This is a genomic window from Nocardia altamirensis NBRC 108246 (assembly GCF_001612685.1).
In the GTDB taxonomy this organism is placed as follows: Bacteria; Actinomycetota; Actinomycetes; order Mycobacteriales; family Mycobacteriaceae; genus Nocardia; species Nocardia altamirensis.
This window is the reverse complement of record NZ_BDAY01000003.1, coordinates 115,343-173,013: the sequence shown is the minus strand read 5'-3', so window position 1 is coordinate 173,013 and position 57,671 is coordinate 115,343. Positions and strand designations below refer to the sequence as shown.

At 66.7% G+C, this 57,671-nt stretch carries 48 protein-coding genes, 1 tRNA gene and 1 pseudogene (2 of these 50 running past the window's edge); 26 read left to right on the top strand and 24 right to left on the bottom strand.

Features of this window, described 5'->3' with window-relative positions; genetic code table 11:
- The 7 genes from NA11_RS01155 to NA11_RS01135 form a co-directional block, all read right to left on the bottom strand.
- Positions 1-2,041, bottom strand: partial view of a hypothetical protein gene (locus tag NA11_RS01155; RefSeq protein ID WP_069159807.1) — the 5' portion only. It extends 656 nt beyond the left edge of the window; the window shows 2,041 of its 2,697 coding nt (coding positions 1-2,041); its start codon is at positions 2,039-2,041; the stop codon falls past the left edge of the window.
- Between the two features lie 46 nt (positions 2,042-2,087).
- Complete coding sequence (locus NA11_RS01150; RefSeq protein ID WP_069159806.1) at positions 2,088-3,743, bottom strand: hypothetical protein; 1,656 nt, start codon at positions 3,741-3,743, stop codon at positions 2,088-2,090.
- 48 nt (positions 3,744-3,791) lie between these two features.
- Positions 3,792-3,962 (bottom strand): hypothetical protein, encoded by a 171-nt coding sequence (locus tag NA11_RS45425; protein WP_167837525.1) that lies wholly within the window; start codon positions 3,960-3,962, stop codon positions 3,792-3,794.
- A gap of 3 nt (positions 3,963-3,965) precedes the next feature.
- On the bottom strand, positions 3,966-4,355 hold the full coding sequence (locus NA11_RS01145) for a hypothetical protein (protein ID WP_069159805.1): 390 nt from the start codon (positions 4,353-4,355) through the stop codon (positions 3,966-3,968).
- A gap of 63 nt (positions 4,356-4,418) precedes the next feature.
- Complete coding sequence (locus tag NA11_RS01140) at positions 4,419-5,549, bottom strand: hypothetical protein (protein ID WP_069159804.1); 1,131 nt, start codon at positions 5,547-5,549, stop codon at positions 4,419-4,421.
- 56 nt (positions 5,550-5,605) lie between these two features.
- Positions 5,606-5,752 (bottom strand): hypothetical protein, encoded by a 147-nt coding sequence (locus NA11_RS45420; RefSeq protein WP_167837524.1) that lies wholly within the window; start codon positions 5,750-5,752, stop codon positions 5,606-5,608.
- A 32-nt stretch (positions 5,753-5,784) separates the two neighbouring features.
- Positions 5,785-6,606, bottom strand: a complete 822-nt coding sequence (locus NA11_RS01135) for a hypothetical protein (protein WP_069159803.1) — start codon at positions 6,604-6,606, stop codon at positions 5,785-5,787.
- A gap of 492 nt (positions 6,607-7,098) precedes the next feature.
- Here NA11_RS01135 and NA11_RS01130 point away from each other — a divergent pair, with 492 nt between their 5' ends.
- Entirely contained in the window at positions 7,099-7,527 is a 429-nt protein-coding gene (locus NA11_RS01130; protein WP_069159802.1) for a hypothetical protein, read from the top strand.
- Here NA11_RS01130 and NA11_RS01125 read toward each other — a convergent pair.
- A complete protein-coding gene (locus NA11_RS01125) occupies positions 7,524-8,408 on the bottom strand; it encodes an NAD(P)H-binding protein (RefSeq protein ID WP_069159801.1) in 885 nt (294 codons plus the stop codon). The two genes, NA11_RS01130 and NA11_RS01125, sit on opposite strands and share 4 nt — an antisense overlap.
- A 213-nt stretch (positions 8,409-8,621) precedes the next feature.
- On the opposite strand from NA11_RS01125, the gene NA11_RS01120 reads away from it, so the two are divergent.
- The 5 genes from NA11_RS01120 (at position 8,622) to NA11_RS01100 (ending at position 11,764) form a co-directional block, all read left to right on the top strand.
- Positions 8,622-8,972 carry a hypothetical protein gene (locus NA11_RS01120; protein ID WP_069159800.1) on the top strand — a complete coding sequence of 117 codons (351 nt, stop codon included), beginning with the start codon at positions 8,622-8,624 and terminating at the stop codon, positions 8,970-8,972.
- A complete protein-coding gene (locus tag NA11_RS01115) occupies positions 8,969-9,397 on the top strand; it encodes a MerR family transcriptional regulator (protein ID WP_069159799.1) in 429 nt (142 codons plus the stop codon). The genes NA11_RS01120 and NA11_RS01115 overlap by 4 nt, the downstream gene beginning before the upstream one ends.
- A gap of 800 nt (positions 9,398-10,197) precedes the next feature.
- Positions 10,198-10,803 (top strand): transglycosylase SLT domain-containing protein, encoded by a 606-nt coding sequence (locus NA11_RS01110; protein ID WP_069159798.1) that lies wholly within the window; start codon positions 10,198-10,200, stop codon positions 10,801-10,803.
- A 73-nt stretch (positions 10,804-10,876) separates the two neighbouring features.
- Entirely contained in the window at positions 10,877-11,191 is a 315-nt protein-coding gene (locus NA11_RS01105; protein ID WP_069159797.1) for a hypothetical protein, read from the top strand.
- 84 nt (positions 11,192-11,275) lie between these two features.
- On the top strand, positions 11,276-11,764 hold the full coding sequence (locus tag NA11_RS01100) for a DnaJ family domain-containing protein (RefSeq protein WP_069159796.1): 489 nt from the start codon (positions 11,276-11,278) through the stop codon (positions 11,762-11,764).
- A gap of 18 nt (positions 11,765-11,782) precedes the next feature.
- Here the strand turns inward: NA11_RS01100 and NA11_RS01095 are convergent, their stop codons facing one another.
- Positions 11,783-12,250 carry a MarR family winged helix-turn-helix transcriptional regulator gene (locus tag NA11_RS01095; RefSeq protein WP_069159795.1) on the bottom strand — a complete coding sequence of 156 codons (468 nt, stop codon included), beginning with the start codon at positions 12,248-12,250 and terminating at the stop codon, positions 11,783-11,785.
- A 63-nt stretch (positions 12,251-12,313) separates the two neighbouring features.
- Here NA11_RS01095 and NA11_RS01090 point away from each other — a divergent pair, with 63 nt between their 5' ends.
- Complete coding sequence (locus NA11_RS01090; RefSeq protein WP_069159913.1) at positions 12,314-13,291, top strand: pirin family protein; 978 nt, start codon at positions 12,314-12,316, stop codon at positions 13,289-13,291.
- A gap of 134 nt (positions 13,292-13,425) precedes the next feature.
- Positions 13,426-13,719 (top strand): excalibur calcium-binding domain-containing protein, encoded by a 294-nt coding sequence (locus NA11_RS01085; RefSeq protein WP_069159794.1) that lies wholly within the window; start codon positions 13,426-13,428, stop codon positions 13,717-13,719.
- Positions 13,720-13,781: 62 nt separating this feature from the next.
- Here the strand turns inward: NA11_RS01085 and NA11_RS01080 are convergent, their stop codons facing one another.
- Entirely contained in the window at positions 13,782-14,003 is a 222-nt protein-coding gene (locus NA11_RS01080) for a DUF3618 domain-containing protein (RefSeq protein ID WP_069159793.1), read from the bottom strand.
- Between the two features lie 235 nt (positions 14,004-14,238).
- Here NA11_RS01080 and bcp point away from each other — a divergent pair, with 235 nt between their 5' ends.
- From bcp to NA11_RS01065, 3 genes are all read left to right on the top strand, one after another.
- Positions 14,239-14,712 carry a thioredoxin-dependent thiol peroxidase gene (bcp, locus tag NA11_RS01075; protein WP_141717314.1) on the top strand — a complete coding sequence of 158 codons (474 nt, stop codon included), beginning with the start codon at positions 14,239-14,241 and terminating at the stop codon, positions 14,710-14,712.
- 89 nt (positions 14,713-14,801) lie between these two features.
- The gene (locus tag NA11_RS01070; protein ID WP_069159792.1) at positions 14,802-15,497 is read left to right on the top strand and encodes a helix-turn-helix domain-containing protein; all 696 of its coding nucleotides are present in this window, start codon (positions 14,802-14,804) and stop codon (positions 15,495-15,497) included.
- Positions 15,498-15,561: 64 nt separating this feature from the next.
- Positions 15,562-16,281 (top strand): hypothetical protein, encoded by a 720-nt coding sequence (locus NA11_RS01065; protein ID WP_245745642.1) that lies wholly within the window; start codon positions 15,562-15,564, stop codon positions 16,279-16,281.
- Positions 16,282-16,804: 523 nt separating this feature from the next.
- On the opposite strand, the gene NA11_RS01055 is transcribed toward NA11_RS01065, so the two are convergent.
- Complete coding sequence (locus NA11_RS01055; RefSeq protein ID WP_069159790.1) at positions 16,805-17,551, bottom strand: TetR/AcrR family transcriptional regulator; 747 nt, start codon at positions 17,549-17,551, stop codon at positions 16,805-16,807.
- 99 nt (positions 17,552-17,650) lie between these two features.
- Between NA11_RS01055 and NA11_RS01050 the strand changes: the two genes are divergently transcribed.
- Both NA11_RS01050 and NA11_RS01045 read left to right on the top strand, forming a co-directional pair.
- The gene (locus tag NA11_RS01050; protein ID WP_069159789.1) at positions 17,651-18,607 is read left to right on the top strand and encodes an ABC transporter ATP-binding protein; all 957 of its coding nucleotides are present in this window, start codon (positions 17,651-17,653) and stop codon (positions 18,605-18,607) included.
- A 68-nt stretch (positions 18,608-18,675) separates the two neighbouring features.
- Positions 18,676-19,404 carry an ABC transporter permease gene (locus NA11_RS01045; RefSeq protein ID WP_069159910.1) on the top strand — a complete coding sequence of 243 codons (729 nt, stop codon included), beginning with the start codon at positions 18,676-18,678 and terminating at the stop codon, positions 19,402-19,404.
- Positions 19,405-19,471: 67 nt separating this feature from the next.
- Here NA11_RS01045 and NA11_RS01040 read toward each other — a convergent pair whose 3' ends face one another.
- The gene (locus NA11_RS01040; RefSeq protein WP_141717313.1) at positions 19,472-20,764 is read right to left on the bottom strand and encodes a hypothetical protein; all 1,293 of its coding nucleotides are present in this window, start codon (positions 20,762-20,764) and stop codon (positions 19,472-19,474) included.
- 236 nt (positions 20,765-21,000) lie between these two features.
- Here NA11_RS01040 and NA11_RS01035 point away from each other — a divergent pair, with 236 nt between their 5' ends.
- A complete protein-coding gene (locus NA11_RS01035; protein ID WP_226887505.1) occupies positions 21,001-21,621 on the top strand; it encodes a TetR/AcrR family transcriptional regulator in 621 nt (206 codons plus the stop codon).
- 4 nt (positions 21,622-21,625) lie between these two features.
- Here the strand turns inward: NA11_RS01035 and NA11_RS01030 are convergent, their stop codons facing one another.
- The 3 genes from NA11_RS01030 to NA11_RS01020 form a co-directional block, all read right to left on the bottom strand.
- Entirely contained in the window at positions 21,626-22,441 is an 816-nt protein-coding gene (locus tag NA11_RS01030; RefSeq protein WP_069159787.1) for an alpha/beta fold hydrolase, read from the bottom strand.
- 270 nt (positions 22,442-22,711) lie between these two features.
- Positions 22,712-23,149 carry a holo-ACP synthase AcpS gene (gene acpS / locus NA11_RS01025; protein ID WP_069159786.1) on the bottom strand — a complete coding sequence of 146 codons (438 nt, stop codon included), beginning with the start codon at positions 23,147-23,149 and terminating at the stop codon, positions 22,712-22,714.
- A gap of 10 nt (positions 23,150-23,159) precedes the next feature.
- Complete coding sequence (locus NA11_RS01020; RefSeq protein ID WP_069159785.1) at positions 23,160-32,525, bottom strand: type I polyketide synthase; 9,366 nt, start codon at positions 32,523-32,525, stop codon at positions 23,160-23,162.
- A 387-nt stretch (positions 32,526-32,912) separates the two neighbouring features.
- Between NA11_RS01020 and NA11_RS01015 the strand changes: the two genes are divergently transcribed.
- Positions 32,913-32,994 (top strand) — tRNA-Leu (locus NA11_RS01015).
- A gap of 592 nt (positions 32,995-33,586) precedes the next feature.
- Here NA11_RS01015 and NA11_RS01010 read toward each other — a convergent pair.
- Complete coding sequence (locus NA11_RS01010) at positions 33,587-35,017, bottom strand: lipase family protein (RefSeq protein WP_069159784.1); 1,431 nt, start codon at positions 35,015-35,017, stop codon at positions 33,587-33,589.
- A 335-nt stretch (positions 35,018-35,352) separates the two neighbouring features.
- On the opposite strand from NA11_RS01010, the pseudogene NA11_RS01005 reads away from it, so the two are divergent.
- The 3 genes and pseudogenes from NA11_RS01005 to NA11_RS01000 all read left to right on the top strand — a co-directional run.
- Positions 35,353-36,081 (top strand): annotated as a pseudogene (locus tag NA11_RS01005) (GlxA family transcriptional regulator); the annotation flags it as partial.
- Positions 36,021-36,554 (top strand): helix-turn-helix domain-containing protein, encoded by a 534-nt coding sequence (locus tag NA11_RS47295; RefSeq protein ID WP_439957033.1) that lies wholly within the window; start codon positions 36,021-36,023, stop codon positions 36,552-36,554. The pseudogene NA11_RS01005 and the gene NA11_RS47295, both read left to right, overlap by 61 nt.
- An 18-nt stretch (positions 36,555-36,572) precedes the next feature.
- A complete protein-coding gene (locus NA11_RS01000; RefSeq protein WP_167837522.1) occupies positions 36,573-37,466 on the top strand; it encodes a DMT family transporter in 894 nt (297 codons plus the stop codon).
- A gap of 50 nt (positions 37,467-37,516) precedes the next feature.
- Here NA11_RS01000 and NA11_RS00995 read toward each other — a convergent pair whose 3' ends face one another.
- Entirely contained in the window at positions 37,517-37,963 is a 447-nt protein-coding gene (locus NA11_RS00995; protein WP_069159782.1) for a MarR family winged helix-turn-helix transcriptional regulator, read from the bottom strand.
- 69 nt (positions 37,964-38,032) lie between these two features.
- Between NA11_RS00995 and NA11_RS00990 the strand changes: the two genes are divergently transcribed.
- The 3 genes from NA11_RS00990 (at position 38,033) to NA11_RS00980 (ending at position 39,967) form a co-directional block, all read left to right on the top strand.
- Positions 38,033-38,407 carry a cupin domain-containing protein gene (locus tag NA11_RS00990; RefSeq protein ID WP_069159781.1) on the top strand — a complete coding sequence of 125 codons (375 nt, stop codon included), beginning with the start codon at positions 38,033-38,035 and terminating at the stop codon, positions 38,405-38,407.
- Between the two features lie 33 nt (positions 38,408-38,440).
- The gene (locus NA11_RS00985; RefSeq protein WP_069159780.1) at positions 38,441-38,815 is read left to right on the top strand and encodes a cupin domain-containing protein; all 375 of its coding nucleotides are present in this window, start codon (positions 38,441-38,443) and stop codon (positions 38,813-38,815) included.
- Between the two features lie 117 nt (positions 38,816-38,932).
- Positions 38,933-39,967, top strand: coding sequence for an asparagine synthase-related protein (locus tag NA11_RS00980; RefSeq protein ID WP_069159779.1), 1,035 nt, complete (start codon positions 38,933-38,935; stop codon positions 39,965-39,967).
- A gap of 199 nt (positions 39,968-40,166) precedes the next feature.
- On the opposite strand, the gene NA11_RS00975 is transcribed toward NA11_RS00980, so the two are convergent.
- Together NA11_RS00975 and NA11_RS00970 are read right to left on the bottom strand one after the other, a co-directional pair.
- Entirely contained in the window at positions 40,167-40,946 is a 780-nt protein-coding gene (locus NA11_RS00975; protein ID WP_069159778.1) for a hypothetical protein, read from the bottom strand.
- 208 nt (positions 40,947-41,154) lie between these two features.
- Positions 41,155-41,310 (bottom strand): hypothetical protein, encoded by a 156-nt coding sequence (locus NA11_RS00970; RefSeq protein WP_245745641.1) that lies wholly within the window; start codon positions 41,308-41,310, stop codon positions 41,155-41,157.
- A gap of 518 nt (positions 41,311-41,828) precedes the next feature.
- Between NA11_RS00970 and NA11_RS00965 the strand changes: the two genes are divergently transcribed.
- Positions 41,829-43,007 (top strand): AAA family ATPase, encoded by a 1,179-nt coding sequence (locus tag NA11_RS00965; RefSeq protein ID WP_439957032.1) that lies wholly within the window; start codon positions 41,829-41,831, stop codon positions 43,005-43,007.
- A 121-nt stretch (positions 43,008-43,128) separates the two neighbouring features.
- Here the strand turns inward: NA11_RS00965 and NA11_RS45415 are convergent, their stop codons facing one another.
- Together NA11_RS45415 and NA11_RS00955 are read right to left on the bottom strand one after the other, a co-directional pair.
- Entirely contained in the window at positions 43,129-48,426 is a 5,298-nt protein-coding gene (locus tag NA11_RS45415) for a hypothetical protein (RefSeq protein WP_069159776.1), read from the bottom strand.
- 267 nt (positions 48,427-48,693) lie between these two features.
- Positions 48,694-51,267, bottom strand: coding sequence for a helix-turn-helix transcriptional regulator (locus NA11_RS00955; protein ID WP_084653862.1), 2,574 nt, complete (start codon positions 51,265-51,267; stop codon positions 48,694-48,696).
- 68 nt (positions 51,268-51,335) lie between these two features.
- Between NA11_RS00955 and NA11_RS00950 the strand changes: the two genes are divergently transcribed.
- From NA11_RS00950 to NA11_RS00935, 4 genes are all read left to right on the top strand, one after another.
- A complete protein-coding gene (locus NA11_RS00950) occupies positions 51,336-52,184 on the top strand; it encodes a hypothetical protein (RefSeq protein WP_167837521.1) in 849 nt (282 codons plus the stop codon).
- 94 nt (positions 52,185-52,278) lie between these two features.
- Entirely contained in the window at positions 52,279-53,049 is a 771-nt protein-coding gene (locus NA11_RS00945; RefSeq protein WP_141717311.1) for a hypothetical protein, read from the top strand.
- A 464-nt stretch (positions 53,050-53,513) separates the two neighbouring features.
- A complete protein-coding gene (locus NA11_RS00940; protein WP_069159772.1) occupies positions 53,514-54,014 on the top strand; it encodes a hypothetical protein in 501 nt (166 codons plus the stop codon).
- A 137-nt stretch (positions 54,015-54,151) separates the two neighbouring features.
- Positions 54,152-54,664 (top strand): hypothetical protein, encoded by a 513-nt coding sequence (locus NA11_RS00935; protein ID WP_141717310.1) that lies wholly within the window; start codon positions 54,152-54,154, stop codon positions 54,662-54,664.
- On the opposite strand, the gene NA11_RS00930 is transcribed toward NA11_RS00935, so the two are convergent.
- The 3 genes in view from NA11_RS00930 to NA11_RS00920 are tightly spaced (each overlapping or abutting the next) and all read right to left on the bottom strand, a layout consistent with a single transcriptional unit that may run on beyond the window.
- Positions 54,661-55,962: a GMC family oxidoreductase gene (locus tag NA11_RS00930; RefSeq protein WP_069159770.1), complete on the bottom strand. Its 1,302-nt coding sequence runs from the start codon at positions 55,960-55,962 to the stop codon at positions 54,661-54,663. The two genes, NA11_RS00935 and NA11_RS00930, sit on opposite strands and share 4 nt — an antisense overlap.
- Complete coding sequence (locus tag NA11_RS00925; RefSeq protein WP_069159769.1) at positions 55,959-57,257, bottom strand: aldehyde dehydrogenase family protein; 1,299 nt, start codon at positions 57,255-57,257, stop codon at positions 55,959-55,961. Before NA11_RS00925 ends, NA11_RS00930 begins: the two co-directional genes overlap by 4 nt.
- A protein-coding gene (locus NA11_RS00920) for a phenylacetate--CoA ligase family protein (RefSeq protein WP_069159768.1) crosses the window boundary here: on the bottom strand, positions 57,257-57,671 show its final stretch. Its footprint extends 734 nt past the window's final position; 415 of the gene's 1,149 nt are visible here — the last part of the coding sequence; the start codon falls outside the window, past its right edge; it ends in the stop codon at positions 57,257-57,259. The genes NA11_RS00925 and NA11_RS00920 overlap by 1 nt, the downstream gene beginning before the upstream one ends.

Sequence of the window (57,671 nt, the reverse complement as noted above, 5' to 3'; positions counted from 1 at the left end):
CCGCAGGGCCCGCGTCGGCGACGAACTCCTCCGCGCCACGCGCCCTGGCCACCCGGATGAACGTCACCGCGTCCATAGTGGCTAGCCAGTCGGCCTCGAGCCGATCCGCAATCCGCAGCAGGACAGGCATTTCGGTGCCAGGTACGCCCCGCAGCAAGGCATTGACTGTCTCGGCCGACCACTCTGCTTTTGTGCCAACTACTTCCAGAATGTGGTTGGCGCCGGCCCAGACCTCGGCAAGCTCGGCCCTCGGGCCGACGGCCTGCTTGATCGTCTTCGCGACCTCCATCGCGTCTTGCAATCGTCGTGCGGCCGCCCGTTTTTCCTCGGTCGTGAGAAATCTGCCCAGATTCCTCGACAGCTTGGGCGCGTTGTCGAGGATCGCAGTCAGGTCGTGCTGATACCGCGCGGGCAACAGCTCGATGATTCGGCCGACCTCGCCGACGTCGCCCCATTTCAGCGCGGTGGCAAGCGCCTCGTACAACCGGACCCGGGTGGTCAGCGTCTTGAGCGTCGCGAGTGCCGCGGCTGCCGGCACACCGGCAAAGGCCGTGAGGACCTCCAGCACGATGTTGATGTGCACTGTTTGCGCCAGCGCATCAGTGACCGAGCTCTTGGCGCCGAGCAGCGCCTCGATGTGGCTGAGCCCCGCGAGCGCCGTGCTCCCCGCCGAGCCCGCATGCGCCAGCAGCGCGTGCACCTGGGCAAGGGCCTCGGGATCAGATCCCAAGGGCACGTTCGGCATACCCGGAATCGGAACCACCGGTATTGCACCGAATGCCCGGCACAGCAACCAGTAGAGCTCGAACATCTTGGGCACGATCTCCACGATCTGCAGTGGTAGCCGCGGCAGCTCACCGACACCGCCGGCGGTCCTGCGTCCCCAGTCGTAGCCACCGGAGAGGAATTGCTCGATATCGGGTATCAAGCGCGGGTTCTTCAGCATCTTGCCGAGGAGCTCCAGCAGCTGTTCGGGTGTCGGCGGCGTGACAGCGATATGCCTGCCGACCGCGAAGAGCAATTGGAAGGTCGGTTTGTCCGACTGGGAGAACAACTTCAGCAGCGTCCCGTCGGCGGCCAGCGGTAGGAGTAGGGCATCGAGTTCCCACTTCGACGGGCACGACGCCAGCAGTTCGACGATGGCGGCGCCGAGCTGTTCGCTGTCCACATCCTTCACAGCCCGTCTGCTGACCCGCATCAACGCGTGCAGATACCGGGCGCGATCCGCAGCGGTCATCGTCTTGTACAGCGAACGGTCCAGTGTCACAAGGAAATGTGCGATAGCGAGGTCATCGGGGTATTCGTAGGTGAGCGCCTCGATCACCCGTGCGGCGTCCGCGCGATCGAGAGCACCCGGGTTGCTCGGATCGGCCAGCCAGGCGTCGATGTTCTCACCGGCCCACTCGGTCGGCGAGTCCGCGAATTCCTTGCGGTACAGCCGATGCCCGTCGGCGGTGGCGACGATCAGCGGCTGCAGACCTGGATCGGTGACCAATCGGCCACCCGCGGCGGGCACCCTCGTCGGCGCTTCCCCGTGGCCGGGCTGGTTGCTGATCGCTGGCACGAACCCGCCGAAATCTTTCTCGCGCAATGGTTCCGCGAGTGGACGGACGAGCAATCGGTCCGGCGTACTCGAGCGCGTGAGCACCGCGTAACCGCGATCGCCGAACAGGTATCGACCCCAGTTCACCGCGCGCACCGGATCCCCGGTCTCCACCTCGAGGTGCCCGCTCGCCTGTATCCAATGCGGAAATACCTTGCCGATGTCGATGACCGGAGAACTAGGGGTCGGTCCGATCCGCAAGATATCGCCGTCGAGCAGACGCCATTCCCGCTCGGGCTTCAGCGGCCCCTCGGCAGCGATCTCGTCCAAGGTCGGTGGATAGTGCGGTACCGGTGACCGCAGGTCGTCACGGCACTCCAGGATCGCCTGGCTGATACCACGCCGGATTGCCGTTTCGATGGCGCGCCGGTTTTCCGCCGCAAGCGTGCCGGTGAAGCTGACCGGCATGTCGCCGAACGGTACTATGTTGTCGGGCATCGGAATTCACGCTCTGTTTCTCGGTCCGCATGGCAGTGGGCGCCTCTCATGCCGTCGGGCCTTCGAACGACAGCATGGACTCGACGGCACCATCGCTGACATCCACGTCGATGATCCTGTTGATATCGGGCGGCCTGAATCCTTGTGGCGCATCGGTTGTCGACTCGACAGACCATCGGCCATCGGGGCCTTTTCGGTAGGTTACGAAGACATCCAGCGTGCGGGAGAACGCCGGGGATCGGTTCGCGGTCTGCCATGCGAACGAGAGCGAATCACCGATCTTCTTTGCCTCGGTTGTTCGCCGAATATGCTGTCGCCAGACCGGGATATCGGCGGCCTCGGGTGCCTGGACATTCGTCTCGAACCCATCGAAGCGGAAGAAGCTGCCCAGCCTGATATACCAGGGTTCTACAGCATAGGCAGCCGAACCGACCGGCGCATAGCCCTGCTGATTCTGCTGATCCTCGCGCCGGTTTTCGCGCCCGATCTCGCCTGCCTTCCCGAGGGCCAGACCGCCTAGGCCAAGTGCTGTTCCCTTTGCGGTCCCCATCCACGGCTTCGGTACTGGTTTCGGTACTGATGGCGACTTGGGCCAGTTGTAAGTGAACTTGATTTTGTTCAGCTCACAGATCACTCGGACTTCTTGTTCCAGCTCAGCGCTCTGTGCTGCGGTCGGCTCGCGTGCGAGTTCGACGTGCAAGATCCTTTCGTCGGGATTTCCGACGTACTCGACGCGGCGCACTTCCTTTCCCTGGATCCGGCTCCGCGACACTCCTCTGTCATCGGTCGCAACCAGCTTGTCGATTCCCTTTTGCAACTCACGTTTGATGGCACCGGGCACCTGATATCCCGGCGTGCTGTTCTCCAGGGTCTTGACCTGAATTACTCTGCCGCCCTCCACCCGGAAACTGTCTTGCGACAACGGCAGCTTCTGCCCGCCGACCTTCTGTATGCCCGTCAGCGGCGTCCGCTTCCCGCCCTCGATGAAGTCGATGCCGCCGAAGTCCTTCGGCATCTCGGTCGCGTCCGGGTAGTACCGCTGGCCGACCAAGGATTCGCCGCCAAGTCCACGTTGGTTGGCCCCGCCGAACCAGTTGATCGGGAGATCGTGAGACGGCGAGGAGGCCACGGCCTGCGTCGGTCCGGACGCATACTGTGCAAGCAGACGAACTACGGCAAGCTCGCCGACAATCCGGCGCTCCTTGTCGGCTAGCTCAGCGAGGAAATCGGGTGAGCGGACACCGATTTCGGCCGTCTGTTGTTTTCGATTGTCCTTAAGACGTGCTTCGAGCGTTACGGCGAGCGAGGTAAGCAGGCTTCGCTTTTCGGCCTCGAGCTCGGCGAGCATCGCGGGCGATCGCACACCGATTCCGGTCGCCAAGTCTTTGTCGACCCGCGCCAGGCGTTGCCGAATACCTTGTTCGGCAGCGCTGTCATCGAGATCCACCGCCCCGGCGGGTATGCCGAACCCGACAATCGGTTTGGCAACGGCGGGCGAATGTTCGGGGGTGGCTCGCTGGGCAGCGCGCAGTTGCTTGCCGACCGCGCGCGCCACCGATGCGGTCAGCTTGTCCAGGTCCGCGCTGGAGGGAGTTCCGATTATCCGCACCTTGATGGGGATTGCACGCTTGCCCTCGGTTCGAGCATCGGCTGGCAGCCGTTCCTGCGGCTGCACCTCGGATGACTGCTCGTTCGTTGGCATGTGTTGTCCTCCTTCCATTTTCGTGAACCTGGACCAGCCGAGTGGCCGTCAGCTGCGGTTGCGCAGCGTCGTATGCAGTTGGTCGAAGACGTATTTCGCGACTTGGCGCAGCTGCTCTTCGCCCAGCTCACCGACGACCTCCACCTCCACCGGAAAGTGGTAGGTAGGTTCGCCTTGCTGATCCTGGGCCGGTTCGGACCAGGACTGCTCGGAAGGCACGGCCTACTCGATTCCCGGCTGCAGGCACAGGCAGGAGAAGGTCGCCTGCGGGACGCCGTCGATGACGACGTTGCTCGGGTTGGCCGAGGTGATGATGCAACGGCCGAACTTGAGCGCCTTGAAAGACCAGTCGGTGCCGGTCTTTTCGGCGACCGCGATGTCGAATTCCTTACCGGTGACGGCGAGCTGGGTCAGGTCGGCGACCACGGCGGCGAAGGCCTGCACGGTCATGGTGAAGGTGAAGGTCTGCGGTTGACGGACGTAGCCGAGGTTGTCGGCTTCGACGCTGTGCACGACGGTGTGCGGGACGTTGAAGGTCGGGGTGAACTGGGAGATCGGGCTGATCACCGTGCTGCCCAGTCGCACTTCGAGTCGGGTATTCCAGTTGGCCATATCCTCTGTCCTCAAAGGTGTTGTGTCCGGCGACCATTGGGGTCGCCGGGCCCGGCGTTGGGCCTAGTTGAACTTCAGGTTGATGTTGATGCGGTGCATCGCGCCCGCGTATTCGACGCTGACCAGCACCTGCGCGACGCGGTTCTCGTGCGCGTCCTTGACCGCCCTGATCTGGGTGTCGGTGAGCGTTGCCGGATCGGCGTCGAGCAGGTTGAGCACCGGGATGTTGAGCCGGAAGCCCTCCAGGACGCCGGCGGCGACCAAGGGGTTGAGTTCGGATTCGAGCGTGACGATCAACGCCCGCAGGCCGGAACGGCTGATCCGCAGGTTGCCGATCGACCCGATCAGGCGCGCCTTCAGCTTGAAGGTGATGTCGTCGATCGTGCGCTGCACGTCGATGAACTTGATCTGGCCGGTGGGATTGGCGTTGTAGCCCTCGCCGAGATAGGTGCCGGAGCCGGGAAGGAGCGCCGGGGAGGTGAGCCAGACGACGCCTGCGCCGCCGACGAGCGGCTTCGGTGAGTCCTCGACCTCCTCACCGTTGAGCGCGTCGATCTGCGTGGCGGTGAACGAGGTGTTGGTGATCGAGACCGGCTTCAGGATCATCGAGGTGTGCGGCGGGTACCCGGCAATGGTGGCGGCGACCGCGGCGGCGGCATCGTCGTCGCTCTGGTGCGCGACGTACACCATGCGGTCACTGACCAGGTCGCCGTTGACCACCTTTGGATCGGCCAAGCCCTTCTCCAGCATCGCGACACCCATGCGCTCGTTGCCGTCTCCCCGGAGGGACACCGAGTTGACATGCGTGACAAGGGATCTGATCGCCGCGACCTGAACCTTCTTCGGGTCGCTGTCGCCGGGCACGCTCAACGACGTATTGGCGAGCACGACGAACTGCACGTTCAAACCCTCGGCAGCGGTGAGGCTGGCGGCCACGGTGCCCTGCCGGATGCCCCAGATCCGGCGCGGTCCCGGGGTCTGCCGCATGGCGGTGGTCAGCGCCTTTGTCAACACTGACGGCGCCTTGAGGTCCGCGCTGAAGGTCTTCAACGCCTGATCCGGCGTCGCCACCTCGACGGCGGCGTCCGCGACTCCCCACGTCGCGTCGCCGATCACGACCAGGTTTCCGGTCGGCCGGATGACGGGCGAGAAGTTGTCGAGTTGGGTTTTCACCCGTACGTAATGCAGTGGCATGGATATCTCCTCCTAATGTGAGAGCTGGTTGCGTGGAATTCGGTGGCGCACGGTGATCACGGCTGGTGGAACTGGGCGCGCAGCTTCGCGCGGAATTCCTCGATCTCCTCGCGCGACAACGCGATTGGCGTTTCCGCCTGGTCGGTCGGCTGCTCGGCCTGCTCGACCGGCACGGCGTCGGCAGGGGTTCGGCGTTGGGTCATGGTGCTCTCCTTGTGCTGTTTCGTCGCTCGGCTCAGAGGAAGACCGCGAGCGTGTGTTGATCAGCGAAGAACGCGCTGATCTGTTCCTTGGTGAATCCGCTGTCCGCGACCTTCGCGGCGGGAAAAACCACCAAAGGGGCTAGGTGTGCGGTGGTTTCGGCAAAATCGCCGTCGGTGCGCTCGTCGACCACCGGGCCCTGGGCCGCGACCATCTGACGGACCTCACGCAGCGCGTCCGCGATGGCGATGTCGTTGCGGATCAGCACGCCGACCCGCAACGGCAGGCGTCGCGAGCTCGCCGGATCGGCCGGATCGAAAGCCCGCGCAGGCTTCAGCTTGGCTTCGGTGAGCACGTATCGGAACGCGCGCCGCAGGTCCTCCACAGTGGTCAACCGGTTCTCCCGCATGAAGGCGTCCAGGTCGAGGTAGCGGAATCGCTGGCGGAACTCGTCCAGGGTCCGGAAGCCGCGGATCTCGGTGCTGCGCAACGATTCCAGTCCGCCGGTGTCGACCTCGAGCAGCACGGTGACCGACAGTTCGGCGACCACGTCGATCCACCGGGGAGTGGCGCCGTCGCTGCCGACGATGTCGATATCGGTGCGCAGGTGCGTTGGCATGGTCTGGGTCCAGTTCCCGGTGCGGCGCACGATCGGGTACAGCGGCCGTTCGCATTCGACGGCCAGCACATCCACCGCCGTGATGTCGTGCAGCACGGCGTGTGGCAAGTGATAGGCCGCCGCGAGCAGCGTGCGGATTCTGCTGCGGCCCGCATCGCCACTCACCGGGAAGACGACGTCGTGGACGCCTGTGGCATTCGCAAGGCGCAGGAGCGCGGTGTCTACCGGATCACCCACGGGTAAACCTCTCGATCGGTTCGGATTGGTCGGCCGCCGAAGTGCGGCAAATGCCGTGCCCGCCAATGGCTTCGCCCGACGATGCGGAGCGCGAAGGCCGTCGGGATACACCCGAGAAGATGGGCGGAAAAGAGCGAAGCTCCGAGTCCGTTGCCGGATCGGAGCTTCGAGGTCAAGATCGCCGAAGTTACTGGGAGAGTGGAGGTTTCACAGCAACTCAGCGGGTGAAGGCGCAGCTGTGGCGCTGCAGAAATCATCACTTAAGGCCTGGAGCGTTGTCAACGCCCGGTATCGACTCAGCGCCGCGTCTCACCGAACCTCGGCGTGCGGGCCGCTCGGCACGCGCTTCGGACCAGCGCGGCAGACTTCGGTGTTACCGACATGTCTCACCGATCGATCGGTCCGCCGGCGTTCCTAGTGCGCTAACACACACTTCGAATAGTCTCCCGGAAGATCGCCATCCACCCACCACGACCGTCGAGAGGACCCACCATGAGCGCCGGAACTGCCGTGCTGACCGCTGCAACGTTCGTCTGGCTCGGAATGGTGCTGGCGATTTCGTTCCTCGAGGCGCCGCTGAAGTTTCGGGCACCCGATGTCACGCTGCGGATCGGGCTCGGGATCGGACGGATCGTTTTCCGGGCGCTCAATGCCGCCGAAGCCGTTCTCGGCGTTGCCATTCTGGTTGCTGCGGTGCTCGATCCGCCTGCGGCGCGGGTCATCGGTGCCGCAGGTGTGACGATCGGGCTGCTGATCGCGCAGGTGGTGCTGGTGCGGCCGGTGTTGACGCGGCGGACCGATGCGGTGCTCGCCGGGCAGGAGGCACCGCAGTCGCATGCGCATTACGCGTACATCGCGCTGGAGCTGGCCAAGGTCGTCACGTTGCTGGTCACCGGGAGCCTTGCGCTCAGCGCGAGCTAGGTGCTCGACTTCTGCAGGTCGGTCAACGTTTCCCATTCGGCGGCAATGGAATCCGCGATCGGGGTAGTCGGATGGCCGATCAGACGGCTCAATTCGCCCGTGACGGTGGCTAGTTGGCCGCGAGCAATGGCATCGTCGGCGTCGGCTACCGCGGCCGCCTCGGCCGGCGGGACACCTGCGTCGACCATGAGCCTGGTGTAGTCGGCGACAGAGAGGTTGGTGTAGGCGATGCTGCGGCCGGTTCGGCGGGAGACCTCGGCGGCGTAGTCGGGCATGGTCCACGCTGTGTCGCCGGACAATTCGTAGGTCATGCCCTCGTTGCCCTCGGTGGTGAGCACGATCGCCGCGGCCTCGGCGTAGTCGGCGCGGGCGGCGGTGGCCACCTTGCCCGCACCGGCGGCGCCGAAGACGGAGTCGGCTGCCAATGTCCAATCGAGGTGGCCGGTGTAATTCTCGTTGTACCAACCGTTTCGAAGCAATGCGTAGGGAACGGGCGCGGCGGTGACCAGCTGCTCGGTTTCGTTGTGCGGGTCGGCGATGTCGAAGGTTGCGGCGGGGCCGCCGAGGATGCTGGTGTAGGCGAGCAGCGACACCTCGGCCGCCGCGGCGGCGTCGATCACGGCGCGATGTTGATCGACGATGCCGGTCATCGAACTGGTCGAGATGAGCAGGACACGACCGCCGCGATGGAACGCGCCGCGCAGGGAGCCGGGGTCGTGATAGTCGGCCACGTGGATCTCGACGCCGCGGGCCGCGAGGTCGGCGATCTTCTCGGGGTTGCGAACGAGGGCACGCAGTCGGTGATCCGGCGCGCGCCGCAACAGGTCCTCGACCACCAGGCGGCCGAGTTTTCCTGCGGCTCCGGCAATCACGATCGTCATCACGGTCCTCCCTCGGTCGGCGCGGGCGTCACGGGCGTCCGCGAACTCAACTGTAGACAGCATTTGGGCGCTTGCGCAATGCATACGCCTAATGCTTTTGCATTAGACATCTGTTCTATTCGATCCACGTGACCGAGAACCCGACGCTGGCCGACGGGCAACAGCCCTTCGAGGCTTGCAATCGGTACCTGGGTACAGGCTTACCGTGGGGATATGACGATCCACAGCGCGTCAGGGAGCTGGGTTCCGGACGCTTGCACCTTGCCCACCGCGGCGCAGCCGTTGCGAGTGGCCGAATTCGACAGGTTCTTCGCCGCCTACGTCCTCCGGTCGACCCGACCGGAACGCACCCGGCTGGAGCTGCACATCCCCGTCGGCGCGATTGCACCCGGCAAGGATCTGGCGCGACGTGAAGTCGCGTGCTGCTCCTTCTTCACCTTCGACTTCGACCTCGACGCCTCCGGCCCCGTCCTGCGCATCGAGGTTCCGCCGACTCGCGTCGACGTCCTCGACGCCGTTCAGGATCGTGTGCAAATCGCTGTCGGACAAGGGGATTCACGATGAACGCCGAGCTGCGGACCGGTGCGGTCGCCGCAGCCGCCGGGGTGAATGTGCAGACGTTGCGGTACTACGAGCGACGCGGCCTGCTGCGCGATCCCGGCCGATCACCGGGCGGGCATCGGCTCTACCCGGCGGAGACGGTGACCACCCTGCGGATCATCAAGGCGGCACAACGCCTTGGTTTCACACTCGATGAGGTCGCGAACCTGCTCGCGGACAACCACTTTCGCAATGATCACGGCGGCCTGCACGCACGAGCAGGCGCAAAGCTCGCCGAGGTCGACGCCAAGATCGCCGAACTGAGCACGGTGCGCGACACTTTGCGCGCGGCACTGGCCGCCGGATGCGACGACCTGCTCACCTGTAGCGAAATCCCCGGCTGCCCACTGCCGTTCGGCGACCGCGAGGCGTCGACGGCCGGTCACTGACACAGCGCCGCCACGCGCGCTGGCCGCCACCAACGCCGACGCGGCCCCTCGGCACTGAGAGGCCGCGCCCAACGCAGGCTGCGCCATTGAAGGCTGCGCTTCGTCATCCGGCTGCCAATTCACACCCCACAGCTGAATTCGAAGCCAAATCACCTCGAGTATGGCCTGAGGGTCCGTGGCGAACCATCCGCCGAACGGCGGACAGCGAGCCAAGCACCCAATCCAGACCAACACCCCACCGTCACACGCAGGATCCGTGGCGTTAGCCGGAAATTTCTGTGACGTGTCGCACGTTCGGTTTAGCGGCAAACTCCCTGCACAGGTAACGAATCGGCATCTACCCGGGGGTAACTCCAAGATCGGTAGCACTGTTCGTTCAGTCTGTGTTTACCGTGCGTTAACCTACTGTGACCATTCTGCAATCAGGTCATAAAGCGACCTGGAGTTTGGTTACACCGAGGAGTTGTTCACACGCATTCGGAAAACGACCGCAATGGTAGGCCCAATGCCCACCGCGGTCGGCGGAGCGGGATCCGGCAACGGACCCGCGAACCCCAACTTTCCCAGTCTCTCCGCATTGAGGATGCGGAGTCCCGCGACATCGCGGCCGGGCTCGCAGTGAGCGCCCCGGCACCGCAGCCCTAGCGCGTCGCGTCCAGGGGACCAGCCCGTCCCCCACAACAAAAACCCACAACAGCACAACACACCGTCCGGCGAGCGCTCATCGCATTCGCCCTGGATCCGTGCTGCCTGCGCACGCCCGGATCACCCATGTCCCCGAGCAAGGAACTGATTACGCAATGCCTGACAGACGCTTTTCTACTCCCCGCCGCGCCTCGCTCCGCGAGGGTGTGACGATCGCGATCGCCGCAGCAGGCGTCGTGGCCGTAGCCGCCTCTTCCGCGGTGTCCGTCGCCGACGACCGCGTCCCGTCTCGCATCGCCATGGTCGCCGAACAGCTTCCGGCCGCCGCCCCCGTCGCCGCGGCCATGCCCGCGCCGATGCCTGCGCCGCTGGTCGTCCCCGCGCCGCTGCCCGTTCCCGCGCCCGAGCCGATCCCGGCGCCGATGCCTGCCCCGGCCTACCCGAACAACCTCGACGGCTGGATCCGCGAGGCACTCGACGTCATGCAGGCCAACAACATCCCCGGCAGCTACGAGGGCATCCGCCGCAACGTGATGCGCGAGTCCACCGGAAACCCGCAGGCGATCAACCTGTGGGACTCCAACGCCGCCAAAGGCATCCCGTCCAAGGGCCTGCTCCAGGTGATCGACCCGACCTTCCGCTCGTACCACGTCGAAGGCACCTCATGGGACATCTACGACCCGGTCGCCAACATCGTCGCCGCCTGCAACTACGCCGCGCACAACTACGGCTCGATGGACAACGTCAACAGCGCGTACTGAGCCCGACCCCCGCTGGCTTCGCCGGCTGCCTTCCCCTAGGGTCGTTCACCATCCGACCCTTTGGACTCCCGCGATGACCGATTACGCACACAGCGACATGGCGGCCAAGAGCCGCGCCGAGAAGGCCAAGCGTCTCGCGAGCTATATCTGGGACCTGGGCATCACCGGACCCGAGCTGCTGGCGATGCCAGCGGCGACACGGCGCAAGCTCGCCAGAGCAGCCGAAACGAATCCGCCGAGCACCGAGGAAACCTGGGGGACGGTCGCGGAGCTGCTCGCCGAGAAAGACGAGTGGGCCGCGCGTAACCCCGACCACCCCTCGGCCGGACGCAAGCACGTCGACGAGAAATTGATGTGGGTGAAGCCGCCGATCACACCGTGGTTGTGAGGCCGAAACCGTTGTAGCGCACCAGCTGCTGCGTCGCCGCGATCGGTAGGATGGTGGCATGCACCCGCCGTCGAGGATGACGCGATGACCGAGCGCAAACCACCGAGGCAGTCCTTCGAATCGTGGATCGACACGCAGATCCGCGAGGCGACCGAGCGCGGAGAATTCGAGAATCTGCCCGGTGCCGGTAAACCCATTCCCGCCAGCAACGACGACGAGAATTGGTGGCTGCGGGGCTACCTCCGTAAAGAAGGGGCGAGCGCAGCGGCGCTGCTCCCCCCGTCGCTGGTGCTACGGCGAGATATCGAGCGGCTGCTGGAGACCGTGCGCGGGTTGGGTTCGGAGCGATTGGTGCGCGACGAAGTGCGCGAGCTCAACAAGCGGGTGGTCGAGTGGTTGCGACTGCCGCACGGGCCGTACGTGCCCATCGCTCCGGTGAACGCGGACGAGATCGTCGCGCAGTGGCGGGCGGCGAGGCAACCGAAACGTCCTGCCATGCAGGCAGATACGCCGAAGGCGCCGAGAACAGCCAAGAGCCCCAGCTGGTTTCGGCGCCTCTTCCGCCGCCGCTGATCGACGCGCGCGAGCTGCTCAGACGTCGATCGCGGTGCGGCTCGAGTTCTCCACCGCGGCAACGACTTTGTCGGATAGTGCCCGCATCGCGCGCGCCTCGGCAGGGGTGACGCGATCGATGAACACCTCGCGCACCAACTGCACGTGATTGGGCGCGGCCCGTTCGAGCAGGCTACGGCCCGCCGCGGTCAACTGGACAAGCACGCCGCGCGCGTCCTCGGCGACCGGCTGCCGGTCGACCAGCCCGCGCGCGTCCATCCTGGCCAGATGCTTGGACAACCGGCTCTTCTCCCAGCACACCTCGGCGGCCAGGTCCTTCGCCCGCAAACAATCCCCTGGCGCCGCCGACAATGCGACCATCAGTTCGTAGTCCGCCGCCGACAACCCGTCACTCGTCAATCCGGCCGCGAGCGCCGCATCCAATCGCTGCCGCATCCGCACATACGCCAGCCAGGTCGCCTGCTCCTCGTCACTCAGCCACTCCATGGGAATGAAGTCTAACCGCCTTTGGTTGACATGGACACCAACTCCCCTCCCCAGGAGGTCACGATGCCCGCCATCACCGTCCCCGACATCATGGTCCTGCCGCGCCTGCCCAAGCCGACCGAGGGCATGCGCAACCGCACGGTCCACACCATCGTCAACGCGCCGAAACAGCGCGAAGGCGCGGGCTTCGAAGTGCGCAGGCCGTTCCCGAGCCTGGACCTGCGCACCGCCGACCCCTTCATCCTGCTCGACCAGATGGGCCCGGTCGCCTACGAGCCGCACGAGGCCAAAGGCGCACCGTGGCACCCGCATCGGGGATTCGAAACCGTCACCTACGTGCTGGACGGAACTCTCGTACACCACGACTCCAACGGTGGCGGCGGCGTGATCAGCGAAGGCGACACCCAGTGGATGACCGCGGGTTCCGGCATCCTGCACGATGAGCTGCCCGCCGAGCAATTGGTCATGACCGGCGGCTGGTTCCACGGCATCCAACTGTGGGTAAATCTGCCGCGCGCACTGAAATTCGCCACCCCGCAGTACCAGGACCTGCGCGGTAGCGAACTGACGCTGGTCAGCTCGCACGACGGCGGCGCACTGGTCCGGCTGATCGCGGGTTCGGTCGGCGGCTTCGACGGACCAGGCTCCACCCACACGCCGATCGCCTACGCGCATGCGTCGATCAGCCCCGGTGGGCAGCTGGAAACCCCATGGCCGCAACATTTCACGGCAATGGCGTACGTGCTGTCCGGTTCCGGCACGGTCGGCGTCGATCGTCGGCCGGTCCGCGAGGGACAGCTGGCGGTATTCGGACCAGGCGCCGCGCTCACCATGAGTGCCGATGCGCTGCAACATAATCGGACCGGTGATCTGGAAATGTTGTTGCTCGGCGGGCAGCCGATCCGGGAACCCGTTGTCCAATACGGCCCGTTCGTGATGAACACGCGCGCCGAAATAATTCAGGCAATGGACGACTACCAGGCAGGACGGATGGGAAACATCCCGGCCGAGCACCTGGCGGGCCACCGATTGGGCGAATGAATCGCCGCCAGGCACCGATCCCCTAATGCCCTAGTTCTCGGGTGACGCAGTTGACAAGAGGGCGAGCCGTCACAACAGTGGATGCGGCGTCCGGTCGGACGCCTATCCACCGCAGCAACTATCTAGAGGAATACATGAACGTTCGCCGGCTCACCCTCAGCTTTGCCGTCGCGGGACTGACCCTCCTAGCGGCGCCGGCCGCGCTGGCCCAGCCCTCAGGTTCCGCAGGAACCGGCTCGTCCGCCGTCGACACCGGCTCGGCCGCAACCGGATCGGCCGGTCTGACCCAGACCGGTTCGGCAGGCGGCGCCTTCGCCAACTGTGACGCCGCCAGGAATGCCGGGCGGGCACCGCTTTTTCGGGGCGAACCGGGCTACGGCCCGCACCTGGACCCAGACGGCGACGGGTTCGCCTGCCCCACGGTCTGACCGCCGTAAAAACAGAACACCCGGTGTGATCGCACACCGGGTGTTCTGCTGTTTGCGCTAGCTCAGCGGAAGATCTTGAGCAGGATCAGCCCGAACACCAGCGCGGCCGCGCCGATCAGGCTGTACTTCACCTTCGGCTCGTTCAACTTCCGCAGCACGATCTGCTTGCTGTCGCTCGCGATCCGCTGCGGATCGGCGCGCACCGCGAGTTCGTCGAGCGTGCTCGCCAGCTGTGTGCGCGCGGCCTCGATCTCCTGCTCGATCCGCTCGGTATCCCTTGCCACGTTCAGGCCTCCTGTATTTGATGTGCCGCGCCCAGGGCTCGAATCGCGGTGCGTCCTCGGCCTTCGCACGGTCACCCTCAGCTCCCGGACGAGTCTATCGGTCCACGCGAAGTAGTCCGGCGAGCTGTCCGTCCACACAGTGATCCGGTGCCGGATTCGAGGCCTGCCTGTCGGTCCACACAGTGTCGTTCCGTCCGTGCGCACCATGTCCGAGCCTTCGGTTACCGTGCAGGACGTGACCGATACCCAACGACTCTCCCCGGGTGACACCGCCCCCGACTTCACGCTCCCGGACGCCGACGGCAAGGACGTCTCGCTCGCCGACTACCGCGGCCGCAAGGTGATCGTTTACTTCTACCCCGCCGCGAGCACCCCCGGCTGCACCAAACAGGCCTGCGACTTCCGCGACAACCTCGCCGAGCTCGACGGTGCAGGAATCGACGTGCTCGGCATCTCGCCGGACAAGCCAGCCAAGCTCGCCAAGTTCCGCGACGCCGAGAAGCTGACCTTCCCGCTGCTCTCGGACCCGGATCGGACCGTGCTCACCGCATGGGGCGCGTTCGGCGAGAAAACCATGTACGGCAAAACCGTCACCGGCGTCATCCGCTCCACCTTCCTCGTCGACGAAACCGGCAAAATCGAGGTCGCCCAATACAACGTCCGAGCCACCGGCCACGTAGCCAAACTCCGCCGCGACCTGTCGGTATAGTCGCGGCAGAGGCCGGGAACAGCTCGCCACAATTTAGCCACTGAGCATTATCTATTTACACATATAGTCGCTTGAGAGACTATATGTGTATGAGTGAGATGACGACAGCGCAGGCTGCCGAGCTGCTGGAAGTCACGCCCCGGCAGGTTGCGCGCATGGCATCCGCCGGTCAACTCGACGTAGTTCGACGTGTCGGGCGGACACTGCTGGTCGACGCGAGCTCGGTCCATCGGCTCGTTCGGCAGCGCAGACACCCGGGACGGATATGGACTCAGCGCATGGCATGGGCCGCGCTGACATTGCTGTCCGGTTCCGATCCCGCGTGGGTGTCGCCTGCCGAACGGACCCGACTCACCCATCGGCTTCGCAGGATGGATGCGGACGAGCTGGCGCACCTCACGGACAACCGCGCTACCACCCATCGCTTCCGGGGCGACCCGGTCGCGGTGCACAACCTACGAGCCGATGTCGCATTGACTGGAGCATCCGCGACCCGGCATCCGTACTGGCAACGCCTCGAATTGACGTCCGAGACAACCGGAGTCGATGGCTATGTGCCGGCAACGGAGCTGGCGGCCCTGGTCGACCATTTCGACCTGATTCCCGACCCCGCAGGCGAGATAGTCCTCCGCGCAACAACTTTCGAAGAAGCATTCGTCGGCGGCGGTGCCCCATGGGCGGCTGTCGCCGTCGATCTGACCGAGTCGCTCAACACTCGTGAGCACCGGGCCGGCCACCACGAACTCACCACTCTGCTCGAGGGAATACATCACCGTGACCGATAGTCACCGCCGAATCCGCTGGCAGATACCAACACCGGTCGGAGGTTGGGGCCCACCGTGGCCTCAGGTGGCCGAACTTGTCTCGATTTTCCCCGGCCATCTCTGGACATTGGTCGGTGGCCTGATGATCCAGATCCACGCCGTACATGCCGACCTGCCGATCAACAGGGCGACGATCGACATCGACATGGTCCTGCACATCGAGACTGGCGCAACGACATTCGGCCAGGCCCGATATGCCTTGGAGTCGGTCGGCTATCAGCTTTGCATTCCGACCGAACGCGATGCTCCTGTGCACCGATTCCTTCGCGGACCTCAGCAGATCGATGTCATGATTGCCGACCATCTGGCGCCGAGTCACCGCCCTACCGTGGCAGGACATGAAGTTTTTCGCATTCCCGCCGGAACTTCAGCACTCCGTAAAACCGTCAACTGCGATATCGAGGTATCCGAAGGGCGCATCATCACCGTGAGTGTGCCCAACGTCCTCGGCGCACTGGTACTCAAAGGTGCTGCCTACCTGGAGGATTCACGTGACCGTGACCGCCATCTCGACGATGCGGCCGTGCTGGCTTGTGCGATCGCCAATCCACGCGCGTATGCCGAGGAAATGTCTGGCAGCGACTTCCGGCGAGTACAAACTCTCGCGACCCGGTTGAACAACCCGGTGCATAGATCATGGTTGGCTATACCGCCAGAATTGCGCCAGCGAGCCCAGGATGCACTGGCAGCGACCGTCCGCACCCCGTACACGCAACGACCCGTGCGGCGGCTCGGCGAGACGTGATATCTAGCGCGAGCCGTCGACCGCTGCAACATCGCCGGAAGCGGTTGTCCCACTGGTGGATATGATGCCGGACGAAGGGGGGTTGGTGGGCCCAAGGGATCGGGGGCGCTGCAATATCTGTCTGGTCTGGATGGTGTCGTCGTCGTTGACTGTTCTCGGTCGGGATCTATGGATCGAAAAGGACAGGGATTATGCGTATTCGACGTGCGATGGCGGGGGTGCTGGTGGCTGGTGCCTGCGTGATGGCGACAGTGGGCGCACCGATCGCGATGGCCGACAACACCATTGAGGTTGGTGAGCGGGGAACGGGCAGTAGCGAGCAGGGGACAGGGAGCTCGACGAAAGGGCTGCTTTGCTTGTTGCACAACCTCACTACCGGCTTTGCGCCGAGCCCGGAGCTCTGCGGAACCTGGTAAACCATCGGAGGGTGAGACCGCGCTCGTTGTCGCTGTATCGACGAGCGCGGTTCACGTTGTCGAGGGGCATCCAGTCCATGTCGCCGAATTGCCCTGGACCAGTCGATCTAGGACCGCTGGTCGAAGGAGCGGATGAAGGTTTCGTAGCCGTCGAGGAGACGGTCGAGTCCGAAGCGGAGATCGGCGTCCCATTCTTCGATGTCGTCCTCGAAGGCTTCGTCGAAGGCCTGTGCGTTGAGGGCCTGCGTCAATGCCGGGAAGCGCTGCGGGTCAAGTACTCGGCTCAGCAGAGCCGGGAACTCGTCGTTGTCGTCGTCGACGGCCATCTCGCGGCCCACCCGCATGCGGCCGATCATGTAGAGCGAAACATTCATCACCAGCTGCAGTTTGATTGATTCCGGCACTGCGGTGTCGGCGAACATGGCGAGACCGCGATCGAGCCACGCCATGTTGTACGGCCCCATCGGCGGCGTGGACAGCGGCAGGTCGAGGAACCACGGGTGCCGTCGGATCGATTGGGAGACCGCCCACGCCCACGCCTCGATCCCGGCCCGCCACTCGCCGCCGACCGGCAGTTCGGGCGGCAGGCCGATCGCGCGATCCGACACCAGCGCAAGCAGCGTGTCCTTGCTGTCCACGTACCGGTAGAGCGACATGGTGGTGAAGCCGAGATGTTTGGCGACCCGGCTCATCGAGAGTGCCGCTGCCCCTTCGGCATCGGCCACTTCGATCGCCGCGTCGATCACCTGATCCAGACTCAGCCCGCGCTTGGGTCCGCGGGTTCCCGGCTCGTCCAGACCCCACATCAGCGCGAAAGCCTTGGCCAGCGGCCCATCGGCGTCCGGCGTTTCCATCGGGTCGCCCCTTCCTCTCGATGCCTCTTCCCTCTCGGCAAAAACTGCGTACTATATAAACCAAGTTTAAGGCATACACAGTTTCTCACCGAGGACACCATGACACTCCCATCCAACCCCGCCGTCAGTATCAGCGGGCTGACCAAAGCCTTCGGCGACAAGACCGTGCTGGCCGGCGTTGACCTCGAGGTCGCACCGGGAACGGTCTTCTCGTTGCTCGGCCCCAACGGCGCGGGCAAAACCACGATCGTGCGCATCCTCGCCACCCTGACCAGCGCGGACAGCGGCGAGATCCGCATCGCCGGGCACGATCTGGCGCACGAGGCCGACGCTGTCCGCCGCCTCATCGGAGTCACCGGCCAGTACTCGGCGGTCGACGACGTGCTGACCGGCGCCGAAAATCTCCGGCTGATGGGACGGCTCCTGCACCTGCCCAAGCCGGAGGCTCAGCGCCGAACCGCCCGTCTCCTGGCACAATTCGACCTCACCGACGCGGCGGATGCCCGCGTCGCGACCTATTCGGGCGGCATGCGCCGCCGCCTCGACCTGGCCATGAGCCTGATGGGCGACCCGAGCATCATCTTCCTCGACGAACCGACCACCGGCCTCGACCCGCGCAGCCGCCGCGAGCTGTGGCAGGTGATCCGGAACCTGGTCGCGGACGGCGTGACGATCTTCCTCACCACCCAGTATCTCGAGGAAGCCGACCAGCTCGCCGATCGAATCGCGGTGCTGCACAACGGAAAGATCGTCGCCGACGGCACGCCGGACGACCTGAAACGGCTCGCGCCCGGCGGTCATATCCAACTCCGGTTCGCCGATCGGCACGGCCTGGCCGCCGCCGCGCAGGCGGTGCCCGACGCCACGATCGACGTCGAGCAGTTGCTGCTGCAGATCCCGTCCGACGGCAGTGTCGGCACCGTCAAACACCTGCTGGATCGGTTCGAGGATCAGGCGATCGCGATCGACGACCTCGCCATCCACACCCCCGACCTCGATGACGTGTTCTTCGCGCTCACCGGGCACCCCACCACCGAGAAAGTAGCGGCACAGTGACGATTTCCACCAGGCAGGCCGTCGATCCGCTTGCCGCGCTGACCCGTTCCGCGCAGGACTCGGCCACCATGTTGAGCCGCAACCTGCGGCACACCCTGCGCAGTCCGGACACGGTGATCATGACCATCGCGGTGCCGATCATGATCCTGCTGATGTTCACCTACGTATTCGGCGGCGCGATGAACGTCGGCGGCAAGTACATCGACTACGTCGTGCCTGGCATCATCCTGCTGTGTGCCGGATTCGGTTCGGCGACAACGGCGGTCAGCCTGTCCACCGATCTCTCCAACGGCATCATCGATCGTTTCCGCACCATGGCGGTCGCTCGCTCGTCGGTGCTGACCGGGCATGTGGCCGAAAGCCTGCTGCGCAATCTGATCACCACCACCTTGGTGATCTTGGTTGCGCTCGTGACGGGCTTCCGGCCGACCGGCGACCCGCTGTGCTGGCTGGCCGCCTATGGCGTCATCGCGCTGTTCGTGCTCGCGCTGTCCTGGCTGGCGGCCGCGCTCGGATTGCTGGCGAAGAATCCGGAAGCCGCCAACGCCGTCACTTTCTTCTTCATGTTCCTGCCGTACGTGAGCAGCGCCTTCGTGCCGCCGCATTCGATGCCTGCCGCCCTGCACTGGTTCGCCGAGAACCAGCCGGTGACTCCGGTGATCGAGACATTGCGCGGACTGCTCATGGGCACCCCGATCGGCAACAGCGCGTTGCTTGCCGTGCTCTGGTGCGCGGGCATCGCCGCGGTGGGTTATCTCGCGGCCGGAGTGCTGTACCGGCGCAAGACAACTCACTGATCGACCACGAGGCCCGGCACCGAAGGGGGGTGCCGGGCCTCGTGGTTGTCCGTGGACGAACCGTGCGTTATGTGGGCATCAACTGCTGAGCCGCCCACTGCACCATCATCCGGAAGTGGTTGTCCCACCAGGTGTACGACTCCGGGGTGAACGCTTCCGGCGGCGGCTTCTCGCCGGGGAACAGCAACGACCCGTTCGGCGCGCCGACCTTGGTGGTCGGCGCAGGAAGGCCGGAGCCGGAAAACAGTGGCGCCGCCGCGTTCGTCTCGGCGTCCCGTGCCGGCTCGGCGGGCACCAGCGCCTCCGGCTGCTCCTGCGGGCTGATGCCCCACCGCTGGGCCGTGTACTGCGGCCCGACGTCGAGCGGATCGTCGATGGTGACGATCGTCAGATCCGGCACGGTGGGCCCGTGGATCGGGGCCCTACGGTCCGACACCGCACCATCGGCGCCGTTGCGACCCTCACCCGGCTTGCCCGCGCCACCGGTCTCGCTGCGGACCACCTTGGCGTCAGCGGTCACGTTGGCGTCCCTGACGACGGTGCCGGGTACCCGCGCCGAACCACCGGCCACGTAGACCCCACCGACGACCAAACCACCCGCGAGCACGCTGGCCGCCGCGAAAACCGCAGTACCACCTCGCACTCGCCGCACCCGCTCCTCCGGCTCACCGACCCCGGCCACGTCGGCCATGGCGTACAGCGCGGCACCGGCCGCCGCACCGGCGGCCGCGGTCTTGCTGGGGATCACCGGCGCGCCGAAGCCGTCGACGGCCGCGACCACCGCGGGTTTGTTCGCGGCCGACCCGATCAGCACCACGGCGTCCGGCCGGACCGCCGCGGCCTCGAACTGGTCCCATGCCGCCGTCACCGCGGCACCGAGCGACTCCGCCGTCGCGCCGCCCGCCTGGCTGAGCGAGGCGAGGATCCGGCGACGGCCACGGTCGATCAGCGTGAATGCCTGATAACCGGGCACGATCTCGCAGATCAGCAGATCGTCGAATTCGTCGAGCCAGCTCATCACGCCTGCCACGCTGAGGTGCGCGGTCTTGGGCGAGACGAGCGAGGCGGTGTGCCACCGTCCGGACGCCAAGCGGGTGACGATCGCGCGGCGCTCGGCGGCGTCCCGGTAGGTGACCGCCGCACCCGCGATCTCGTGGTCGGGGCCGAGCTCGGCGGCGAGTTCATCCATCACCGTCTCGACCGCTTCCGCCACATCGGCCTTGGTGTCACCGTGCGTCTGCTGCACCCGATGCAGCAGCACGCGCTCGGGTAGCCTCGCGCCGGTATCGGCGAAAGCTACCGCGTGCACGGCGCCACGTTCGGTGGAGACGCCGAGAGTTACCACTGATCGAGCTACCACTGATCGCGCCTTCCTGGTCCTTTCGCGCGTCCGAAGCCACGCGCGCTCGGTATGTGTTCGGTGCCATATTCGATCCGGATGGGTAGTGAAATCGGACAGAAGCGGAACACGCAGATGCCGTGCGCGTGTCGCCTGCGTATCCATACCGTTAGCCTGGATATGTGGAACTACGCGCGGAGGCCAGGAAACAGCGGCTGGACCCTGCGTTGGAGCTGCAGGACGACCCACAGGAGCTCATGCCGCGGCGACGGCCGACGCAGGAACGCAGCAAACGAAAGTTCGACGCGCTTTTACAGGCGTCAAGGGAACTTCTCGTCGAGGTCGGGTTCGAATCGTTCACCTGTGAAGAGGTGGCGGCGCGAGCCGAGGTTCCCATCGGCACGCTCTATCAATTCTTCGCCAACAAATACGTCATCGTCTGCGAGCTGAATCGACAAGACCTCGTTGCCGTTTCGCGCGAGCTCGCCGACTTCCACGGCGAGATCCCTTCGCTGGACTGGCTGCGGCACATGAATCAGTTCGTCGATCACATGGCGAACCTCTGGATGACCGACCCGTCGCGGCGCGAAGTGTGGCTCGCCATGCAGTCCACCCCGTCGACACGCGCGACCGGCGCCATCCACGAGAAGGAGTTCGCGGAGGTCGTCGCGCAGATGCTGCGGCCGCTGACCCCGCGCACCCCGCGGGCGCGGCGCACCATGATGGCCGAGGTGCTGGTGCACGTCGTGTATTCGATGCTGAACTTCTCGGTGCAGGACGAGCAGAGCAATGCCGAGGCGGTCTCCGAGCTCAAGCGACTGATGGTCGCGTATCTGTTGGTCGCCGAGAAGGAATCACGCTCGGCCAGTCAGCGCTGAGGCGTCAGACGGCCGACTGCTGCACCGGGTGGGCCGGGGAGATCCCGTCCCGGATCGTGTCGACGATCAGCTGCGGGGCGTCCCACATGGGCACGTGGCCGCACCCGGGCAGGATGATTTTCCTGGCCTGTGCGGGCAGTTCCGGGTAGTGCTTGCTGCGCGGCGGGACCATCCGGTCGATGGCGCCGAACGCGATGGTCACCGGCACGGTGATCGCCTGCCCGCCTTGGAAACTCATGGACTTTGCCACCTGAAGTGCGCGCCGCAGGGTCGGACCGGATCGGTCGAGATCGCGCGCTAGATCGATCGCCTCGGCCGGGCTCAACTGTTGCGGCTTGGCAACCACCGGCCACAAGGTCAACGCGCGCATCATCTTTCGGCCGAGCAGGGCGCCAGCCCTGGTCCTGGTGAGCCGTGCGCCGAGCAATCCGGTCCGGAATATCAACTGCAGCCGCAACGGCATTCCGTTGCGCCACAACCCCGCTGGCGAGAGAGCGACGACGGTGCTCGCGAGCCCGCGCTTCGCGGCCTCCAAGGCGACGAGCCCACCCAGGGAGTTGCCGACCAGATCCACCGGGCCGTTGATGCCGAGGCGGCGCAATTCGATGCCGAGTTCCTCGGTGAGCCAAGGGAGATCGACCTCGATGTCCGGTCCGGGCGCCGGGGTTTCCCCGTGCCCGGGAAAGTCGAGGGCGAGGACGCGCCGATCGACGCTCAGCTGGTCGAGCACCGGCAGCCAACAGCTTGCCGACGCACCGCCGCCGTGCAGCAGCACCAGGGGGCGCCCGGTGCCACGTTCGATGCGATTCCATCCGGTCATCGGCCAACTCCTCGATCGTTCGGTCGGGGGTGGGCGCAACCTTGCCGCACTCGGCGTGGAACACCGATGTTTGTCTAATTCTCTAAACGCACGACTAGGCCACGTTGCCCTGAAACCAGGATCACCCGGCAGAATGACTGAAGACTATGGAATCGTAGCCCAAGTTTTCTCGTGCCCTTTGTTGCTGATTCCAAATCTTGGGGCGTCCGTCGAGGTCATGACAATACTCGGCGCGTGCCCGGCAACCGCCGTGCACGCGCCGAGTCGAGGTCAGTCCTGCCCTTCGCGACCCGCGATGAGGTCGGCTAATTCACCTGGATCTTCCAGCACCACCATCGCGGCAGCGGTGTCGCCGTCGTGCGTGAGCGACAGGTGCACCCGAGCGCGGGGCAGGAACTCGGCGGCCAAGCCGTGCAGCTTGATGCTCGGCCTACCCCACGCGTCGTTGACCACTTCGATCAGCGGATACGGGTTGTCCCCGATCTGTGGGCGGCGGGCAAAGCGCGACGAGGCCCATGCCTTGATCACCGCTTCCTTCGCCGCCCACCGCACCGCGTAACTCCGTGCAGGGTCGGTCCCCTTGCTCTGACAGTAGCGCCGCTCACCTGCCGTGAAACTCTCGCGGAGCATCGTCGTTCCGGCACGTTCGAGCTGTTCGGCGAACTCGGAGATGGTCACCAAGTCCAAGCCGATACCGAGGATCGTCATACGCCGGAGCCTACGAGGTGCTCTGGTCGCCAGGGCGCGAACCATCCCCGGCGGCCAACATCCCGGCGCCACAACCGAACCCGTCCGCCCGATACTTGCCCTCGCCGTTGAGGCGCGCGTCGGTCGACAGCAGCACATCGGCTTCCAGCTGACGCGCCTGCTTGGCAGGCGTGCCGTCGCCACCGAGACGACGGTCCGCCGGACGCTCGTACAGCGGTGCCCCGCCGCACATGGCCTCGGTGAACCGCTGCCGCCCTGCCAGCTGACGCTGCTGCGCCCGTGCCTGGTAGTCCGCGCGCCGGGCCGGGTCGATCGCCTGGATGAACGCCTCCGGATGCACCACTGCGACAAGGCCGTTGACGTGGCCGAAGCCGAGCGAGGTCAGCAGGCCCGCCTTCAGCGCGAACCGCTCACCGAAGCGCAGCGTCTCCCGCGCCCACACCAGGTGCGGGTAGGCCTGCATCTTCTCGTCGACGCAGTCGAGGCTCCGATTCGGCGGCACCACACCGTTTTCCAGCACCTGGCACAGGCCGATCAGCTGGAACGCGGCCGCGCCGCCCTTGGCGTGCCCGGTCAGTGCCTTCTGCGAGATCACGAACAGCGGTGCGCCGTCGGAGCGTCCGATGGCCGAGGCGAGCCGCTCGTGCAGCTCGGACTCGTTCGGGTCGTTCGCCGCGGTGGACGTGTCGTGCTTGGACAGCACCGCGATCTCGTCCGGACCGACACCGAGCTTGCGCAGCTCGGCGGCGAACCGGGATTCGCGGCCGCCACGCCCCGCACCGAGCGCGCCGAGACCGGGCGCAGGGATGGAGGTGTGCACGCCGTCGGCGAAGGACTGCGCGAAGGCGACAACGCCGAGCACCGGCAGGCCCATCTCCACCGCAACGTCACCGCGAGCGAGCAGCACGGTGCCGCCACCCTGCGATTCCACGAAGCCGCCGCGGCGGCGATCGTTGGCGCGGGAGAAGTACCGGTCGCTGATGCCCTTGGCGCGCATGGCCGCCGAGTCCGCGGTGGCAGACATGTCGCCGAAGCCGACGATGCCTTCGATGCCGAGATCGTCGAAACCGCCTGCCACGACCACTTCGGCCTTGCCGAGGCGGATCTTGTCGACGCCCTCTTCCACCGACACCGCGGCGGTGGCGCACGCCGCCACCGGGTGCACCATCGCGCCGTAGCTGCCGACGTAGGACTGCACCACGTGCGCGAGCGCCACGTTCGGCAGCGCCTCCTGCAGGATGTCGTTCGGCCGCGACTCACCGAGCAGGTTGTCGACGTAGAGCGAGCGCATCGAGGACATGCCGCCCATGCCGGTGCCCTGGGTGTTGGCGACCAGGCTCGGGTGCACCCAGCTCATCAGCTCGGCCGGACTGAAGCCGGAGCTGATGAACGCGTCGACAGTGCAGACGACGTTCCAGAGCGCAACGCGGTCAACGGAATTCGCCATCTCGGCGGAGATGCCCCAGATGGTCGGATCCCAGCCGGTGGGGATCTGGCCGCCGACGGTGCGCGACAGCTTGGCCTTGCGCGGCACCCGAATCTCGGTGCCCGCCTTGCGAGTCACCACCCAGTCGGCCGAATCGGCGACCGGAACGATGACCGTGTGCTCGGGGTCGGCCTCGTGGAAGGCGCGGGCCTCGGCCTCGCCGCCGACCGTGAAGGTGAGGTCCTGGTCGAGGAACACCGACGTCATCAGCGGCGCGGTGTTGTCGATCATTGCGCCGTCGTCGCCGTAGCGGCGTACGCCGCAGCGGGCGACCACGGTGTCGTGGTACTTCTCGGCCAGCTCGTGTTCGGGTACGTAGTCACCGGATTCGGCGTCGTACCAGCCGGGCTTGGGGTCGTTCTCCCACGTGACCAGGCCGGTGGTCCAGGCGAGCTCGAGCACGCCCGCGGCCGAGAGCTCGTCGTCGACCTCCATCTCGAACCGGGTGCGCGCCGAGCCGTAGGGGCCGAGCTCGCCTGCACCGACGATCACCACCATGTCCGCGAGATCTGTGCTGACCGTGCCCCATTCGGGGACAGGAAGCACCGAGGACATGGTCGGCGGCGCGGGCAGCGCCGAAATCGTCACGCCGGCCTCAGCTGTCGCCTCGTCGGCCGCCGCCTGCTCCGCAGCCTGCTTGGCCAGCGCGGGCAGATCGAGCTTGGCACTGGCCAATCCGCCGGTCAGGTCGATCTGCTGCGGGCCTGCCAGGGTGACCTGGCGAGCGCGCGAGGTGCACCATTTGAGCAGCTCGTCGGCCATCTCGGCGGTGGACCAGGTCTGCACGCCTGCCTGCTCGACGGCCGCGACCATCGGGTCGTTGTGGCCCATCAGGCCGGTGCCGCGCACCCAGCCGATCAGCGCGTGCACCAACGTGACCCGGGTTGACCACGACTTCTCGGCCCGCCACTTGGTGACCACCGCGTCGAGGGCCGCCTTGGCTTCGCCGTAGGCGCCGTCGCCGCCGAAGAGGCCGCGGTTGGGCGAACCCGGCAGCACCACATGCAGTTTCGCGTCGACATCATGGTCGGCGCCGAGGATGGACAGGCCACCGATCAGCCGCTCGACCGACCAGAGCAGCACGCGCATTTCCATTTCCGCGCGGGCCCCCGCGTCGGAGAGGTCGCCTGCCACCCGCGGCGCCGCGAACGGCAGCAGCATGGTCGGCGTCATCGCGTCCTTGGTCTTGATCTTCGCGCCGCCCGCGTTGTCGACCTGTTCGGTGCCGACCCAGTCGATGAGCGCGTCGATGTCCTGGTAGGACGCCATGTTCGCGGGCACGATCCAGAGGGCGGCGCCGTGGCGGGCGTTGTCCCGGTACAGCTTCCGGTAGAAGCCGAGCCGCTCGTCGTCCAGGCGCGAGGTGGTGACCACCACGGTCGCGCCGCCGCCGAGCAGCCGCCCGGTGACCGCCGCCGCGATGGAACCCTTGCTGGCGCCGGTGATCACCGCGATGTCCGAGGACCACTGGCCCGGCTCCTCGGTGCTCGCCGCGGCAACGGCGATCTGCTCGTAGACGCCTGCCAGCACCGAGCGTGCCTCGTGCTTGGCCCGCTCGCGCCACCAGTTGGCCTGCGCGGCAACGGCTTCGCCCGCACCAACGTAGCCGCTCAGTGGCAGCTCCGCGGTCTCGGCGTCGTCGCCGAGCCACAGCCTGGCCAGGTCCTCGCGGGCGGTGGCCCAGCGGTCGTCGAGCAGGACGGCCTTGCGGGCGTCGAACGCGGGAGCGACCAAACGCGGCCAGTCCGAACCCAATTCGGCCGCGACCAGGTTGACGAGCGAGTCGTCGGTGGCCTCGGGTGCGGAGATCTGCTCGGTCAGGCCGAGCTGCTCGAGCACCACCCTTGCCGCCGTGGCGAGCACGCCGTCGCGGCCGGTGATCTGCTCGGTGAACTCGCCGAGCGCGGCAGCGTCGACGGTGCCACCGCCACCACCACCGGCCGAAGGCAGCGAGACCGCGACACCGCGACGGGCCGCGACGGCCTGCACGGCGGCGTCGATGGCCGCGTCGACCGAGGCGCCGTCGCTCAGTGCGCCGGAGACCAGCCCGCCGAGGTCGCCACCGCGGACGCTGGCGCCTTCGCGGGTGCCGAGGGAGACCTCGGCGATGACATGGCTGCCCCAACCGTCGCCGAGCTGCCACACCTTTGTGACACGCTCAGCGATGGCGGCCGGGCGCTTGCCCGACGGTCCGAACACCTTGCGCAGGTGATCGCCGATCGAATCGGAGAGCACCGAGCCGAACGGCTTGTAGGTGCGGGCCAGCCGCTCCACCGTGGCCGACAGCGCGCCCATGTCCGCGTCGGCGGCACCGTCGATGGCGCCGAGCGAGAGCTCGGAGCCGAGGTCGACGAGCAGCTGGTTGCGGCGCGAAGAGACACCGTCGCACAGGCCCTCGATGGTGTCGACCGGGCCGATCTGGTCCAGCCGCAGCTTGGTCCAGAGCGCGATGAGCACCCGGGTGGCGTCGGCGGCGGTGAACACGATGTCGTCCGGACGCGGGCCACCGGTCGGGGCTGCCGCCGGAGCAGCGGCCACCGGTGCGGCCTGCGGTGTGGCCGAAGCGGTTACGACGACCTCGTCGGCAGGCTCGTCGACCGGCGCGGGATCGGTGTCGGTGGCGTACACGACGCCTGCCTCGCGCTCGATGTTGAGCACCTCGACCGTCGCGCCGCTGAACGCGGGCAGCTTCAGTGTCTGGCTGGCCAGGTTCGCCACGGTCGGCGTTGCGCCCAAACCGATTTCGACGAACCGCTCCACCCCGAGGCCGCCGTGCGCGGCGTCGGTGAACAGCAGGTCCTGGGTCTCGATCCAGCGCACCGGGCTGGCGAACTGCCAGGCGAGCAGTTCGATCAGCACCACGCGGCACAGGTCGGCCGGACGGGCCGCCCACGACTCGAAGTCGTTGAGCACCTCGGCAAGTGGCTCCGAGGGCACCAGATCCGCGATCTCCTGGATGAATGCGCGCTCGAGCGAGAACGGGCGCGGCACCAGGTTCGGGATGTAGCGGCCGACCAGGATCTCCGGGTGCAGGTCCTCGGGCAGCAGCTGGGCGAGCTTGGTCCGGAACTCGGGAACACCCTTGCGCAGCACCGTCGAATGGAACGGCACGTCGATGCCGGGCACCAGGATGAACGCCCGCTTGCCGCCGAATTCGGCACGGCGCCGGTCGATCTCGGTCTCCAGTGCTTCCAGTCCGGCCACCGTGCCCGCGATCGCATACTGCGAGCCGCGCAGGTTCAGGTTGACGACCTCGAGGAACTCGCCGGTCTGCGCGCCGATGCCGGAGACGAAACCGATCACCTCGTCATCGGGCAGCCCGATCTGCGAGGGACGGATGGCGGCCATCCGATAGTTGCTGCGGCCCTGCGCATCACGCGGCACCAGCTCGTGCATCGCGGATCCACGCTGGAACACCACCTCGAGCACCGCCTCCAGCGGCAGCACCCCGGCGACCGCGGCGAGCGCGTTGTACTCACCGACCGAGTGCCCGGCCAGCATGGAGCCCTCGACGAAGGCGCCTGCCTCGCGCAGCTCGGCAACCTGAGCGACACCGAGCACCGCCATGGCGACCTGGGTGAACTGGGTCAGGTGCAGCACGCCGTCCGGGTGCCGGTGCTCGACACCGCGGGCCTTGAGGTAGGTCGGGTTGTCGCGGACAACGGCCAGGATGGAGAAGCCGAGCGCGGCCCTGGTGTGCTTGTCGGCGCGCTCCCAGATCGCCTTGGCGGCCTTCGAGCGGGTGCGCGCGTCCAGGCCCATGCCCTTGCGCTGGATGCCCTGGCCGGGGAACGCGTAGACGGTCCGCGGCGCGGCGGTGCGCCCGGTCGCGGTCATCACCAATTCGCCTGCGGCACGGCAGGATATCTCGACGATCTCGGCGCCCGCGTCGACCGCGATCCGCTCGACGCGCACGTCGATCTGCGCGCCGGGGCGAACCATGCCGAGGAACCGGGTGGTCCACGCCGTCACGGTCCGCGCGGGGACCGTACTCGACGGGTCGATCGCCGATACCGCGTGCTGCGCGGCGGCCGAGAGCCACATGCCGTGCACGATCGGGCTGCCGAGCCCGGCGAGCTTGGCGGCGGAATCGCTGGTGTGGATCGGGTTGTGGTCGCCGGAGACCGCGGCGAACGCGTGCATGGCGCGCGGCGCGATCATGGTGACATCGCGCCTGCGGCGGCGCGGGGTGTCGATGGCGGCCTCGGACACGGTGCCCGCCGCGCGCGGCGGATCGGTCAGCTCGCCCGCTCCGTTGCGGCCGCGGATGGCGAAACGCTCGACGAGCGTGGCGACCTTCGGCATGGACAGGCCGGTTTCCGGCTTGTCCAGCATGCCGGTGATCTGCACCCGCACCTCGACCACGCGGCCGAGATCGGTGTCGAGCGCCTCGCCCGCGGTCGCGCGCACCACCAGAACACTGGGGCTGGTCGGCAATTCGCCGGCCAGCTCGATCTGGTGGTCCAGGTGGACCAGGTCGAGCATGCCCTCGATGACGCCGACGCCGTCCGCGGCGCGTGCCTCGCCGAGCACCGCGAACACCGCGGGCCAGCAGGCGCCGACCAGGACGTCGGGCGCGGTGCGGCCGAGCGTGCTCAGCGCCGCGGGCAGGCCGGAACCGGTGACGCCTGCGTGATCGGCGATGAGGTCCGGGGTCCACGCGATGTTCAGGTGCGCGGTCCCGCCCTTCACCTCGGGCAGCGACTGCCCGGCGGCGACGGCGAGCAGCGCGGTCATCGACTCGTGTGCGTCGGCAACGGTGACGACGGGGGCGCCGCCGTTGAAGGTGGTGGTCGGCACGGTGATGCGGATGCGAACGACGTTGCTGCCCAACAGCGGGACAGTCAGCTCGACGTAGGCGTTGTCGGCGTCCGGGCCGGTGGTCTCGGTGAGCGTTGCCCCGCTCGGCGGGTGCACGGCGCCCTTGCCGTCCACGGTCCAGTCGGCGTGGTCGCCGAGCCGGTGCACCGGGTTGACGGTGGTGCGTCCGGCCCATTCGATGTCCGGCGCGGCAAGCACCGTGTCGATCGGGCCGGTGGTCACGCCTGCGACGCGTCGGGCGTCGACGGCCGCAGGCACGAGGCCGGCGCGCACCAACGAGTATGCGGTGTCCTGCTCGAAGCGGTCGAGCAGTTCGCCGACCGGCTCGTCGACGCGGGTGATGCCCGCGACGGCGACGGTGCCGGGGATGACGCAGACCTGATCGGCCGAGTAGCGCGGATCATGGGCCTGCCACAGCGAATCCGAGCGCCACCAGCGGCGCACATCGCCGTCGACGACAGGAACGAAGTTGACCGGCTTGCCGGGGGTCTTGCACAGCGAGACGAAGAACGGAACGTCGGCCGGGTGCAGCAGGGTGTGCTCGGCGGCCGGGTACTGCTCCTTCAGCGCGCACAGTGCGGCGACCGGGTTTTCGAACGCGGTGTCGTCGGCGAACAGCGTCGGGATCTCGCCGCGGTCGGCCGGGTGCAGGCGAGATTCGGTGCGGCGCATCATCTCCGCGAACCGGTCACGCCAGGTGATGTCGAGCCACACCGAGCGGGTGGCGTCGGCGATCGCCTCGCCGAGGTCGGTGCCGCAGTCGAAGTCCTTGCGGCGGTCGAGACCGACGGCCAGCTCGACGTAGCGCTCGAGCCAGTCCTGGTAGGTCATCGACGCCACATCGCCGAAATACGGCTTGGCCGTAGCGTTCATGGCCGCGATGATCTCCTCGCGGCGGGCCGCGACGGCGTCGGCGTCACCGGCGACCTCGTCGAGCAGGCGGCCGGTCCGCGAGGCGGCGTTGTCGATCTCGTGGATGTCGGCGCCCAATTGGCTGCGGCCCGATGCCATTCCGCCGGACGCGGTGCCCGCGCCGACCCAGTCGGGGGTGCCAGGGGTATCGACGAGCAGCTGCTTGACCTCGGGGGCGGTGGTCGCCTCCAGCGTGGCCATCGCCGCGGTGCCGACCAGCACACCGTCGAGCGGCATCACCGGGTACCCGAGCGCTGCGGCCCACTCACCGGTGAGGTATTCCGTTGCGCGCTCAGGGGTTCCGATGCCGCCGCCGACGCAGACCACCACGTTCGAGTGGTTGCGCAGTTCGGCGTAGGTCTCGATCAGCAGGTCGTCCAGGTCTTCCCAGGAGTGGTGCCCGCCTGCCTTGCCGCCCTCGATGTGCATGATCACCGGGTAGTCCGGCACCTCGGCGGCGATCCGCAGCACGGCCCGGATCTGGGCGACGGTGCCCGGCTTGAAGGCGACGTGTGAGATGCCGACCTCGGTGAGCTCACCGATCAACGCCACGGCCTCTTCGAGCTCCGGAATGCCCGCGGTGACAATGACTCCGTCGAACGGGGCGCCCGCGGTGCGGGACTTCTGCACCAGGCGCTTGCCGCCGAGCTGCAGCTTCCACAGGTAGGGGTCGAGGAACAGCGAGTTGAACTGGACCGCGCGGCCCGGCGCCAGCAGCGTCTTCAACTCGGCAACCCGGTCGGCGAAGATCTGCTCGGTCACCTGGCCGCCACCGGCCAGCTCCGCCCAGTGGCCCGCATTCGCCGCGGCCGCAACGATTTTCGCGTCAACGGTGGTCGGCGTCATACCGGCGAGCAGGATCGGCGAGCGTCCGGTGAGCCGGGTGAACGCGGTCTCCACCACGATCCGCCCGTTCGGCAACCGGACCGGGCGGGGTGCGAAGGTCTGCCACGGCGCTGCCGTCTCCGGTGCGGCGCCAGGGGTGAGCAGGCTGCGCTGCCCGGTCCTGGTCGCGGCGGCCACCATGCCGACGCCGGTGCCCTTGAGCGAGCCGCCGGTGACGCGGGACAGCAGATCGCCGGGGCCCATGTCCAGAATCCATTGCGCGCCAGCGGCAACGACGCCGTCGACAACCTCAACCCAGTCGATCGGATCGACCAGGATCTCCTGGGTGAGCGCGCCCGCCAGCGCCGCGTCAACGCCACACTGGTTCGCCCACGAGGTCACCAGGTCGACCGTGTCGGCCAGGGCCGGGTGGTGGAACGCGACGTCGACGAGAACATCCTCGAAGACCGGCGCGAAGATCGCGCCACCGCGCGCCTTGGCCTCGCGCTCGCGGGCCTGTTCGTCATGAATCCGGGCGCACGCCTGACGCACCCGCTCCAGCTGGGCGGGCGGGCCCGAGAGCACCGCGCGCCTGCGTCCGTTGCGGATCGAGACCACCGCGGCCGCGGCCGGGTCGACGCCATCGGACACCTCGGCGACGACGGCACGCAGCTGCTCGGGGTCAACGTTCGACACGGCGACCATCGGCGAACGCTCGCCGATCGGCATCAGTCCACGCCTGCGGGCCACCAAACCGGCCGCCGCGCCGATCAATTGGCCGATCGCCAGGATCTCGGCGTCGCGCTGCCCGCCGGACTCGACGGCCGTGGCCGCCAGCCTGCCCTGCGAGTGCCCCACAATCGCCACTGGCGCGTGCTCGGCCGCATCCAGACCCTGGAGCCGCAGCGCCCGCACCGCGGCCAGCTGCGAGAGCAGCACGCCGGGCATCGATACCGCCGCAGAGCGAAGCACCTGCGGGGACGGAGCCGCCGAGATCTCGCCCTGGTCGGTGTCGACCAGTTCGTCTTCCAGCATCCAGCCGATCGGGTCGAAGCCGACCGGCCTGACCACGAGCAGTTGGGCCGCAACGGGTTCGAGCAGCGCTTCCGCCTCGTTGACCAGTGCGGTCAGTTCGGGCTCCAGCGCGCTGTCACGGCCGATCTCTTCCAGTTCGTCGAGCCACTGGGCGCCCTGTCCGCCGAAGGCAAGCGCGTACGGGATGCCGCTCAGCAGTCGATCCAGCAGAGGCGCCCTGGTTCCGCCCGCTTGGGCGGATGCGACCACCTTCGCGCTCTGTCCGGTACCGGTCTCGGTGCTCTCGTTGATCGTCAAGTCGGTTCGACTTCCTTCTCCTGGCGACATGCCCGCCGAGGCACGTCGCTCCCTCCGGTGCGCAGGTGTTCCTCAGCGTTGGGGCCTGATAACGGCGAGGATTCCACAGAATCATGAGGAAATCCTCACGTTTGCTCGCCGCCTAAGGCTCTACCGCCGAGTATTTAGGTACGTGCGTACCAGAATTGCGGCGAACATGACCCTCCCTCATGTTTGAAGCCGCTGGTCTGCCCGGTTACTAACGCGTACGAAACATGAGCGCTCCTCATGTTGACAGTTATCAAATCGTTATAATCCCTGGTAGGGTTACTCGTCAGTACGCCACGCCCGCCCGGAGCTTCGCGAAGTCGGTCAAGCCCGGTAGAGTTTGCACGGTCGTACCATCACGCGCGAGTGGCGAAATTGGCAGACGCGCCAGATTTAGGTTCTGGTGTCCACGGACGTAGGGGTTCAAGTCCCCTCTCGCGCACCCACGGCGCCCCTCGGGGCGCCACCGCGGAACCCGCACCCGAGTGCTCGGGACTCACCCCGCAATACCGCACTGAACTGCAAAGACTCTTCGGAGCACGCTCCGCGGCCGCTCAGCGCTTACTTCCGTCCCGAATCAATGGGCCACGATCCGCCTTCCGGGCGACGATTCCGTAGACCCACTGATGGTCAGCGACGGACAGACTCGTCGCCTACCCACCGCCCCTACCCCGTTGGTAGCGCTCCCCTATGACCGCGACCACGTACCGGCGTGTCGCTCATCATCGATGCTCACCAATTCCCCATCCAGCACACCCCGAGCAGACTAGGATGATTGCCCAAAAATCGCCCACCGTCGGTTTCGCCCTCTATGTCCCGCTTCGAATAGTCCCCCGACCGTTCAGTTTCCTGATCGGGCCCGCGATCTCAGTCACGCTCCTGCCCCTACCAGTGAACTGTCGGCGATGACCCGATGGGTGCTGGCGCCTATCCCGAACCCCACCGCGGTACCCGGCGACCACCCCGACGCAAGGACTCCGACTCGTCCGATCTGAGGGCAGGGTCGGTGCCCGGCCACATCGTGCGGCGCTGTCTCACCGTTCGCCGGGTGTCGTGGTGCAGGTTCCGGTCGCGGGCACACCACGCAATCGTTGATCCAGCCAATCCATGGTGGCGCCATAGGAGCTGACGTAGGCGGCCAGATGATCACCGCCGACGATATTCGAAGTCGCCGCAACACCCAGCGCACATTGGTCGCGCCAGAGCTGCGCTGCCTCGGACGCGGGAATCCACGGATCATGGACACCGTGGTAGACGAACAGCGGTACTCCCGATTTCCGGCCGTCCATACTCAGATGGTGGAAGATTGCCTCGGCCGCTCTACTGTCGAGCGGCTTGTCGATGTTCGCCACCGCATCGAACGGGATCGGCATTACGCCGAGAGCACCGAAGCTACCGCTGCAGTTTTCCTTGAGGGGTGACGTCGCCACCCATTGCGCCGCATGGTTCATCAGGCCGAGGATTTCGGGATGTTCCCGGCCGAGTGCGAGCACGGTGGTGAGGACGAACGCGGAGATATAGGAACCGTCGAAAGCGTGCGCGAACCGGCGATAGTCGGTGATCAACCCGCCGAAGCTCGCACCGCCGAAATGCGGGACCAGTTCCGGCGCGTATTCCTGCACCAGCATGGCTGCGGCATGCGAAGCAATGGCACCGCCGGAGTACCCGGTCGAGGCGAAATTGCTCTCGCCGAACTGATCAGGGGCGAAATTGCGGACCGCGCGGATGGAGTCGAGCAGGTTGTGTCCGGCGACCGTCGGCTCCGAATACGCCATCAGGGGGCCCTCGTGGTCGGGGATGACCAGCGCGTAGCCATGCTCAAGCGCCCAGCTGGTCGGCGACGGTGTGAAGTCGTTGCCGGTCGGGACTTCCATGCCATGGGAGAGCACGTAACCAGGGGTGCAGCGCTTGTTCAGCGCGTTGGTGGCCGGTGCGTTCACCAGGATGGGCTGGCTGCCGGGCGCGGTCCATCGGGTGGAAGGAAGCACCAGTGTCGCGGTGCCGATGGATGGCTCACCCGCAGAGTTGGTGGTGCGGAATTTCAGCAGAGTGGCGCGGGAAATGGTGGTGAGGTTCAGCAGGAGCATCGTCGGTGTTGCGGTCGCCGTGACGTCTCGCCACTCCAGAATGTCGCCAGGCGCATAACGGGCGAGATCCGCGGGCCAAGTATCGAACAGTGGGTCACCGGTCGGTGCGGACTGCAGCGCTTTCCAGAGCATCGTCAGTTCTTGCGGCAGATCACTCGGCGCCCCGAGAGGCTTTGCCGCTTGCGGCAGCATTTTCGTCGGGGCGGGAATATGGGTATCGATCCACTGCTGGAATGGGTTCGGACCCTCCTCGCCGCGCATGGACGGGTCGGATGATGTCGAATATTCCGGCGTATCAACCTCAGCTCGGGCCGGTATCTGCCCGGTAGTAATGGAAAGACCCAGAACCATGGTCGCCACAGTCAGCAGATGCTTCACGGGTCATCAAATTACGTCATCAATGCGCGCAAACGTGAGATTTACGGATCCCTGCAATTCCGCGCGGTTCGAGGCAGCCGGACGCCGCGATCCGAAGATTTGTGACGGCCCGAGATCATCCCGGAACATTGGCGGCAGCAGCAACTCAACAATTGCGGAGAAGCGCATCCTATGCGGACACACGCTGCTGTCCGCCGCTCCCGGCGGCCGGAAACCCAGTTCCCGACGCCGGCAACGTCGCCAAGGCCGACTGGTTCGTTGTCGATCGGTGGTGTCCTGAAAGGTGGGAGATGTGACCTTGTGGCCATGGCGGACGGCCGTGACATATTGGGGGCATGCGAACTCGACGGGTGCTCTTCGTCACGTACCCGGGAATGCACAGCCTGGATCTGACCGGTCCGCTGGAAGTGTTCGTCAATGCGAACGACTATGCGCCGGCGGGGCTGCGCAGTCCCGCATACGACGTGGCCACCGGGAGCCTCGGCGGCTTGCCGGTGCGGACCTCCAGTGGCTTGCAGATCACCCCCGACGTCGATCTCGCCACCGTCGCGGACCTCGACATGCTGGTCGTCCCCGGCGGACTACAAGGAGGCCTGCCCGACCCGCCGGTCATCGAATGGCTACGTCGTCACGGCTCCCGTGCGCGGCAGTTGGTTTCGGTATGCACAGGTACATTTTTGCTAGCTGAGGCCGGTCTGCTGGCGGGTCGCCGGGTTACCACGCATTGGGCCAAATGCGAGCAGCTGGCTGCCGAATATCCTGACCTGCACGTGCTGCCCGAGCCGATCTTCGTGCGCGAGGGCGCCGTTGCGACCTCGGGCGGGGTGACTGCGGGCATCGACCTGGCGCTTGCGCTGGTCGAGGAGGACTGCGGCCGAGATACCGCATTGGCCGTCGCCAGGGACATGGTGATGTTCCTCCGGCGACCAGGAGACCAGTCGCAGTTCAGCGTCCAGTTGGCGACGCAGATGGCCCAGCGACGACCGGTCCGCGACGTGCAGCAGTGGATCGCCGAGCATCCCGAAGCGGATTTGTCGTTGGCCGCCCTCGCGCGACGGGCCAGCATGTCGCCGCGCCACTTCACGAGGGCGTTTTCCGCCGAGGTCGGGATGTCCCTGGACGCTATGTGGAGCGGGTGCGCATCGAAGCGGCGCGGCGTCGGCTCGAGGACACCAGGGACAGCGTCGAAGCGACCGCCCGCGCCTGCGGATACGGCACACCCGAGGCGATGCGCCGCGCATTCGTCCGTGCGCTCAGCGTCAGCCCGGCCGAGTACCGGCGCCGGTTCCAGCCGATGCACCCACAGCGGGTAGGCACGACCTCAGCGATTCGCGTGGACCGCTGGGTTCGGCTACTGTCGGCGACGATCGCGTATAGGGTTCCGCGCGCACACCGCTTCAGCGACAACACAATCAGGTGTGCGTGGACTGGACCGAGCTACGCCTCGGCGGCCCGGGAACTGGCCGGACCGCCGACATCTGAAGGGATAAAAGCCTGGAGGACTCCACTGTGCTGCCCCGGCGACGGGGCCGAATGACAGAGAGTCGTCCGAATCATGGCTGTTGCCTTCGTATCACCGCTCGTTGCCGTTCCCTCCCTCTCCGGCATCTCCGCCGCCATCCTGGCCGCCACCCTCGCCGCTGCGCTGCTGCACGCCAGCTGGAACGCGATCGCACACTGGATCCCCGACAAGATCGCCGCGATGACCCTGGTGCCGCTCGGTTGTGTGCTCGCAGCTATTCCGTTGATAGGCATCGCAACTGGCCCCAGCCCGAGTAGCTGGCCGTACCTGGCCGTCTCGGCAGTGCTGCACACCCTCTACAACGGTCTACTGATGCTGTCCTACCGACTCGGTGATCTCAGCCAGACCTATCCCCTGGCGCGGGGCACCGCACCGCTGGTCGTCACCGTTGCCGCAGCCGTCCTGCTCGGCGAAACACCACGCGCAGGACAGTTCGTCGGTGTGCTGTTGATCTCGGCAGGCCTGGTCTGCCTGGTGTGCTGGGGCCATCGCACCAACCCGAGCCGACCAAGCGCCATCGCCGCCGCGCTGGCTACCGGCGTGGTCATCGCCTCCTACACCGTCGTCGACGGGATCGGTATCCGACTGGCGCACAGCACACTCGGCTACATCGCATGGCTGATGCTGCTTGGCCAGGTCGCGATCCCGTTCCTGGTTTTCTGCCGGTACGGGCGCGGGTTGGGCGCGCGGATCCGACCCGTCTGGCACATCGGCCTGACCGGTGGACTGCTCAGCATCGCGGCTTACGGGTTGATCCTGTGGGCGCAAACCCGCGGTGCCCTGGCCGAGATCGCCGCGCTGCGGGAAACCAGCATCATCGTCGCCGCGATCGTCGGCACCACATTGTTCGGAGAAAAGTTCGGCGCCCCACGGATACTCGCCACCTGCACGGTCACCGCTGGAATCGCCCTCATGTGCCTCACATGAGCCGGACACATCCGCTGTCTTCGACCGCCCCATGAGTGCTGGCGCTCTGGTCACAGTGGCCGGAAGCTCCGGTCGACAGAGGAAGCCGCGGCCGCTGCGATGATCTCCGTGAGCACGGCGCGAACGGTGGCGACCTGGTCGGCGCCGGTTCGGGCGATGAGCTGATTTTCGTAGTCGGCGTGGAACTTGCGGACCGTGCCGAGGACGTCACGGCCTCGATCGGACAGGTGCAGGATTTTGGCGCGCTTGTCCGCAGGGTCCGGTCGACGCTCGACGTATCCGTGCCGGACCATCTCGTCGACCACCTTGGCAGCGCCCTGCGCGGTGATGCCCAGCTGTCCGGCCAATTGGGTTGCGGTGAGCGGGCTTTCGGCTAGCGCGCGGAGTGTGTAGCCGTAGGAAGCGCCGGTCAGCTGGTAGCCGTGCGCGGCGAGATGGGCGTGCAGCTGCTGCACGAATCCTTGATAGGCCTGTCCGAGCATGACTCCGAAATCCATCCTTGACGCTCCCGCCTCAATATGTTCAACTCTAGTTGAACACCTTAGTTGAATATCTGGAGATACACCATGCCCCTCATCAAGTCCGCCGACGCGCCAACCTTCGAGGCCCCACTCATGACCGCCGTCGGCCTCGCCGCGCCGAGCCGGGGCGCCACCGAGAACAGCGTCTGGCGCTTCACCATGCACCCCGGCAATCCCGGCCACGCTCATGCGGTGTCGCGGGAAGAGATCTTCGTCGCTGTGTCCGGGAGTGCCCGCGTCACCATCGACGGCGAGACCCGCGACTTCCGCGGCGGCGACGCGCTGGTGGTTCCGGCAGGAACCGTTTTCAGCATCGCCGTGCCGGGCGACGAACCGTTCGAGGCCGTGGCCATCCTGCCTGTCGGCGCATACGCCCAGGCGCCAGGAGGCGACCCGGTCAGCCCGCCCTGGGCCCAATAGTCCACTCCACCAAACGATTTCACGGGAGACCACATGCCACTCATCACCGCCGCCGAAGCCCCCCGCTTCGAGAACGAGCACGCGAGCTTCATCGGCCTTGCCGCGCCGAGCCGCGGTTCCACCGAGAACTGCGCGTGGCGGCTCACCATCAAGCCTGGTGTCGATGCCCCGCCGCACGCCCTCGATCGCGAGGAGATCTTCGTCGCCCTGTCCGGCGCGATGACCGTGACCATGGACGGTGAAAGCTTCACTGTCGCAGCTGGAGACGCCCTCATCGTGCCTGCCCACCAGCAGTTCGCCATGGCCAATCCCCACGACGAACCCTTCGAAGCGGTCGTCGTGCTACCCGTCGGCGGACAGGGCCTCATCCCGGGCCAGCCGCCGGTCATCGCGCCGTGGGCGCGCTGACCGACCGGCTGCGGGACCTGACCCGCCCGTGCCGGGTTTCCACGCATGGGAGGCCGGTGATCTTCGTGCGAAGGTAAGTCGGCCGTATTCATCCCAGCTCGAGGGGCTTCGACAGCCATGACCGCATCGCACCGGATCGGCAGTGTCACCGCCGAGCAGACCGGCGCGGCGGCGCAGTACGTCGCCGATCTGGGCGATGTCACCTCGCCCGATCCGGGGCTGCGGTCGGTAGTCGATCCCGTCGCGGCGGCGGCGCTGATCCGAAATGAGCTCTTGTCGCGGCTCGAGGCCCTGCTCGGGGCGTACTCCGGTGATCCGGTGGTGTTCCTGTCCGGCGGCGTCGATTCGATTCTGGTCGCAGCGGCGTTGGCGCACCTCGGAATTCGTCCGCAAGCGATCACGATGGTGACCGCCGAAGGCACCGATCGAGCGAACGCGCAGGCCGCGGCGTCCGCGCTCGGCTTGCCGCACGAGATCGTCGAATTGGACCAGGCCGCGTTGGTTGTGTTGGCGGGCGAGGCGATCGCGCGGCTCGGCATTCCCGAGCTGTGGTCGGTCTCGTACGCCATCCCGCTTCTCGCCGCGAGGCCGGTGCTCGACCGACTCGGCGAGGTGGGTGCGATCCTCACCGGCAGTGGCGCCGACGTCATTCTCGGCGGCGGAAAGACACCGCGGCACCCCATCGACTCGCCACCGGCGCGGCACGACGTCGACCAGATGATCCGGAAGCAGGTGGCGAGCAGCTTCAGCTACTACCGGCTCGTCCCCGACTTCTACCCCCTGGTTCTCGACGGATACGCGGATCGCTTCGTGCGGGTATTTCAGACGGTCCGATTCTGGGAAGTCGCCGCGACTTTCGCGCCGCAGGCGCTCTTTCGCACCAATGACGACCAGGTGATCGACAAGCTGTGCCTCAGAATCGCCTGCGAGCAACTGCTCCCCGAATCCGTCAAATCGCTTGCCTGGACCAAGAAATCCCCATTCCAACGATCAGCGGGGATCATGGACGCACTCGCCACCGCCGCACGAAGATTCGCGGCCACTTTGCCGGGCGCGCACACCCACCGGGATCCGATGGCCGAGCCGTACGAAGACGTCGCGTCACGCCTTTTCCTCGCACTGCTCGCCGATACCGCTACTGCGGGTAAGTGATTCGTCCGGTCCGCTGCCTACGGCAGCACTCCCGGCGATTACTGCCCAGGCTGCGGCGATGACGTCGATCTCCAGCAGCCACCGATCGCCGCCGGGATCGAATCCGGGTCGTGCGCAATCATTTCCATGCTCGCCAACCTATACGCGCAGGCCGGGGACCGTTTGTCAGCGCGGAGAAGATGAGCAGGGCGGCCGAAAACTATTGTCGCTCTGCCGAGTCCACAAATCGGATGCCGAGGTCCTCGAGGATGCTACGCGATGGAATTCCCAGCACGTTGTCCACTCGCATGGCCCACACCGACTCCACCCTTCGGACGAGATGCGTCGCATCCGTCAAGGGGGGATTGGGCTGACCATCGACAAAGCGAAGCCCCACACCCGGCACGTTTTCAACGTTGAGCTCGTGATCATCCGTCAGAAGGATGCCGCGCGCTCCAGGTTCTCGGAACATGTGGCGCAAGCCGTTCATGTCTACTCGAGTGAATTCCTGTCCCCAGGCCAGTGTCGTTTGGACGTGATAGAACCCGTCGGGAAGCTTCTCTGCGACCGGCCCGGCCTCGACATCGAATCCACGTCGCCGCAATTCATGCGCGTTGGCGACGCTGATGCAATTGTTCGCCCAGCGGGGATCATGCTCGTTATATCGAGGGTTGACTCGGTGGAGACTGTCGTCTATTTCCCGATTGATACTGGCAGCAGACGACCCATCGAACCAGTCGAAATTGGCAGTGGGAGGTGTCGTAACGTGCAATGCCGCTGTTGCCATTGCTGGATTGCGATACCAATCCTCGGCGGCACGCTGATACGACGCACTTGGCCCGTCCACATCGCCGACAACGTGCAGGGCGCTCTTGACCCGCACAGACACGTGGTCTCGGTACAGATGGACCAGCGCCCCGCCAAACCGATCGGTCATTGCGGTAGTTATCTGGACCGTCGCATCACTCAACGCGGAGACGGCACGGTTGATCCCGGTCATGCTATTGCCGCATCGGATGCACTTCGGACATACCGCCCACCTTCACCTCCCCAGCACACTTCCGGTGTTCGAGCTTGTGCCGGACCTACCTGCTGTACAGGCAACTGTACGGTGCACGAACAAGTTGCACTCTCAACAATCCCAGAAGCGGGAACGAGCCCCGTCGACCTCGATGTCGACAGGACCGGTCAACCGGGTTGTCTGCGACTCACCCCGCGGTGCGCGGCAAAGAGAGGACCGCAGCTCCCTGCCCGTAGGCGTCATCGAGCAGACCGAGATCGAGCATCTCGTGCGCGATCGTGTTCGCCGCGTAATCCATTCCCGCCGCGCGCAATTCACGGATCCGCTGATAGAGCACTTCCACGCTGCCAACCTGTGCGGCAATGTCCGACAGATCAGCCGGACGCTTACGAAAATCTCTGAACGAGCACACTGACATTGAACTTTTCACCCTTCCTGCCGCACGACCCGTGCCCACACTGGGCAACACGCTTGTCGGGTACTACCGACAGTCCTCCGGTAGGTAGGCGTATGGCATCGGTAGGCGCAATCACCGTTATGCCCGATATGCCTATTGGCGGTTGTTCCCCGGTCAGGAGCACCTCCGCCCCACCATCGAGCCGAATTGGTCACGGGCCCAGAAAAGGGAGACCGGACGAAAATCCCTATGCTTAGGACGGAAGCAATCCGCAGATACTATGCGCTTCCCGCGCCAGGGAGCAGCGCTGCCGGCGACCAGCATTCGACATGTCCCCGACTGGCCGCGTCCCCACCCAGCGGCAGGAACCACCTCCCAGAACTGGCAAGCACCACCACCTGGCGGATCGGTACCGTCGGATCCCAGCGATTTCGAAGTGTGTGATGTCAGGGTAAGGGGTTGTTGTGACGGACGCTGAGTTGCCCGCACTGCTGCACAGTCTGTTGCGCGCGGTCGGAAACCGCCCGGACGACATCGCACTGCGGATGCACCTGGCGACGTTACTGATGAACGCGGGCCGATCCGCGGAGGCGGTCGCCCACTGCTCGGCAGTGCTGCAATGCGATCCAGGAAATTCTGCCGCGATCGACCTGCTCGCCACTGCCGCCTCCCGCCTGCATATCGAATTCGGCGACGTCGTGACTCCGTCCGAGTTCGACTGGCACGCAGCCGAAGCCGAGATGGCCGACATCGCCCAGCCGACGGTCGCCGATCTCGAGTGGCCCGAAAGCCTGCTGGCCGACGTCGGCGGCCTCGACGGTGTCAAACAGCGCCTCGAGCTCACCTACCTCACTCCGATGCGAAATCCCGACCTGCGCAAGGTGTATGGCCGCGGCCTGCCTGGTGGCTTGCTGATGTACGGGCCGCCGGGATGCGGAAAGACCTTTCTGGCCCAGGTTGTCGCCGGCGAGCTCGGCGCCCGCTTCTACCCGATCGCGATGTCCGATGTGCTCGGGGCCGCGATCGGCGGCGAACAGAATCTGCACGAGGTATTCGAGGTCGCGCGGCGCAACGCACCCTGCGTGTTGTTCCTCGACGAGCTCGACCTGCTCGGTTTCCACCGCGCGTGGCCGTGGCCGGACAACAGCCTGCGCAACGTCATGAATCAGCTACTGAGCGAGATGGATTCGGTCGCGAGTGCGGACGAGGGCGTCTTCGTACTCGGCGCGACCAGTCAGCCGTGGGATGTCGACAGCGTGCTGTTGCGGCCCGGCCGATTCGACCGATTGCTCCTCGTCGATCCGCCCGATGCGGGTGCGCGGGAAGCGATTCTGCGCTTTCACCTCCGTGCGCGACCGACGGAGAACATCGACCTGGTGGCGCTGGTGCTGCGCACCGAGCACTTCTCCGGTGCCGACATCGCCTACCTGTGCGACCTCGCTTCGGAACGGGCGCTGTGGGATTCGGTTCGGGAAAACTACCAACGACCGGTCCGGATGACAGATTTCGACGGCGCCTTCGACGAGGTGCGGCCGTCAGTCGCCACGTGGCTCCACAGTGCGCGCGACATAGTGATGTTCGCCGACACGGTCGGCCGGTACGACGACCTGGTCGACTATCTGCGGCGACGGCGGATGGTGTGAACTCGGTGCCTCAGCGAGGCCTAGGGGCGTGCTGCGCTACGGCCGGATAGGCTGGGACACGAGGTCGAGCGTGCGGTCACCGAGGTCGTGTCGGCCGCGTTGACCGGTGTCCGGTGACTCGTCACCGGTCGTCCGGCAGCTCCGACACGCGAGCGAAACCGTCCGACAGATCGCGTTCGAAGCCTTCGATCTCCGCGGCCAGCGAGTTGGATTCGTCTACCAGCTGGAGCATTTCGTCGATTTGACCGACCCGGTAGGCCTGGTCCAACGCCGCGAACGCCGACGGCGACGGCCGGTCCGTGAGCAGGCGCCGCAGCCGCTGCACCGTCAGCGCCACCTGCTCGGGAGTCAGTTCACCGATATCGGTGTGCCCGAGTCTGGCGAGCTGGATCGCCAGGACGTCGTGCGCCGCTGACCGAATGCGGCGCAAGTGCTCGGCCTGTAATCCGTTGTGGCCGACGTACTCCGACTTCGGGATACGATTCGCCGCGCCGAGCGCATCCAGCAGCGTGATCGCGGCGTCCCGGTCGTGCAGTGCCAACCGCCGATTCCGCGCCATACTGTCCAGGGCGCCGGCCAGCCCCTCGAATTCCCGCCACCGCGCCGCCCAGACATTGCGTTCGTCGAGATTCCGTGCCAGGTCCTTCCATATCCTGGCCTGGCCGAGCTTGCCGTCCAACGCATCGATGGCGGCGGCCCAACCGCGGACCCGATGGAACTGCTCGGCGGCCACGAGCATCGAGTCGACGGCACAGATCAGCGCCAACGTCTTGCTCGTAGTCGAATCCGGTTCCGCCAGTTCGATGGTCACCAGTTCGTCTACCCAGTCCGCGGTCACCCGGTCGGCGTCCACACTCCACTGCCGCGCGATCTCCGCGGCCGCGTGCGCGCGCAACCGCGCGAGCCGTTTCGACGTGTCCGAGTCTGGTGCCAGGTCCCATATCGAACGGACACCGACCGCGGCACCCGCTGCCACGACAAGCGAGATGGCATGGTCACGCGCTTCGGCGACTTCCGCACGCAACGCAAGCAGATCGGAGCGCGGAGCGCGGATGTCGCCGAGACTGGGTGGCATCGGGTGGCTGTCCGAGCCTGAATCAACCGGTCGTGCAGCAAGATCCGACAACCCGGCGTCCAACTCTGCGGATAGTCGCCGAATCTGCACCCGTTCTTGGACCGCCGTGCGCCATTCGGCGATCAGCCGAAGTTCACCGAACTCGCGGACCAGCGACGGCACGAGGGCTGATTTGACCATCTCCCACACCTGTGCGACTTCCGTTCCCGACGTGTCCAGTCGGGCTTCCGCAACCGGTTGCCAGGTCGGATCGATGCGCGCTCGTGCACCGTCGTCGCCGGTGTATTCGATCGCGTGCGGCGACAAGCGGGCCATCTGTCTGCGGACGACGAGCTCCGCATCGGACAACAGCTCAGGATCGACCCCCAGCGCGTACTGCAATCGGCGACGAATCGACTCCAACCGCGTCTCGAATCGCGGCCAGGTGCCCGAATCGGCGCGCATGCCGGTGAATCGCAGGCCGTGCCTGGCGCCGATGTCATGCAGCCGATCCATGTCCATCGCTGTCTCCGTGGCCGCGTCGGCGATTCGGGTGATCGACGCGGCGATCGTTTCGAGACGCTCGACATGGACGAACAGCCGGAGAAAGGACGCCCTGGATGCGTTGATGGACGGCAAGCGCTGCGCTACTGCCCGCTCGTAATCCGAATAGACGGATTCGAGCTGTCCGCCAAGCTGATTGATGGCTCGCTGCCGGCCATCTGCCAGATCATATCGGCCCAAGAGTCCCGCAACAGTGAACAGAGGAAGGAACCGCCGCCACGCTTCGCTGATTTCCGGCAGGTCGCCGTAGCGCTCCTGCATATCGTGCACCAGCTGGAACACCGTGTCCCGATCATCCAACATTTCGGGAAGGATCCCCGTGACCCCGGCCGCACGAAGTGCCTCGAACAGAGCATTGCGCGCCGCGCTCAGCTGCTCGGCCAGCATTGCCCGTGCTGGGTGCGATACATCCTGCAACATCGCCCGATTGCCACCGGAAACAGCTATCCATCGCGCGACGGACCCTGCCACTTGCTCGCGTGCTGACATTGCGTTAGCGAGCACAGCACGCAAGCCCGACCCCAGCGCCCCTCGATCTCCCAGCTGGGCGACCGATTCGTGGACCGCGGTCATCAATTCCTGCCACGGCCTGAAGGATTCGGCCCTGAACTGCTGCACGTTGTCGATCCGAGTCGCCAAAGCGTCGAGCTGCTCCCGTTTCTCCAGCCGAGGATCGGCGGCATCGCTGCCCCGCATCGCTTCGCGTTCCTGGAGCAGATCACGCAGTGCCTCGGTACCGAGGCGCACATCGCCGGTGTTCAGCTCCCGAGAAAGATCGGCGATCTCGGCCCAGAGATCCGTGATGACGTCTTCCGCCGCAACCAGACGTACGGCCCGCTGGTCGAGATGTTCGGTCTGTTTCGCCAGATCGCGGGACCAGGCCTCGCAGGCGATCATTTCCTCCACCGCCAGGACGAGCTCGTCGAGCTGCAAATACCGCAATCCAGCCGCCACCACCGCGTGGGGATATCGAGACGGAGCGCGCCACACGTCGTGCAGCTGATCGCGGAGGGCGCCCTTGGGCAGCAACTCGGTCAACGTCGCGCGCGTGGCGTCGCGCAGCGCGCGCACCCGCTGAAGTTGTTCGTGCGTCGTAATCTGTCCTTCGCTGCCGAGGTCAGGCACTCGCGCCTGCGCCAGCTCGAGTTGCTTCTTGGCATAGGCGCGCAGGCTTCGCGCCTCGCGAAGTTCCCGCAAGATCCGGTCGAGACTCTCGGCGAGTGGCTGCACAATCGCGAGACTCACGACGCTCTCGATCAGCACCTGCACCAGCACCAGGTCACGACCCAGGTCGGTCGTCTCCGGTGTGTCGATGCGTTGCTGCTCGGCCTGCTCGATCAGTGCGGTTTCGGGCACGTTCGCGACGTCGATGCCGAGGTCCGCCGCGATCACCGCGCGCTGATCGACCAGCTGGTCATGGATGTCCTTCAGCTGCGCCAGCTCCGCCGACTCGATGCCGAATAGCGGTGCTAGCGCGGTGACGGTCTGCTTGACCTGCACATATTCCTCGGAAACCGCGCGGTACAGCGCGTGCGTGCCAGCGCCGAGTTCCGTCGCCTCGCCCGGTGACGCACCTCCGATCGGGAAAAGCGGCAACCCACCGGCGTCCGACGGTTCGCCAGATTCGCTGTCCGCGTTGGCATCTCGATCGGCAGCGGCCGCGGCCGGTCCGTCGTCTTCCGGTCCGTCCTGCGGTGTCTCGGATTCGGCATCCATCGTTATCGATATCGGCGGGACCGCAGGCGCTGCCGACGACGGGACGTCGCCGACCGGGGGGAGCGGCTCTCGCACATCACCGATCTCGGTGGGATCGTCGATCCGGCCGGGCTGCCTGATCTCGCCCGGTGTGCCCATGGGATCGAGTTCGGGTTTGTCGAGTGTCGGATCGTGCGGCGCGCCTGGACTTTCCGGATCGGGTTGGACCGGAAGAACCGGCACGATCGCCATCGGTAGTGCCGTGCTGGCGGCCGCGTTCGAGGTGCCGGTCCCGGTTCCTGACGCGTGCGTGTCCGAACTGCGGCCAGTTCCGGTGCCGGTACCACTGCCGGTTCCCGTGCCGGTGCCGGTTCCCGTACCGGTGGCAGTTGCGGTGCCGGTGGCAGTTGCGGTGCCGGTCTCGGATGCGGTGGGTGCCGGTCTCGGACCGGCGTCGCGGCTGTCGGCGGCAGACTGTGGCCTGCCGGTCGAGTGGTCCGCATCAGGTCGCCCCGCCGACGGCGCGCCCGGCTCCGATGCCATCGGCCGCTGTGGCGAGATATCGTGCACAACAACACTTTCCGGTTGCGGCCTGGGCAACTCCAGCACCGCAGGTCTGCTCGTCGACCCGTCGTGCACCGACGCAGCAGGTGCCGCTTCCCACACTGCCGACATCGAGGGGTGCCCGCCCATCGCAGGCCCGTCGTTCGGGCCGAACGGACCAGGTTCCGGTGCCGAACGTGGTGCATGGACGTCGAGGTTTCCCCCTCCCGAGTACTCGGGACGCCAGACCTGGAACCGAGCCGGTGCCGGGCCTGCGCCGCCACCGCCGTTCGGCTGACTCCATGTCGGCGGCGAGATTCCCTCGCCACCAAGAGAACTCGGCGTCGCCATGCCGTCGCCACCGCCGGAACTCGGCAACGTCGCGCCGTCGCCACCGCCGCTCACCGCACCCGACGCCATCGCGCCGCCATCGGAACCACGCACGCTCGTCCCGCCCGGCGGCGTCGGCCCCGCCGCGCCACCGTGGCCGCCCAGCCCGCCCGGTCCCACGATCTCGACAGCATCCGAGCGCCACAACGCGTCCAACGATTCGCGCTCAGCCATCCGCGACAGTGTCGCGAGGAGATCCGGCGGGTCGGCGAAGTGTGGGGTATCACGCTGCTGTGCAACGGCTTTCACAAGGTCACGCGGCGAATCCGGCACGGCGAGCGACTCTTCCGGTGCCGCCGAAGGGCGCGCTGCGGTATCCGCGCCGACCCGCGCGCCGACCGCCATCCCGATAGCCGCGGCGCCGAGCAACTGCGCACCGTGCACCTGGAACTCTCCGGTCGCCAGCGCCACCGCGCCCGCACCGCCGAGCACGCCGCTCGCACCGGCCGCTCCGGCGACGAAGAGGCGTCCCAACGACTCTCGCGCGGCCGGAGCATTCATCGCGAGTCGGGCGCCGACCATGCCACCCGCACCGGCACCGACGCCGGCCAGCGCGGCCAGCATGATCGACTCACCATCGAGCTCATCTCGATGGTCACCTTGCGCCAGCTGCACGGCGACGTCCACACCCGTCTGCAATGCACCGAAACTCAACGCGCGCACCGTAAAACGGACCGCAGCCGCTGCCGATTCCGCGCCGACCACCGCGACGAGCTTCCCGAGCATCGCCAAAAATCGCTCCCGCGCCCGCGTCGCGACCCCGATCCCCGCGATGCCGCCCCACCCGCCAGCGCACAGCAGCTGATACATCACGGCCACCCCGAAAACCGACATCTCCCACTGGGCTTTCTCCACGGAGAGCGCGTTCTGCTCCAGTTGTCGCGCTTTTCCGGCACAGAACTCCGCGGCCTGCGCCAGGTCAGCGCGCAACGCGCTCGCGTGGGCGGCCACCGTCGCGCCCGCTCGACTCGACTCGCTCAGCGCAGCCGCGGTGTGCACCTGCGCGGCGTCGACCTTGCATTGCAAGTCGGCGCACAGCTCGGCCCGCGCCCGCCATGCCAGCGCCAGCCGACGCATCCGCTCGGGATCCCCCTCCGGAAACGCGCGGCCGAACACCATCTCCTGCACGGGAACCGGGATCTCGGCACGGAGTTGCTCAGCCGTACTCGCCATCGCCCTCCTCCGCCAGGCAGGGCACCGACACCGCTCGGACAGGCGCACCTGTGCCGAATACAAGCTCTCACAGCCCAGTCCGCGGCCCCTCCCACCGCTGAGAGGGGCCGGTCCGACTATCGCGTGGCAGCCCGGCACAGATGGCCGACGTGCTCAGCGAACGCAGAGACCGTTGGGGTTTCGACTACATCACCGTCTACGAACACGACATGGCGAGGTTCGCCCCGGTTATGGAGCTACTCCGCTGAATCGGTGGCGCAACCGGAGTCAATGGCGGCGTGGGCGATCTTTCGCCGCTTCGTGCACCCGGGGAAGTTGATCGGCGGGGAGTCGATCGAGGACCTCCTTGCGGGAGGTGATGTGCAATTTCTGGAAGATGGTCGACATTTGGGCGTCCACGGTCCGATACGAACTGCCGCGCCGGGCGGCGATCGAACTGTTCGTCCAGCCTGCCGCCGCCAGCACCGCGACATCCTGCTCGGACTCGGTGAGGTCGAGCCAGGTCGCCGCGACCTCGTCCGGCGGCATGGTGTCGGCGCTCGCGGCTCCGAGCGAGAAGTCGCCGAGCGCAAGGCGTTCCGCCTCGGCGAACTCGTACCGGAGCGAGACACCCTCGGCGACCGCCGCGTCGTAGGCCTTGGCGCCGAGGACGTTTCGAATCGTCTCGATCGCCGCCGTGTGCTCATCGGCGAGCAGGCCTTGCTTGCCGAGCACGATGCCGAACATCCTGCGCTGTGTCTCGGCCCCGCCGATCAGGTGCGCGGCCTCGCGGGCCAGCTCGCGGGTGAGTGCCCGTTTGTCGACGCCGTCGCCGCGGTTCACGATGATCTTCGACAGCGACCACACCCGGACGTGCACGGCCCACAACGCGCCGACGCGATCGCCCATCGGGACCTGATCGGCCAGCGCGGCCCGGCCCGCGGCGAGCGCTTCGACCGGGTCACCGTGCTTCGTCAGCGCGATCGCCCTGGCCACCTGGGCCCATGTCGTGGCCATCGTTGCGCCTGCGCGGGTGGCGTTGTCGAGGTAGCGCCGGGTCGTCGCCATCGCGAGCGGCGCGGTCCCGAGCAGGCTCGCCGCCCACGACTCGATCATTTCACTGATCGCGGCGACACCGTAATCGCCACGGGCAGTGGCCATCTCGCGCGCACGCGCAAGCACCGCGATGGCGCGCGGATCGCGCTGTGCCAGCATCAGCTCACAGCCCCTGGCGAATTCGACTTCGGGTGCGAGCCCGAGGTCGGCGTCCGGCCGGTCCCGCCAGCCCGCGCGCGCCGCCGCGTCGGGCAGACATGCCGCGACGGCCGCCTCGAGCAGGCGTTCGGCCGCGCGATAGGCGCCCTCCGACATGAGACTCCAGACGAGCAGACCCATCGCGGCGATTTCCGGCTCGGAGTGTGGGCGCCCCGGCCGTCGCACCGCCGCCAGTGCGCTCTCGGTCCAGCGGCGGATCTCGGGCAGCGACCCGACGAACAACGGTGCGCGCAGTGCGAGCAATCCGAGCGAGATCTCCAGGCCGATCGACGCGTCGTCGGCGGTCGCGACACTCGACTCGATCGCGATCCCGAAGTTGTCCCACGACCGCTGCGCCCATTCGAGCAACGGCTTGTCCTGCGTGCTGAACCAGCTTGCGCGGGCATGCATGACGCGGTCGCGGTAGTACCGCCGGTGCCGCGCGAGCAGCCTGGCGAGTTCGTCGTCCGCGTCGGGCTGCTGCCGCAGTTGCTGATGGGCAAAGACCCGAAAGCTTTCTGCCAGTGCGTAATAGACGGCATCGGTCGAGATGTGCGAGGCCACCAGCGAGCGGTCGACGAGGCGCTCGAGCAGCTCAGGTATCTCGGCGGCGCCGAGTCGTAGTCGTCCGTCGGCACCGTCCTCGTCGGCGCACACCGCGACCACGGCGGCCAATTCCGCTCCCCCGCCGCCGGATTGGGCACCGACCACGGCGTCGTCGGTGGGCACGTCGGCATCGACGGCGAACACCGCCATCCGGCGAAACAGCAGCTGTTCGTTGTCCTCGCACAGTTCGTAGGACCACGCGATCACGTCGCGAATGCTCTGGTGTCGCTCGTCGGCACCGCCGAGCGGCGGCTGCGACCACTGCATGCGCCGGTCGGACGCGGCTCCGTTGAGGTCGCGCAAGATCAGCGGCAGCGGCTGGCGGGTGAGCCGCGCGGCGGCCAGCCTGATGTGCAGCGGGAAATAGTGCATGTGCTGGCAGATCTCGCCTGCCATGTGCGCATCGTCGGCGCCGGCCAGCGGCTGGCTGACGAGCGTCGCACGATGCCGAAACAACGAGAGGGCCTGCTCGGAGGTGAGCGGCGGCACCGAGATCAACCGCTCGTCGACCCAGCCGATCGGCTCCCGGCTCGTCGCGATGATCGACAGTCCTGGCACCACATCGAGCAGTTCGGCGATGAGGTCGCCCGCCGCAGCGAGGACGTGCTCGCAATTGTCGAGCACGAGCACCGACTGCAGCGCCACCCCGACCGCATCCGAGCGGCTGAGCCGGTCCACCACGGCATTCCACCGCGAACGATCGGAGAAGTCGAGATCGACCACGGCGTGCGCCAATTCGAACTCCAGCGCCGCCACCTCCGCGCCGGCGGCCGTGCCCGCCAAGCTGACCCAATAGACGGGAACTTTCCTGCTCTTCGTGTAGCGCGACACCGCCTCGGCCGCCAAGCGGGTCTTGCCGATGCCGCCCGCACCGACCAGGGTGACCAACCTGACCATGCCGGAGAGCAACTCGCCGATCTGTCGAAGCTCACGAGTCCTGCCGACAAAATGGCTGGCGATCGAAGGGGGATTCCCCTGACCGAGCCGATTACCCTTGGCCATGCGGCAAGCTTCCCACGAGCGGTGAGCACGCACCGAGATCACGCAGCATCGGCTTCTAAACTCGCATGATGGTGCAGCCAACACCCTGGCAAGCGGGCAAGAAGCCACCCGGGCACACCGGCCCGACGGGCCGCACCGCGCGCGCTGGATTGGCCCGCCGGATCGAAGTCGCGCACCTCGTCACCTCCCTCGGACCGCACGTCGCCGCGTTGCGCGGGCAGTGGGGTTATCTGTTCGCGGCGATCGGCAACCTCGTCACCTTCTCGGTGCTGTTCCAGCCCTGGATCAATGCCGCAACGCTCGACGGCTGGATCAAGGCAACGCCCTTCGGAAAATACGAGGTTTCGAGCTCCCTGGTCTTTCTCTGGTCTGGGAAGCCACCGAAACCGACGGTGGTCAACGGCACGTGGGCGGTCCTCGCCACCGTCGCCGTCGCCTTCACCGTCTCCGCCGTGGTGATCAATCTGTGGGCACGGACCGAGATCCTTTTCCGGGTGGCCGCCGGATCCTCCCTTGCCACGGCATTTTTCGTGGTCTGCGCACTGATCCACATGAACCGCAAAGGGCCGGAACTGCGCGACATGTTCGGGTACGGCAACACGAGGGATCTGGGCGGCCAGATCGGTTTGCTGATGCGTTGGATGAACGGCAACGGCAAATACCCGGTGCCGGGCCTGGACAAAGTTTCCCTGGTCACCGCCAGTCTCACCGCCTGGGCCTGGTTCGCCGCCGCGATGGCGGTGATTTCGGCGGTGACCGCATGCACCCAGTGGATGCGTAACCGTCCGGCAGGCCCGCTGCGCATCCACCTGCGCATCCCGTCGCAATTGCCCATCGTCATCACCCGCAGTGCCCGGCCGGCCACTCGCGCACCGGAGTCCGATCCCGACCCGGCTGCGGCCGAGCCCAAGGCCTGAGACGCACGGTCCGCACCACCACTGTCCGGCAACACTTCCCGGCAGTGGTGGTGCGGACCGGGATTCGCCGCGGTCCGGCCCCTAAACTGGTTCGATGGTGCAGCCAACGCCGTGGCAAGCGGGCAAACAGCAACAGGCACAAGCTATTACGCCCATGCCAGAGCAGCGCGCCGCGCGCAGGCGACTGGACGCTGTGGCCACCGTGACCGCGCTCCGACTGCAGCTGGCCTGGCTCCGCGGCCACTGGGGTTATGCCTGCGCCGCGGTGGGCAACCTCATCACCTTCTTCGCGTTGTTCCAGCCGTGGATCAGAGCGTCCGCGACCGACGGCACGATCAAGGCGACGCCGTTCGGGAAGTTCGAGATTTCCAGTTCCCTGGTCGCCCTCTGGTCGAGCTCGCCACCACCCATGGCGAAGATCAACGGCGCCTGGGCCGTCCTCGCCTGCATCGCCGTCATCCTCACCGTCGTCCTCGCGGTGCTCAACCTTCGAGCCCGTACTCAGGCGCTGTCCACCGCCGTGATGGTGTCCTCGGTGGCCATGTCGCTCTTCGTCGCCTTCGCCCTGGTCCACATGAACCGGCAGGCGCCGAACATCAGGAACATGGTCGCGAACGGGCCACCGCGCGACCCGGGCAGCGTCGCGGGCCTGCTGATTCGCTGGGCCTCGGGCAACAGCACCTATGCGCTGCCCGGCGTCAACAGATACACCTGGGCCACCGCCGGTCTCACCTCGTGGGCGTGGTTCGCGGGCGGGATCGCAATATTCTCGGCGCTTGCGGCGACCGCCCAGTGGGCGCGCAATCGCCGGGCCGAGGTCGATCCGTCACCGGTGCGCGTATCTCTCATCAAGTCGGGTCACTGACCCCCGCCGATCGTGTGATGCATCACGATTAGATGGCACGTCATCCAGCGTGCCGCTAGCTATCGGCGATTACCGAGGTCCGAAACCCGCCCGTCAGCACGGCAATTCGCCGAAATTGGTCAAATGTCCTGGAAATCTACGGGCCGCCCGACGGCGACAGGGTCGGCCCGATACGCCTTGACCACCCGAACACGGCAGCCTTAGCCTTGGGCCAGATGGCCACAGACGCCCATCGATTCTGATTCGAAACTCCGCATTCGCAGCGACGCGTACCGGTGGAATTCCGACCCGTCAACATCCTCGCGAAATGATCAGAGAAGATGGCTAATTCACCTTCCGTAGCAGTCCCCTATCCCGCCACGCCGCGCCAAGACCGGAAATTCTGGTGTATTGCGGCGTTGAGCCTGTTGACCTTCGGCTTGCTCTTTCAACCCTGGGTTTCGGCCACCGGGCCGAGGGGTGACGTGAGCACCAACGCCTTCGGCCGGATCGACCGCGAACACTTGCACGCGACGATGCCGGGCAACGACTACATCTCCCTGCACAGCACCTGGGGCATGTTCGCGGCGGCCGCCGCACTGACCACCGCCTGCGCGGTGGTGCTGTACCTCGGGACCCGAAGCAATTTCTTCGCACTGCTCTTGGTCGTCGGCAGCGCGGTGACCGCGGTGTGCGTGTGCGCGGCGCTGCTCTACCTGCACGGCAAAGCACCGGAACTGCGCGACATGACGACAACGCCGCCGAGCAATTTGACCTCGGGTGTCCGGGCCGTGCTGCACCAGCTTCTCGGCTCCGGAGGGCAGACCCAGATCCCCGCCACCGCGGAACTCGCTATTTCCGCGATGATCGCGGGCGTCAGCAGTGTCGGCACCGCCATCGCCGCCTTGGCCGCAGGGCTCGGCCACGTCGTCGCCGGATCTCCGGAGCAGGTCACGCACGACATGCGCCACGCCGTTCCGGCCTGATTCCGGATTCGGCGCCCTTTCCACCCCTGGTGAACCCTTCGTTGCATACCGTTACTCAGCGGCACATCATTTGATGGTACGCTGTTGCTTGCCAGCTCGGACCTCGTCGGCAAGCAGGACACCGACGAAGGATGACGATGTCGATGATCACGACCGGTCGAGCAACTCGATCCACCCTCCCCCGCCGCCTCGCCGCGGCCGTGCTGACGACCGGACTGCTCGGCCTCGGCGTCGCGTCCGGAACAACCCAGGCGAACCCCGGGGCCGACTGTCTCTGGGCGGGTGCCGCGCATGCACCCGGCAGCACGGTCGTTGCGGGCGGCTGGGAGTTCACCTGTGGCTACGCACGGTGGCTGCGCGGCCCGCGAACGGACGCGCGCACCACCGTTGCGAACCCCGGCGCCAAGGCCAATCCGCGCGGCAGGTTCAGCGCGGGCGCACTGCAACCCGGCACCGACTACACCGACTACTGCGTCGGCGACCAGCTCATCGACGGGCGCGAAGATATTTTCGAGGTCATGCAGGACGGGAACGGCTTCCTGTGGTGGAAAGCCGCAGGGCCGATCTCGGGCTGGCACTTCGACGGAACGACACCGCCGCCGGTGTCGTGGCGGCGCCCCAGCCTCTGTCGCGAGGGCGAACTGATCTAGCGCGCCGGATCGGCCGGTGCCGCAGGCACGCTCGGGCCGGCGGCGTCGGCCTGATCGCCGGCGAACACCCGACACCAGCGTTCGGCGAGTGCGAGCACGGTGAGGTGGATATTGGTACCGGGGATCGGAGCCAGGACCGAGGCATCGACCACGGAGAGCCCACGCAACCCGTGCACTCGGCCGGTCCGCTCGACCACCGCGGCACAGCTACCGGACGCGTGGTGATAGGTGGTGACATCCCGAACGATCGTCGCCTCGAGATCGGCCTCGGGACCCGGATACAGCTCCCGGCGAACCAAACTGGCCATCGGCTCAGTGGTGGCCAGCGTGCGCGCCAGCTGAGCAGCGGCGACCATCACGTCCCGATCGGCCTGATCGGCAAGGTGACGGAAGTCGATCACCGGTGGCGCTTCAGGGTGCGCCGAGGAAAGCCGTACCGTGCCTGCGGAGTTCGGGTGCATCGCGGAGACGGTGAGACCGAAGTACGCCCCGGTGGGGCTGGCCAAGATGCCGCAGCGGCGCGCCGAGGTGGGAAAGATCTGGGCATCGAGCAGGCTGAGCAGCACTTGGAAATCCGGGCCGCCCGGCGTGGGTTTCGCAGTGGCATAACGGAGTTCCCACAGCGGGTGGTCGGTGAGGCCGGTTCCCACCGGAAGGTCGAGCCGGACCGGGATACCGAGGCGGCGCAGGTCCTCGGCGGGCCCGATACCGGACCGCAGCAGGATCATCGGGCTGCCGAAGGCGCCCGCGGCCAGCACCACGTGGTCGGCGCGCAGCTCGGTGTCACCGGCGCGCACCCCGACGACCCGGTCGTCGTCGACGAGCAGCTGGTGCACCAGGCAATCGGACCGAATCGTCAGGTTGGTCCGGCGGCGCGCCCTGGCCAAGTAGGTCATCGCGGCGTTCTGCCGCACTGCGCCAACACGATTCATCGGAATCGGCGCGGCGTCGGGGGCGGCGAGGAGGAACGCGCGCTGCACCTCGGTGAGTTCCTCGGGACCGTAGACGGAGATCGGGAGCGTGCGCAGCACCGCCGAGTAATCCCAGTCGCCGTACACGCCATCACCCGGGAAGGCGAAAGTGGCGTTGGTGGCCGAAGATCCGCCGACCACTCGCGGCCGTGGCACGGAATAACCCCAGTCGTGGGTCGTGGCCATCGAGCGTCCGTCGAGCATCTCGTCGGGGAACCGCACCGGGTAGTCCGGCCCCGCCTCGAGCAGCATGACCTCGCGCGGATCCTCGGTGAGTCGATCGGCCACGACACAGCCCGCCGAACCCGCGCCGACGACAATGATCACGCCAGCACCGTCGTCCGCATCAGTGCCGTGGTGAGATACATCCCCTGATGCCGCGACGCATAGTCGACCTGGCTGGTCGGCGCGTTGCGCAGCACCTTGTGCGCCCGCAACCGGACGACCTCGAGGCGCGGCTGTCGCGTGAAAACGCTCATCGCCAACGCCATTCCGGACGGCGTATGCCGCACCGTGCGGTTGGCCAGCTCGATCGGGTCCTCGTCCGCGCGGTAGTACCGGATGCCGAGAATCGGGTACGGCGTTTCCTCGGCAAGCAACGGGGATCCGTCTCGGCAGCGGACCAGCAGCACGTCCCGGTCGTAGATCACTTCCGCACCGGCGCAGCGCTCTTCGGCCATTTTCCGGCCTGCCGGTTCGAGCCGACCCAGCTCGGTTGCCGGGTCGAGCGGGTCGCCGCGCCGGATCGAATCCGCCTCGGCGATCAATGCTCGCTCCAGTTCGTCGCGCAGGTCGATGGGGACGTATACCTTCTTGGTCGAGTTACACATGTTGCCGCGATCTGCCGCCGTTCCGTGCACCAGATCCCTTGCCGCAGCGGTGATATCGGCGTCCGGGTACACGATCGCACCCGAGCGTCCGGTCCAGAAGGCGATCTTGCGGTGCTGTGGCGGCAGGTCGATCGAGTGGTATACCGAGTGCACCGTTGTGTCCTCGCCGTAGATCACCGATTGTCCGCAGGCGCGGATCGCACGCTCGATCAGGTGCCGCTCGGCCAGGTCGGAACTGTCGAGCAGCACCAGGTTCGGTGCGTCCAACCCGGCCGACAGCACGGCGTGCACGAACCGATATGCCGACAACGGCTCGACCGTACTCGGCTTGACCACCAACGGATTTCCCGAGAGCAGTGCCTGACCGAGTGCCCATGCGGTGAGCGAGGTCGAGTCGCCTGCCAGGATCATCGCGGTCGGAATACCGCCCTGATAGCTGCGTCCGGGACCGTGCAGCACCGTGTGGTCGGCAGGCACGCCGAACCGGGCTACGTAGACGTCGACGGACGCGAGCCAGGCGTTGACCGCCGCGACCGAGCGGCGCAGAAACGACAGCGGACTGCCGGTGCGCGCCGCCAACTCCGCCAGGTCCGCCTCGCTGAGCCAGTCGCCGCGCCGACCGATATCGCACAGCGCCGCAACAGTTTTCCGTAGATCGGCGGGTGCGGTATTGCGTACCTTCTTCAAGGCGAGCGACAGATCTTCGGGTGCGCACCCTGGGACGTCCCACCCGTGCAGTTCGCGGCGTTCGCTCGACAGCCGCACCGAGTTGTTGACGATGTTGGACAGCATCAGACCCCACCCGCCGCACATCCGGTGTTGAGCCGCTCCAGTTCCAGCACACGCTGAATGTCCAGCAGCCGTGGGGAAGTGCGGCCGCAGGCGCACGCCCCTTCGAGGTAGGTCGCTTCGTCACCGACGAGGTAGCGCAGATATCGGCTGCCGTGCTTGAGCCCCGTCAGGACGACCAGCCCGCGCCCGCCGTCGGGCACGTGCTCGCCGGTCTGCTCGTCGAGCACCTCGGTGTAGATGAAACCCTGGAGCACGTGCAGGGCGGGCCCGGCCGAACAGCCGACCGCCGCGATGCCGACCTCGGCGGAGCCATAGGTGTGAATGAACTGGGATGGGGGCCAACCGGCCAGATCATTCGCGCTCCAGGTGCGTTCCTGGAGGCTGCCGTCCGACGGAAACGGTGCTCCCCCACCG

Excerpts from the sequence above, each read along its gene's own strand:
- NA11_RS01120 (WP_069159800.1), top strand. The coding sequence starts at position 8,622 with ATGACGATCCACAGCGCGTCAGGGAGCTGGGTTCCGGACGCTTGCACC.
- NA11_RS00985 (WP_069159780.1), top strand. The coding sequence starts at position 38,441 with ATGCCACTCATCACCGCCGCCGAAGCCCCCCGCTTCGAGAACGAGCAC.
- NA11_RS01115 (WP_069159799.1), top strand. The coding sequence starts at position 8,969 with ATGAACGCCGAGCTGCGGACCGGTGCGGTCGCCGCAGCCGCCGGGGTG.
- NA11_RS01105 (WP_069159797.1), top strand. The coding sequence starts at position 10,877 with ATGACCGATTACGCACACAGCGACATGGCGGCCAAGAGCCGCGCCGAG.
- NA11_RS01070 (WP_069159792.1), top strand. The coding sequence starts at position 14,802 with ATGAGTGAGATGACGACAGCGCAGGCTGCCGAGCTGCTGGAAGTCACG.
- NA11_RS01130 (WP_069159802.1), top strand. The coding sequence starts at position 7,099 with ATGAGCGCCGGAACTGCCGTGCTGACCGCTGCAACGTTCGTCTGGCTC.
- NA11_RS00980 (WP_069159779.1), top strand. The coding sequence starts at position 38,933 with ATGACCGCATCGCACCGGATCGGCAGTGTCACCGCCGAGCAGACCGGC.
- NA11_RS01035 (WP_226887505.1), top strand. The coding sequence starts at position 21,001 with ATGCCGCGGCGACGGCCGACGCAGGAACGCAGCAAACGAAAGTTCGAC.
- NA11_RS01045 (WP_069159910.1), top strand. The coding sequence starts at position 18,676 with ATGTTGAGCCGCAACCTGCGGCACACCCTGCGCAGTCCGGACACGGTG.
- NA11_RS45420 (WP_167837524.1), bottom strand. The coding sequence starts at position 5,752 with ATGACCCAACGCCGAACCCCTGCCGACGCCGTGCCGGTCGAGCAGGCC.
- NA11_RS01145 (WP_069159805.1), bottom strand. The coding sequence starts at position 4,355 with ATGGCCAACTGGAATACCCGACTCGAAGTGCGACTGGGCAGCACGGTG.
- NA11_RS00975 (WP_069159778.1), bottom strand. The coding sequence starts at position 40,946 with ATGACCGGGATCAACCGTGCCGTCTCCGCGTTGAGTGATGCGACGGTC.
- NA11_RS01150 (WP_069159806.1), bottom strand. The coding sequence starts at position 3,743 with ATGCCAACGAACGAGCAGTCATCCGAGGTGCAGCCGCAGGAACGGCTG.
- NA11_RS01125 (WP_069159801.1), bottom strand. The coding sequence starts at position 8,408 with ATGACGATCGTGATTGCCGGAGCCGCAGGAAAACTCGGCCGCCTGGTG.
- NA11_RS01055 (WP_069159790.1), bottom strand. The coding sequence starts at position 17,551 with ATGGAAACGCCGGACGCCGATGGGCCGCTGGCCAAGGCTTTCGCGCTG.
- NA11_RS01050 (WP_069159789.1), top strand. The coding sequence starts at position 17,651 with ATGACACTCCCATCCAACCCCGCCGTCAGTATCAGCGGGCTGACCAAA.
- NA11_RS00950 (WP_167837521.1), top strand. The coding sequence starts at position 51,336 with ATGGTGCAGCCAACACCCTGGCAAGCGGGCAAGAAGCCACCCGGGCAC.
- NA11_RS00955 (WP_084653862.1), bottom strand. The coding sequence starts at position 51,267 with ATGGCCAAGGGTAATCGGCTCGGTCAGGGGAATCCCCCTTCGATCGCC.
- NA11_RS00945 (WP_141717311.1), top strand. The coding sequence starts at position 52,279 with ATGGTGCAGCCAACGCCGTGGCAAGCGGGCAAACAGCAACAGGCACAA.
- NA11_RS00990 (WP_069159781.1), top strand. The coding sequence starts at position 38,033 with ATGCCCCTCATCAAGTCCGCCGACGCGCCAACCTTCGAGGCCCCACTC.
- NA11_RS01090 (WP_069159913.1), top strand. The coding sequence starts at position 12,314 with ATGCCCGCCATCACCGTCCCCGACATCATGGTCCTGCCGCGCCTGCCC.
- NA11_RS01095 (WP_069159795.1), bottom strand. The coding sequence starts at position 12,250 with ATGGAGTGGCTGAGTGACGAGGAGCAGGCGACCTGGCTGGCGTATGTG.
- NA11_RS00925 (WP_069159769.1), bottom strand. The coding sequence starts at position 57,257 with ATGCTGTCCAACATCGTCAACAACTCGGTGCGGCTGTCGAGCGAACGC.
- NA11_RS01030 (WP_069159787.1), bottom strand. The coding sequence starts at position 22,441 with ATGACCGGATGGAATCGCATCGAACGTGGCACCGGGCGCCCCCTGGTG.
- NA11_RS01000 (WP_167837522.1), top strand. The coding sequence starts at position 36,573 with ATGGCTGTTGCCTTCGTATCACCGCTCGTTGCCGTTCCCTCCCTCTCC.
- NA11_RS01140 (WP_069159804.1), bottom strand. The coding sequence starts at position 5,549 with ATGCCACTGCATTACGTACGGGTGAAAACCCAACTCGACAACTTCTCG.
- NA11_RS00935 (WP_141717310.1), top strand. The coding sequence starts at position 54,152 with ATGTCGATGATCACGACCGGTCGAGCAACTCGATCCACCCTCCCCCGC.
- NA11_RS01110 (WP_069159798.1), top strand. The coding sequence starts at position 10,198 with ATGCCTGACAGACGCTTTTCTACTCCCCGCCGCGCCTCGCTCCGCGAG.
- NA11_RS01100 (WP_069159796.1), top strand. The coding sequence starts at position 11,276 with ATGACCGAGCGCAAACCACCGAGGCAGTCCTTCGAATCGTGGATCGAC.
- acpS (WP_069159786.1), bottom strand. The coding sequence starts at position 23,149 with ATGACGATCCTCGGTATCGGCTTGGACTTGGTGACCATCTCCGAGTTC.
- NA11_RS00995 (WP_069159782.1), bottom strand. The coding sequence starts at position 37,963 with ATGGATTTCGGAGTCATGCTCGGACAGGCCTATCAAGGATTCGTGCAG.
- NA11_RS01085 (WP_069159794.1), top strand. The coding sequence starts at position 13,426 with ATGAACGTTCGCCGGCTCACCCTCAGCTTTGCCGTCGCGGGACTGACC.
- NA11_RS45415 (WP_069159776.1), bottom strand. The coding sequence starts at position 48,426 with ATGGCGAGTACGGCTGAGCAACTCCGTGCCGAGATCCCGGTTCCCGTG.